Here is a 57,671-nt window from a genome sequence, read left to right on the forward strand (position 1 = left end):
GTTTTCTTTTGTAAACGAATTTAGAAGAAAAGGATATATGTCTGCTATTTATCATGGAATCACTTTAAAAACTATATTAAGTAATAAGTTTTTGTTTTGCTTAATAATTACTTTTAGTTATTTAATATGTGCTTTAGTCATAACTAGTATACCTATAGTATTAACGGTTGATAATCTTGGGACTGTTTATCAAAGATTAATTTTTTCTATACTTTTTATGGTGATTAGTTCTTTAACTATTGTGAATCTACATTTTTTAATAAATATAATATTTTATAAAATCCCGTTACTTTCATTATTAGTAGGGGTTATAGGCGGATTGGGTAGCTTTTTTATCTCTCATACAAACTATTGGATACTATTCCCTTGGTCATATCCAATTATGAGTCTTTATTTTGAAAGCATTGAAATAAAACAATTGTCTATTGTTCTAGTTGTATATTTATTATCATTAATGATTTGCATATTTATGTTGTCAACTTTCTATAATAAAAAAACAATGAGATGGAATTAAATTTACAATGAGGCAAGGGGTTCTTATATGGCGATTAACGGGATGGTCTTTCAAGTTGCAAAAATGAACGGGGCATTAGATGTTATGCTAGGTTCATTTATTGCATCTTGGGGCATGAGTGCTCTGTACTTTATCGTTGGTATGAGCAGTATTTTATTATTTATGAAGGCGATAGGGAAAGAGAAGTATGAGGAGGATGAGAGAAATGTTTCTCAAATTGGATGAAACTATATAAAAGCGAACCAGTTATACTGGGACTCGCTTTTTATATAATTTTTAGAACGGATCAACTTCAGCTAAATCAGGATTAGCATTCGGATTTGTTAATAAGGTTTTCAGCTCACCTACTTCTGAGAGAGCAACGAGGATATAACCACTAATAAGAACGATGAGTCCAATGACCCGTAATGTTTGCAGTGTAATATCACGGCTATTATTTTCGGAGTTGTCTTGGGGCGGAGAAGGTGGATTATTGTTCATAGTTAGGCTCCCATCTTTTGTATTTATATATGTGCGAAATCATTATTTAACTTATGGATAGGAATTATATAGTCATTTTCACTATATGAGAACTGCCTATGAAAAGTGATAAGGAATTTTTGGGCGAGAAAAAGGGGGAATCCAAAAGATTATTAAAACTGAACTTTTGGATTCCCCTCTTTTTATTTATCTTGCTATTTGTGGTGGTCGGATTGCCTGTAAACGACCAGTTGGTGGGGGCTAATTAATCAGTGGGGGATGAATAAAACCTCACTGATTAACTATTTTCATGTAAATAAAAGGAGGTTAGTTATCCTAATATACGCAACGATTCTTCAATAAACGCTGGGATGTCCTCTGGCTGTCTACTTGTTACTAGCTGATTTTGACATACGACAACCTCTTTGTCATGAAAGTTCCCGCCGGCATTTTTCAAATCGACTTCAATAGATTTATATCCAGTTACATCACGTCCTTCAAGTGTTTGTGCAGTGATGAGTAGCTGAGGTCCGTGACAAATAGCGAAAACGGGTTTGTCCGCATCCATAAATGCTTTACTAAAGCGAACAAAACGTTCATCTGCACGAAGTATATCTGGGGAGAACCCGCCTGGTATGAAGAGGGCATCAAAGTTTTCTGGAGAAACATCGTCAATACTTTTATCAATTACGACTTCACTTTTTCCTTGTTTACCGTGTACCGTTTTCCCTTTTTCCATTTCAATAGTTGTTAATTCATATCCCTTTTGTTTAAAAGCTCCTACTGGCTCTGTGTATTCTGTGTCCTCGAAATAATCCGTTATTAAAATAGCAATTTTTTTACTCATTCTAATCCGCTCCTTATATTATATTATCGGTTCCAGAATCTTCCTTGGGCAATACCTTCTATAAATGATTCAATTGAAGTGTTTGTTAAGTTATAAACTCCTGCTCCATCTAATTTAATTTTACTATTGTCCAAAGCATGAGGATTACTAAGGACATGAGCTATCGGTTTAAAATGTTTAAAAGTAGTTTCTGTAAATTCTAAAACAGGGGGGTGAATGACAGACTCACTACTAAACACTAATACTGCATCAAAAAGCGAAGAGTCTGTTGTTGTATAAGTATCAGTTACTTTAATGGAATCATTGAAATGATAAATTTTATTATCTATGATGCTATAGTTCATTCGGTGCTGTGCAAAAGCTTGAATCCATTCGGACAGAAGGGAGACGCTTGGGTCACCATTTAATAGAATTGCGACATTTTTAGAATCAGATTTAAAAATAGTATTGGACATACTTAGTGCAGGTGATTTTGCATCTGAATTTACTTCGTGATTTTCTTTAGGTAAAGGAGCTCCAACAATGTTAGCGACTTCTTGTGCTAATTGACGATCGACGTGGTTTAGGAGAGCAATTACATTTGCCTTCACCATGTCTGATTTACACTTCCCAACTTCAAAGCAAAAAGCTTCTTTTATGTGCTGCTTTTCAATAGGGCTCATACTATTGTAGAAAAGTTTAGCCTGAGAATAAAAGTTAAGAAAGCTTTTACTACGACCTCTAATTTTATGCCCATCAATCTTTTCTTGATAATGTTCATATCCTCCTTGTTCGGCTTGGACGGTTGCAGGTTGATTGTTATTTAATCCGTTAGGATGATAGCTTGTTTGACCGCGATGAATCTGCATTTGATGCATACCATCACGTTGATTATTATGAAAAGGACATACGGGTTGATTGATAGGGATTTGATGGAAATTAGGGCCCCCTAAACGAGATAATTGTGTATCTGTATAGGAGAATAATCTTCCTTGCAGAAGAGGGTCATTTGAAAAATCAATACCTGGTACGACATGACCAGGGTGAAAAGCTACCTGCTCTGTTTCAGCAAAGAAGTTATCAACATTTTTGTTCAATGTCATTTTACCAACTAATTTTACGGGAACTTCTTCTTCTGGCCATAATTTCGTTGGATCTAAAATATCAAAATCAAATTTATGTTCATCTTCTTCTGGAATTAACTGTAATCCAAGCTCCCATTCAGGATAATCCCCTTTTTCAATTGCTTCGTATAAATCTTGACGATGAAAATCAGGATTTTTCCCAGCAATCCTTTGAGCTTCATCCCATACTAATGAATGAACCCCAAGGGTAGGTTTCCAGTGAAACTTTACGAAATGGGCTTTTCCTGCTGTGTTAATGAGTCGAAATGTGTGAACTCCAAAACCTTCCATCATTCGTAAACTACGCGGAATAGCTCGGTCGCTCATTTGCCACATGACCATATGAGTGGACTCAGGATTATGCGCAACAAAGTCCCAAAAGGTATCATGAGCGCTAGCTCCTTGAGGAATATCATTATGTGGTTCTGGTTTAACTGCATGGACAAAATCAGGAAATTTAATAGCATCTTGGATAAAGAATACGGGCATATTATTACCCACTAAATCATAGTTTCCTTCATCTGTATAAAATTTTGTGGCGAATCCGCGTACATCTCTTACTGTGTCGTTGGATCCTTTAGAACCTTGAACGGTTGAGAACCGTACAAATACAGGTGTTTTCTTTGAAGGATTAGTAAGAAAATCTGCTTTCGTATATGCTTCTAACGATTCATAAAGCTGAAAATAACCATGAGCGCCAACTCCGCGTGCATGAACAATCCTTTCAGGAATTCGTTCATGATCAAAGTGGGTCATTTTCTCGCGAAAGTGGAAATCCTCCATTAAGGTTGGGCCTCTTAAGCCCATCTTTAAAGAAAATTCATCCTCGGCTATTTTTACTCCTTGGTTTGTTGTTAAAGCATGTTTGCGTTGATTATCCGTAACATGGTGCTTCAATTGCTCCATTTTTTTATTCACAATATAGGCCCCTCCTTTACTTTGTTAATTTAATAGATACCCTTTTTATTAGGACGTAAACATGTATTATGATTTTTGTATGTAAAAATCATAATACATTGGTTGTGCTGGTGATTCTTGTTTGAGGAAGAAAAATAAAAAGGCCAAGGAGAAAGTTTATTTTCTCCTTGGCTTTTAAGATAATTCTTTTCGTTAAAATGCGGAAATTCTTTGCTTCGTTTTTGGTACAATAATAAATTTGATCCAGAGTAACCCGACAATCATAATGATAAGGATATGTAAAAATTGACCTGTAGCAATGAGTATAACACTCGAAAATACAATGAGTTGAATACTTAGCAATATAAAGATTAAGTGAAGAAATTGCTTCATCCTTTCTTCAGTATGGATTGGATATAATGCTACAATAATATTTCCCGAAAAATATTTCCATAGTGAACGGAGCTGCATAGAGATCATATATAGAACGATGTAAGTGATAGAGCCTTTTACGTATATATTTGGTATGAAATATAAGGCGAAAGCACCGATCAATCCTAAGCGAATATATATACCGAAATAATCATTTCCACGTAAAAATGCTAATGTATGTAAATAGAAGAAAGTTGCTCGTTTTTTATGTAATAAAGGTTCAATCCAATTTGTAAGCCATTTTCTTTTATTTACTTGTTTATTCAGTTGCGGAACATCTGTGAAAATGCTAGCAAATTGATAAAAACGAACGTTCATTTTTTCTTCTTGCTCGATTATGTAATCCCACGGTATTCGTTTTGTAGGCTGTTTTTTCGTATATAGAAGTAGGAAAGCAAGTAGTAAGAGTAGTCCGCCCAATATGAGAACATTTGCGGAATAAAACAGCATGTAAATGATTAGGGCGTTACAAGTAATACGAATGATTAGCCATATATTTTTTTCGTGACTATCACGCCACATCCAATGTATGTACATGTTCCAGGCTTTCGTAATCATTAACACGATAAAGATTGTACATAAAAAAGGTACAGTTAATTGCAATGATTGCATAGCAAGTGGAACGAGAATAAGGAACGTAAATAATAATGGGAAAAGCTGCATGATGTAATTGTATAGAAGAGATTTTTTAAAATAAGATGTTAATTTCTCTTCTAGTGCTAGTAAATAGACAGCATCAGGTTTTTGAATAAATGTACGGATAGGGCATCTCGTTATAATGAATGTAAGTACAATCGTTATAATTATTAAAGATATTCCTTTAGAAGGAGATGCTTTTAGAAACTGAGCATAATAATATGCACCAACGCATGAAATAAAGATAAAGCTATATAGTAAACCGTTAATCATACGTGCAAAGTATGTAATGATATTTTGAATATGTTGTTGGAAGCGACTGCTCCATAGCGATTCGATTGACATGTTTTTCACCTCTTTGTTCTATTATATATGTTTTACAAAAGAAAAAACGAGCAAATTGCGTTATGCAACTTGCCCGTTTTTCTTTTCGTTATTTTTTTTCTGATCACGATTCATTAATGGATAGAAAGCAAATCCGATTACGAATAAACCAATTCCGAGAAGGAACGTTTTTATATCGGATGCGCCCGTTTTAATAACCCATAGTGCGTAGCAAAGTGCGATAACTGCGACTATGCCATCTGTAATTCTTGCCCGCATTTCATTTTTATATGTTTCACCAGTTGCGACTAGTTTTAACTGGAAGATTGGTGAAACGAGATATGGAATGAGGTAGGCCAGTGTCGATACGGTAATAACGAATGTATAAGCTTCCGCAATGGTTCCTGATAATGTTGAGAATAGGAATACTTGCGACATAATGTTTGTTAATCGTAATGAGTAAATTGGACTTCCTTTTTTATTTGTTTTTGTGAAGAAGGAAGGGAAGAAACCTTCTTTTGCTGCTTGATAAGGTACTTCTGAGCTTAATAAAATCCAGCCTAAGATAGAACCGAACAGGGAAGTAAGAGCAAGTAATGCCATCAGTTTCCCGCCGCCGTGACCCATTGCAGCGTTTAGTGCATCTGCTAATGGACGTTCAGAAGCTTGTAATTTATCAACGTGAAGTACACCCATTGTTAAAATTGTGATTCCTAAGTAGATGGCAACTGTAATAAGTAATCCCGCAACTGTTGCGCGTTTTACCGTTTTTGGAGAAACAGCACGGTTTGATAAAAGAACAGCTGATTCAATTCCGATAAACGCCCAAAGTGTTGTAAGAGCAGCTAAATTCACTTGTGAAAGAAGACCGTGTGATGCCCCTGATTTATCAATCATCGGTGTATACCATTGTCCAAATTTAGAAGCTTCGAATGCAAATAACGTAACGACGATGAATAAAAGGAATCCAGTTACTTTCGTTGTTGTTGCTAAGAAGTTTAGTTTTCCAGCTCCGCTTACACCGTTTGTTAATATAATATGAGTTCCCCAAAGTAAGATGGAACAAATCGTAAATGTAATTAGTTTTCCGACTTCTACGTTAAACGAGCCGATTGAAAATAGTAGTCGCGTATCTTTCATAATTGGGAAGAAGAGTGATAAATATCCCGCAAATGATGTAATGATGGCAACGTTACTTGCCCAGTTTGCAACCCAATATCCCCATACCATACTGAAGCCAGCCATTTTTTTCTTTTTTGGTGTTGAGAATAAAGCATATGCATGACTTTGTGGCCCTGTCGTTAAATCAGGACGACGAATTGCTAAATTACCGAAAACAAGAGCTAGCATTAAAACACCAAACCCTGTAGTTAACCAAGCTAAAGTGACACCGAGTGGGCTTGCTGTTTGTGCCAACGTACTTGGCACCATGAAAATACCAGCGCCAACCATGTTACCGACAACGAAAGCTGTTAGTACCCAAAAGCCCCATTTTTTTTGTTGCATAGAAAATACCTCCAAAGTTAGTATAACCAAGTCAAGCGAGGAGATATGTATGTCTTCCTGAGTCAGGAAGAGAAGTCCCAAACAAAACAAAAAAAGCACGTAATTTGCCGCTACATGCTTTCTATCTTATAAGAAACCCACGACATACCTCTCGATAGCTCTCCACAAACGAAACGTTTGTGACAGTTCTGCACTTATTAAATGCAGACCCAGCAAGTGTGCATGGTGGACACGACTTACTTCGGCAACCATTCCTTTCTCATTCCTTCATCAATGCCACTACATCTCCTGAAATGATACTCTTAATGATTGCAACCTCTACCTCACCGAGATACGAATGAGGATTTAAATATTAAATTAACGTCTTTAAGAGTAACAAATGAATTTTTATACGTCAATGGATATAGTAATAATCAGATTATAGAGAAGAGTTTGTGATTAAAAGTAAGAGGGGTTGTTATGTGATATTTGAATTTTCGTAATATAATACATATTATTAGCACTAGATGATTGAAAAGGGGATGAAGTAAATGTCTGTATGTCATAAACATTCAGTAATAGGTGTGCTAGATTCGGGAGTTGGGGGATTAACAGTTGCGAGCGAAATTATAAGACAATTGCCTAAAGAAAGCATTTATTATATTGGTGATAATAAGCGTTGCCCGTATGGACCAAGAAGTGTAGAGGAGGTGCAATCTTTCGTATTTGAAATGGTTGAGTTCCTCAAACAGTTTCCATTAAAAACGCTAGTCGTAGCATGTAATACTGCTGCAGCTGCTGCATTGACTGAGCTGCAAGAAGCACTTTCCATTCCAGTTATTGGCGTTATACATCCAGGAGCAAGAGCGGCAATTAAAGTAACAAAGAAAGGGGAAATCGGGGTAATTGGAACTGTAGGTACGATAAAATCTAATATGTATGAAAAAGCATTACACGAGCTGGATACATATTTGGAAGTGCATAGCTATGCTTGCCCGACTTTAGCCACAGTTGTAGAAAATCAATTAGAAGATACAGCATATGTCACGCAGCAAGTGAAACAAGCTTTACTTCCATTAACGAAAGAAGATATAGATACGTTAATTCTTGGATGTACGCATTATCCACTTTTAGAGTCCTATATAAAAAAGGAACTAGGAGAAGATATAACGATTATTAGTTCTGCAGAAGAAACGGCGATAGAGTTAAGCACCATTTTACAGCACAAAGGAATTTTGTCTGACAATCTGAATCCGAAACATCGTTTTTTTACAACGGGATCTGTTTTATCATTTGAACATATTGCTGAGCGATGGCTAGGGTATCAAATTTCTGTAGAATGTGTACATTTGCCTATGAAAAATGCGTGTATGCATAATTAAGATTTAGTAAATTACGTTTCTAAATAAATGAGGTTCGTTTCATAAGAAGGAAAGAATAAGCTTTTAATTGAAATGATTAAGGTCATTTTAATTAAAGGAGAGGTTTGATTATGGAATTATCAAGATCTCAATTATTTGCTTTAGAGTATATTTCAAAATATGCAGAGAACGAAAAACGTGAGGCTAAAGCAACGATTAATCATATACTTAAAATGTCAAATATTACAGATGAAATATTTGAAGAGGCTGTCGCTAATTTAAAATCTCACGCAAGGATTGCTTTACACTTTCATCCAGACAGACTAGATTCGAGTAAGAAAAGTGTTGCTGAAGCACTATTTGAGCAAGGAGTATATAAAAGTCAGTTTGAAACATTGCTATCTAATGGAAGCGTATCTGCTTATCCTGGTGGTGAACGTGACCTTTGGGAAAAGAGAATATTTGGAGGGGCATATCAATTAGAAGGCGTAACGAATGATCAACGTCCAAAATACGGAGCGCTAAATTTAATGTTACATCCAGATGGGCCAGCTCCGCGTTTTGGTTCCTGTTATTTTCTCTTATCTCCAAAAGTTTCTTCGCGTTCTACATATACATATTTAGATTCGCATCAAGATCCGAAAGAAAAGGGGACTTATGAGGAGTTTGATATGATTTTAGCTGCTCTTTTGGAAGAGACATTCGTAAGAGATTTTGCAATTGGTGAAGGAAATTTGACTCCAACAATATTAATTAATCATTTACTGGCTAATCTGAAAGGGCCGTTTATAGATGTAGTAAGCAAAGAGCCAGCCCGTAATCTTAATCATTATATTGAAGCGCAGATTCATGGAGAGATTTCTCTAAAAGAAGACGTGGAAGCGCTTGTTGCAGATCCTTCATTTAAGGGTACGGATGTAGGAAGAGTTTTAGAAGAAATTTGCCTGAAGTATGCTATTGATTTGTATTGGCACATCGGTTTTGTACTTGCGGTAGACGAAGTTCCGATGGATTTTAGAGGTTCAAAAATGCCATCTTTAGCAAGACGCATTGCACGGAATCATTGTATCGATGCAAATATAATTGGCTCTGCTGTAGTGGATTTGAAGTGCAATCCATTATCTTGGAGTGATCGTGGAACTTATGAAGAAGTGCTTCAGGAATTAAAATTATTATGGCATGTTTTAGTTCGATTTGGAAAACCAAATCGGAAGTAGAATGAAATACTTCGTTTTTGGAAGTATTTATATAGAAAAGAAGCTGATCTATTTATAGATCAGCTTCTTTTTATAAGATTAAACTAAGTTTAATACAGTTACTTTTTCACGTGTCATAGACTCAAGGCTCTTACGAATACCTTGTGCGCCCATACCTGAACCTTTTACACCGATGAATGGGAAGTGGTCAGGGCCGCGCTCTGTGCGTCCGTTAATTTGAACAGAACCAGTTTCGATTTTGTTAGCAATTGCAAATGCTTTGTTAATGTCTTTAGTGAAGACACTTGCTTGCAGACCGAACTCTGATTTGTTAGCAATTTCAATTGCTTGTTCATCTGAAGAAACACGGATGATTGGAAGGATTGGGCCGAATGGCTCTTCCCAAGCAACTTTCATCTCTTCTGTTACGTGATCGATTAATGTTGGGTAAATTAAGTTACGCTCACGTTTGTTACCGATAACGATTGTAGCACCTTTTTCTACAGCGTCGTCAACTAAACTTTGAACGAAGTCAGCAGACTTGTCGTCGATTAATGGAACGATTGTGCTATCTTGTTCTGGAGATCCAACTGATAGTTCAGCTACTTGCGCTTTTAATAAGCTAACAAGCTCGTCCGCTACGTTTTCGTGTACAAGTACACGTTTAATAGCTGTACAACGTTGACCAGAGTAAGAGAATGCACCGCTTACAATATGGTTTGCAGCATCTTGTAAGTCAGCATCTTCACGAACGATACCAGGATCTTTACCACCAAGTTCTAATACAAGTGGAATCATTGAAGCTTTTTTCGCTAAATGTTTACCTGTGTTTGTACCACCTGTGAACGATACCATATTGATGCCTTCGTGTTCTACTAAGTAGTCACCAATTACAGAACCGCGTCCTGTAGCTACGTTTACAAGACCTTTTGGAAGGCCAGCTTTATGAAGTGCTTCAACCATTTTAATACCACTAATTGCACCTTGAGTTGCTGGTTTGAAAATAACAGCGTTACCCATAATTAATGCTGGTGCAAGTTTTGCAGCAGATAAGTTTACTGGGTAGTTAAATGGTGCGATTGCTAATACAACACCAAGTGGTGCGCGTTGGATAATCGCAAGCTTAGATTTTGTACCGCCCGGGAAGCTATCGCCCATCATGCTTTCTCCGTGCATATGTAAAGCTTCTTCGATCGTGTAACGAATGAAGTCAGCTGTACGAACAACTTCTTTCTTCGCATCTTTATATCCTTTACCGACTTCTTTCATAATGATATCGGCAATTTCATCCTGCATATTTACGAGCTCATCAGCCCATTTATATAAGTATTTTGCGCGATCTTGTAGGGAAGCTTCAGCCCATGATTTTTGAGCTTCTTTTGCAGATGCAATTGCTTCATCTACTTCTCCGCGAGTAATTGCTTGTACTTGTCCAATTACTTCGTGTAAGTATGGAGATGGAATTTCGATTGTTTCTCCTGAAGAGCTTTCTCTCCATTCTCCGTTTAAATAAAATTTGTACGTATTGCTAGTTGTCATGATTAGTCCTCCTAAAATAGCAACTTGTAAGAGTGAGTATAAGGTGATTGTAGGGGGTTTGATAACATTTTTCAAATGAAATGTTTGTGAAAACGATTTCTTATTCTTTTTTTATTTTGTATGCCCTTTCTTATGGAATATTCCCTTATTTCAAATTAATTTATCGTATCATGCATCCGTATCATTTTTTATGATCGTCGTGTATTTTATATTATTTGTAAAAAAATAATTGACAGAATACTCAATAAAGTTGTAAGATTATAAATGGAAAATAAATGAAAGGGGTGTGCGTAATGATTGTAATCGTAAATGTAATGGGCTTAGCTCTGTTAAATGGCAGAAAACATTCATATCATTACGCAACCCGTACGGATATATAGGGCATCTTTGTCTTATAAAAAGCGTACGTTGCGTATATCGTAACGTACGCTTTTTATGCATTCCTGTGCATATCGTCAAGCGGCGGTATGCTTTTTTTTGTTTATTTTCCCTTGTTTAGTTCCGATAAAAAGCTTTGGAAGGTGGAAAAATGTGATGAGATTGTATGGGTTACGAAATGTAAATGTGATAGGTCTGGATAGTGGATAAAGAAATGAGAGGTAAACGAGAACGAGAAGGGAGAGGTTACATTGTTATCAGTATTACTAAAGCTAAAATGGTTTTTTAGGGAGCACTGGAAGAGATATAGTATTGCCATTGGAGCTCTTTTAATTGTGAATATAGTTGAAGTGATTCCCCCGAAAGTGTTAGGGGTTACGATAGATAACATAAAAACAGGAACGTTATCGAACGAAGCTATTATACAGTCTATTCTTATTTTAATAGGGGTTACGATCGTTGGATATGGCCTCACTTTCGTATGGCAACATCAATTGTTTGGCGGTGCATTCGTACTTGAGAAAACCATGCGCTCTAAATTTATGGGGCATTTACTTAAGATGACGCCGACTTTTTATCAAAAAAATCGTACTGGTGATTTAATGGCGAGAGCGACAAATGATTTGAAAGCAATCGCTATGACAGCTGGTTTTGGTATATTAACGCTTGTGGATTCTAGTTTATATATGCTTACGATTGTCTTTATGATGGGGTTTACAATTAGTTGGGAGCTTACATTTGCAGCGCTTATTCCGCTTCCAATTATGGCGTATGCGATGAATATATATGGAAAGAAATTGCATGAAAGATTTACAGTTGCGCAAGATGCGTTTGGTGATATGAACGATAAAGTGCTTGAATCAATCGCTGGTGTTCGCGTTATTCGTGCATACGTACAAGAGAATGCAGACGAGGAAAGATTTCATCATCTAGGAGATGACGTCTACGAAAAAAATATGAAGGTAGCAAAGATTGATGCATTATTCCAACCAACTGTGAAAATGCTTGTCGGTCTTAGTTATTTAATCGGCTTAGTGTACGGTGCATACCTTGTGTTCCAGTCAAAGGTGACCCTTGGTGAACTCGTTTCTTTTAACGTGTATTTAGGGATGATGATTTGGCCGATGTTTGCAATTGGGGAATTAATTAATGTTATGCAAAGAGGAAATGCTTCGCTTGACCGTGTGAATGAAACGTTAGCGTATGAGCCAGATGTAAAGAATCCGAAACATCCAAAGCTTGTGCAAGAGCCGGATTATATTCAGTTTGATGATGTGTCTTTCTCATATCCTTCATCAACTGAAGAAAATTTAAAAAAGGTTTCTTTCACATTAAAGCAAGGAGAAACGCTAGGGGTTGTCGGAAAAACAGGAAGCGGGAAAACGACGCTTGTACGTCAGCTTCTTCGCCAATATCCGCTTGGAGATGGAGATATTGCAGTTTCTGATGTGACTTTAGATAAAATGACGAATGAAAATGTACTCGGCTGGATTGGTTATGTACCGCAGGAGCATATTTTGTTCTCAAAAACAGCGCGAGAAAATATTTTATTCGGAAATAGGGAAGCGACTGAAGAAGAACTAGAGAAAGCAATTGAAATTGCTGCGTTTAAAAAGGATTTAGAGTTTTTACCAGAAGGGTTAGAAACGCTCGTTGGAGAGAAAGGTGTTTCTTTATCAGGAGGGCAAAAACAAAGGATCTCGATTGCACGAGCTGTTATTCAAAATCCAGAAATTTTAATTTTGGATGATTCTTTATCAGCTGTAGATGCTCGTACGGAAGCAGCGATCATTGAAAATATAAGAACGGAAAGAAGCGGAAAGACGACGATTATTACGACGCATCGTTTATCTGCAGTGCAACATGCGGATTGGATTCTCGTTATGGATGAAGGCGCAGTTATAGAAGAAGGTACGCATGATCAGCTTATCCAAAAGGGAGGCTGGTATGCTGAGCAGTTTGAAAGACAACAAGGTGAAAGTGAAAGTGCGGATAGTGGGGTGAAAATATGAGCGTTTCAAAACGGTTGTTTCAATACGCGATGAAAGTGAAGGGGACGATTTTTGCTGCGATGTTAATGTTATTTATTTTCGTCATCGCAGAGCTTGCTGGTCCTTTCGTCGCTAAAACGATGATTGACGATCATATCGTCGGGATAGAGAAACCTTGGTATGAAACAGAACAGAGTGAAGATGCTGTTTCGTATAATGGGGCTTTTTATAAGCGAAGTGATCGCTTTGAACAAGGCGAGAAAAAAGGAAAAGAAGTACGCGTAATGCAAGTCGGTTTTCAATATTATTTTGTACCGAATAAAGTAAATGCGGAAGGGTCACGGACTGTAAAAGGGGATATGATTACCGTTCAAAATGGTAAGGCGGTGCAAGTGTATAAAGCGAAAGCATTAACGAAAGAAGAAGTGTTTGCATTTTATAAACCAGAAATAAACCGTCTATTATTACTTGGTGGTGGCTATTTCGCTTTATTAGTAGTCGTGTCATTATTTGCATACGGAAAGCAGTTCTTCTTGCAGAAGGCAGCGAACAAAATTATTCAAATTATGAGGGAAGATGTTTTTTCTCATATTCAAACGTTGCCAATTCGGTACTTTGATCATTTACCGGCAGGGAAAATTGTTTCGCGTGTGACGAATGATACAGAGGCCATTCGTGATTTATATGTAACGGTGCTGGCAACATTCGTTTCTAGTATCATCTATATTATTGGGATATTCGCTGCGTTATTTTTATTAGATGTGAAGCTCGCTTCATTATGTTTATTAATTATCCCAATTTTAATTGTTTGGGCGATTCTTTATAGAAAATACGCGTCTGTATACAATCATAAAATGCGCTCTCGCTTATCTGATATTAACGGAACAGTGAATGAATCCATTCAAGGGATGCCAATTATTCAAGCGTTCCGTCAAGAGCGTGAAACGAAAAAAGAATTTGAAGAATTAAATGGCGATTATTTTAAGTATCAAAATAAAATTTTAAATTTAAATGCAGCAACTTCGCATAACTTAGTAGCCGTATTAAGAAATATCGCTTTCACAGGAGTAATTTGGTATTTCGGCGGTGCGTCATTAAGTGCTACAGGTATTATTTCACTTGGGGTACTGTATGCGTTCGTTGATTATTTAACACGATTATTCTCGCCAATTACGAATATGGTGAACCAGCTTGCAAACTTAGAGCAAGCGCGCGTTGCATCAGAACGTGTCTTTGAATTGTTAGAGGAAAAAGGGGAACCGGTAGAAGAAGAACGTATGCCTCGTTTAAAAGGAAATGTAAAATTTGAAAATGTATCATTTTCTTATAATGGAAAAGATGAAGTGTTAAAAAATATTTCTTTTGAAGCGAAACAAGGCGAGACAGTGGCACTTGTCGGTCATACTGGATCAGGAAAAAGTTCTATCATGAATGTACTCTTTCAATTTTATGAGTTTGAAAAAGGAAAGCTTACGATTGATGGTCACGATGTAAAAGAGATGCCGAAACAAGCAACCCGTGAACATATGGGAATCGTACTGCAAGACCCGTTTCTTTTTAGCGGGACGGTCGCTTCCAATGTAAGCTTAGAAAATGAAAAAATTTCAAAAGAGCGCATTGTAAAGGCGTTACGTGATGTTGGTGCTGAAAGATTTGCGAACAATATAAATGAAGAAATTACAGAAAAGGGAAGTACGCTTTCCACTGGAGAACGTCAGCTTATTTCGTTTGCTAGGGCGCTCGCTTTTGATCCGGCTATTTTAATTTTAGATGAAGCAACGTCTAGTATTGATACAGAAACAGAGGCGATGATTCAACAAGCACTAGAAGTTGTAAAAAAAGGAAGAACGACATTTATTATCGCTCACCGCCTTTCAACGATTAAAAGCGCAGATCAAATTATTGTGCTCGATAGAGGAACCATTTTAGAAAAAGGCTCTCATGATGAACTCATGAAAAAGCGCGGGCGTTATTACGATATGTATAAAACGCAAATGGAAGGCAATCAGAGTGCTTAATATGCATGGAGGAGAACTTGTGATTTTCACAAGTTCTTTTTTATTGATGAACATGTCGACTCTTTAGCGAATTACGACAGTTAAATAAGAAGTATTGTTTTACCTTTTTCTCCATAAATGCTATATTAAAAAATGTTACTTATTTTTTGTATGTAGCGTTATTTTTCCCTTTTGTTTGATTATGAAGAAAAAGGATAAACTAAATAAGAACATTTTCATTGAAAAATTGTTCAAGATTGCATACAATCAATATAGTTTTTAAATTCCTATCAGAATACTTGGAGGATTACTATCATGAAGAAATTATTTTCAGTGCTTGCAGTAACTACATTAGCGATCGGGATTGTAGCCGGCTGCGGTAAAGAAGAGAAAAAAGATACAGCTAGTCAAGACGCGTTACAAAAGATTAAACAAAGCGGTGAACTTGTAATTGGTACAGAAGGTACATATCCACCATTTACGTTCCACGATTCAAGCAATAAATTAACTGGATTCGATGTTGAATTAGCAGAAGAAGTTGCAAAACGTTTAGGTGTAAAACCTGTATTTAAAGAAACACAATGGGATAGCTTACTTGCTGGCCTAGATGCAAAACGTTTCGATATGGTTGCAAACGAAGTTGGTATTCGTGAAGATCGTCAAAAGAAATACGATTTCTCTAAACCATACATTTCATCTTCAGCGGCATTAGTTATCGCAAAAGATAAAGATAAGCCTGCTACATTTGCTGATGTAAAAGGGTTAAAAGGAGCACAATCTTTAACGAGTAACTATGCAGATATTGCTAAGAAAAACGGTGCAGAAATCGAAGGTGTAGAAGGATTTAGCCAAGCGGCAGAATTATTAGCTTCAGGACGCGTTGATTTTACAATTAATGATAAGTTATCAGTATTAAATTATTTAGAAACGAAAAAAGATGCAAAAATTAAAATTGTAGATACAGAAAAAGAAGCTTCACAAAGTGGATTCTTATTCCGTAAAGGTAGCGATAAGCTTGTACAAGAAGTAGATAAAGCGTTAGAAGATATGAAAAAAGACGGTACGTATGACAAAATAACGAAAAAATGGTTCGGTGAAAATGTATCTAAGTAGTGCATTAGTTTCAGATCGATTGTCTACTTGGATAGATATTATGCAGACTTCCTTCATGCCTATGCTGAAGGAAGCTGTTTTTACAACAATTCCATTAACGCTTATTACATTTATTATCGGTCTTATACTTGCGACGTTAACAGCGCTCGCACGTATTTCAGGTAGTCGTATTTTACAATGGATTGCTCGTATCTATGTATCTATCATTCGCGGAACGCCACTTCTTGTACAGTTATTTATTATTTTCTATGGTCTTCCAACTCTTAATATTGAAGTTGAGCCATATACAGCAGCAGTTGTTGGATTTTCATTAAATGTCGGTGCATATGCATCTGAAATTATTCGTGCTTCTATCCTTTCCATTCCGAAAGGGCAGTGGGAAGCAGCTTATACAATTGGGATGACATATCCACAAGCATTAAAACGTGTTATTTTACCACAAGCAACGCGCGTATCAATCCCGCCGCTTTCAAATACATTTATTAGCTTAGTGAAGGATACTTCATTAGCATCGTTAATTTTAGTAACAGAAATGTTCCGAAAAGCGCAGGAAATTGCGGCGATGAACTACGAGTTTTTAATTGTTTATTTTGAAGCAGGTCTTATTTACTGGGTTATTTGTTTCTTATTATCAATCGTACAACAGATGTTAGAAAAGCGTTCAGAACGCTATACATTAAAATAATCCTTTTACAAAAGGAGTTTTTGTTTTTATGATTTCAATTCAGCACTTACAAAAAAGTTTCGGAGATAATACCGTACTAAAGCATATAGATTTAACAGTTGAGAAGGGCGAGGTTGTTGTTATTATTGGGCCGTCTGGATCTGGTAAAACGACATTCTTACGTTGTCTCAATGTATTAGAAACGCCAAACGCTGGTAATATTCGTATCGGTAATAAAGAGCTTAACTTCTCTCAAAAAGTAACGAAGAAAGATATTGTTAATCTTCGTACGCAAACAGGTATGGTATTCCAGCACCATAATTTATTCCCGCATTTAACAGCACTTCAAAATGTAATGGAAGGGCTCGTTACAGTGAAAAAGATGGGGAAAGAAGAAGCGAAGAAAAAAGCAAACTATTTCCTTGAAAAAGTTGGTTTAGCAGATAAAGTGGATTTATATCCGTTCCAATTATCAGGCGGACAACAACAGCGCGTTGGAATTGCGCGCGCACTTGCGATGGAGCCGGAAGTGTTACTATTTGATGAGCCGACGTCAGCGCTTGATCCTGAACTCGTTCAAGAAGTTCTGAAAGTAATGAAAGAACTTGCTAAAGAGGGCATGACGATGGTTATTGTAACGCACGAAATGCGTTTTGCACATCAAATTGCGAACCGTGTTATTTTCATGGATGGTGGTGTCGTTGTCGAACAAGGTACACCAGAAGAAGTATTTACAAATCCAAAAGAAGAACGCACGAAGAAGTTTTTACAAATGTTGCAATAAATTAAGGAAGGTCTCAAGGCATATGCCTTGAGACCTTTTTGCCATATATATTTATTTGTGGAATCCGCCAAGGCTTTGCTCAGCCATTGCAACTAGACGTTTTGTGATTTCTCCACCAACTGAACCGTTAGCGCGAGCCGTAGAATCTGCTCCTAATTGTACACCAAATTCTTGAGCGATTTCGTACTTCATTTGATCGATTGCAGCTGTTGCACCTGGTACTACTAATTGATTTGAAGAATTTTGGTTTGCCATAGGAATATATCCTCCTTAGAGTTATAAAAGTTTTTTTGGTTGGACTAGCTGGAGTTGAACCAGATTATCGCCCCGGTTGGCGCTAATCCATCGGTAATTAAGTTTGTACTCATAGTATGGATGTTACCTAGAAAGATATACAAAATAATAATTTGTAAATTTTGTCAAAAAAAACGTATTGATTTCGTAAATTATGAAATAAGAGTAATCGTTGTATTTTTAAGAAAACAGGCCAAACTAAGGGTGATATTAAATATAATTTTTTCATTGTAGCCTGCTACTTGTAGGCTAATTATTAGCTTCTTATTTATGATTTATTGAAATAAAAATGAAATCGGTAGCAACTTCATAGTTCTATTTTTAAGTAGGGATGGAGTGGGCGCTCCTATGTCTGGATAGGTTGCTCTCTTCACTCTAAAAAAGAGAGGCTTATAAACGATAACGTATGGAGGAATCATGATGGGGATTTGCCCGCTTTGCAACGCATTAGAATCACAAACATATTCTTGTCAAAATTGCCAAAGTATACTCCAAGATTATGGGAAGTCTGTAGATTACATAGACGATTATAGTGCCTATATGGATCAAGAATTATTAAGTGCAGTAGATGGTTTAACGCATAATAATTCAAATGAATATTGCAATCATATTTTTTATTGCAGAGTATGTAACGTGGAAACTGAGGTTGTAGTAAAACTTGTGTAAATAGAAAACTTCCACCTTATTATCTAGGTGGAAGTTTTTGTTTTTGTATTTGTGAGTGAATCATAGGAGAAGGGATATGTTCGGTGTTTGATGAAGCCCCTGATTTTATTTGAGACATTTTTTCTTTTGTATCACGTAAAGAATGTTCAGTTAAGTAGACGGCATATTCGTAAAATAACTGGCGCGTCAGTTCACTTTGCTCTTTTAATTTTTTATCTTGGAATACAGTTCGCCCAGGTTTAGAGTTGGCTTCAAAGAGCCACGGATTTTCCTTTGTGTCTAAACCGATATCAAAACCGATTTCTCCAATATTTCCAGTTACTTGTTCATCGAGAGCGTAACTTATTTGTAAGGCAGTATGTTTTAATTTATTTTCAATTTGAACTTGTTTCGTTGAATCTGGAAAAAGCTCTTGTAATAATTTTGTATCACCGCCACTATTTACGTGCGTTGTTAAACTGCCTTTGCCGGCGATTTTGGCGACGATTGCACTAACTATCCAATTACCGAAATGGTTTTTATTTGTATGAATGCGGAAATCAACAGGTTGCCCATCGAAGCGAAGTAACGAAATACCTTGCTGTACGATAAACTTTTTTAAATCATGTCCTTTTAATACGTGGTTTAGAAGCGTTTCTAATGATTGATACTTTCTCAGTTTATTTTCTTCATTTTCGCGATAACGACAGTAGTAGCAATTCTCTGTTTGAGAATAAAATATTTGATGAATATTTCTACCAAAGCTCCCGTGTATTGGTTTCATGTACACTGATTTATACGTGCCAAGAAACCGTTCTACTTGTTCAAAATGCTGAAATGCTTCTGTATTTGGTAATAAGGGTTTAATTGATTCGTCTTTCGTAAGAAGTTGATGAACTTCCCATTTATTGAAAAAACCTGGGTTAAACCATGGAATGCAGTAGTCTTGTTCTAATTTTCTTTTTGCCCTGACAATTGGTTTATAATTTTCCGCTTGCCGATTCGGTAAGCGATCGTAAATGACATTTGGTAAAGGGACTTTTTTCTTTATCCATTGTTTCTCTTGAAAGAAATATCCTTCAATCGTTTCTTCTTCCCAGTGTATATGTTGAACCCCAAAGACGAATACGAACGGTCGTAATGAGAATGGTGGTGTTAATAACTCACTCAGAGCAATTGAACGATTTCCTAAAGGGGTAGAAGAATCATCATTAAAGCCAGTTGTAAAAATGCCAATCAATGGTCCGAAAATAATTGTTTGGTTTTGTGTGAATGCATGAATAGTAGTTGATTGAGGCAGTAAAAGTTTTTCGGCAATATGCTTTCCGATAATAATTTCGCGAGTAAAGGAATAATGAATTTTCACCTCTTCACTTGCAATGTGACGTATACCGAAGGATAGGGATGTAATAGGTGGTGTAATAGAAAAAACGTAAGGTAAAGTAATGCTATTTGGATGTTCATCTGAAATGTTTAATGTATATATATGTTCTTTCAAAATAGGTTTATCTCCTTTCATTATGGTGTAAAGCGACTGAATTTAAGTGGTCCGTGAAATATCTTTTCGGCTAATGAATCACTATGACGAATGTATTGTTCGTAAGGAGGAATCGTGTTGACATACATAAGCCAAATTGCGCCTTTTTGATCCATAATTGTGGAAAGTTCTAGTTCGAATAATGAAGAATAAGACTGATCTAGTGTTTGGAATACTTCATTTATAATGTCGTGTAAAGCGTCTTGCAATAGTTGCACACCTGTACTAGATAGTACGTATTTAATTTTTGAAAATGAATGCAATGAATCATCGTCTGTTGCTGAAGGTAAAAGCTGATTAGGAAATGAACTTTTTTGTATAAATTGACCGATAATATTCCAAGTTTGTTCTTTGTTTTTTTGCAAAATAGTTCGAATGTGGAGTGGGTATGTTAATTGATTTGGTGGTTGTAGCATGGTATGCACTATGTAGCGTGATGAACGTATGTTAGATTTACACCAAGATATAAATTCATCTGTCCGCTTGATTGAAAGAGAAGTATGGTATTTTTCATTTACTGTATCGATATGAAACGTTTTATTTTTGTAAGCGACTCGATATAAGTTATCTTTAGAATGTATATTAGTGGGGCGTATAATAATATCTTTAGATTTTAACAACAATTTGAAAATGTTTTGTATCGTTGCCACTTCAAATTTGGGTATATAAGGAGACAGTTTTTTATTAGTAAGAAATAAATCATGTAGTTCACTTAAGTTAATAAGTGTGTTATTTAAAAAGGTAGTGGAAGGACGGTTGTGCAAAGAGTGAATAATTGATTTTGCTTTTTCAAAGTCTGTTTCCTCGTGAAAAGAATAACGATCATATATATAAGAAGGAATAGGGAATGTTTGCTCTTTCCATTTTCCTGTATCTGTATCGTAAATAAGACCAGAAACAAGGTCTGTTTTAGAATCAATACAAAATGGCGTAAACTGGGCAACGACATTATGATAAAGCCGAGCGCGTTTAGCGATTTCGGTGTAATACGTTTGCTCATAATGAAGTTTAGAAGTTAAAAGGCCGAGAACCAACGAAATCACTCCTTTACTACTATTTGCATAATAGGCGAAGCTATATATTGCAAATACGTTTTTATACCATTATACTTTTGTCCGTATGATGATATGCTATAGTTTTGGAGAAGTGAAAGGTTGATTGTAATGAATATATGGTTAAATATGTTAACGACGACAGGACTCGGAGCAATTATTGGGGGATACACGAATCATTTAGCGATAAAAATGTTATTTCGTCCTCATCGTCCTATTTATATCGGAAAGTTTCAAGTTCCATTTACACCAGGGTTAATTCCGAAGCGTCGTGATGAACTTGCTGTTCAATTAGGAAAAATGGTTGTAGAACATTTGTTAACACCAGAAGGAATTGGAAAAAAGCTAACAAATGAAGAGTTTCAAAAAGGTTTAATTCACTGGGCGCAAGTGGAAGTGGATAAAGTAATTACGAATGAACAATCACTGCGACATATGTTAGAAAAATGGAATGTAGCGCATGTAGAAGAAGAAGCGACTCGAAAAATCGAACATGTTATTACAGAAAAAATTCATGCATTTTTAGCAGAGTATTATACATATACATGGGAACAGGCTTTACCTCATTCTGTACATGAAAAGATAGAGAATGCGATTCCGAATGCCTCGGCGTTTATTTTAGAGCGAGGAATTAGCTTTTTTGAAAGTGAAGAAGGGAAAGCGCGTCTTTCAAAAATGAGTGATGATTTCTTTGCTTCTCGTGGAACGCTACTTAACTTAGTTGGGATGTTTTTAGGAAATGTAAGTGTTGTGGATCGTGTGCAGCCAGAAGTTATTAAGTTTTTAGGGCAAGATGCTACAAAGCAGCTTTTAACTGACGTACTACAAAAAGAGTGGGAAAAGTTAAAAGGAAGAGATGTAAAAGAATTGGAAGCATTTGTAGAGAAAGAAATGATTGTAAGCTCCGTGCTGTCAGCAGTTAGAGTAGAGGAAACAGTGAGTAAGTTTTTAAATCAATCTGTTCAGCAAGTATGTGAACCAGTTCGAGAAACAATTATTGAAAAAGTGGTTCCAAGTGCAGTAGCGAAAGGCTTAAAGTGGGGAACAGAAAATGTAGAGAGTATACTAAATAATCTACACCTTGCGGAAATTGTCCAGCAAGAAGTGTCTACATTCTCAACAGAAAGATTAGAAGACTTAGTTCTGTCTATTACGAAAAACGAATTGAAAATGATTACGTATTTAGGAGCGTTATTAGGCGGAATGATCGGGCTCGTACAAGGATTGTTACTATTGTTTCTTAGATAATAAGGTGAGTACATAGAAATAAAAGTGAAATTTCTTCACATCTCTTGCATAGTTTGATATGGTAAGAAGAGGTGCGTATGTAAATGCACGTAAAAGGCAGTGCGAGTGAAAAGCGCTAGCCTTCTAAAGGAGGAAAAATAAAATGACAAAGAACATTCATGATGTTGCATATGAATTACAAAAAGCAATCGCTGAAAACGAAGACTTCAAAACTTTAAAAGAGAGCTACGCAGCAGTTCAAGCTGACACAGCTTCAAAGAACTTATTCGATGAGTTCCGTACAATGCAACTTAGCCTACAACAGAAAATGATGCAAGGCCAAGAAATCACTGAAGAAGACAACCAACAAGCACAAGAAGTTGTAGCTCGCATTCAACAAGATGCTAAAATTACAAAATTAATGGAAACTGAGCAACGCCTAAACGTTGTAATCGGTGACGTTAACAAAATTATCATGAAGCCACTTGAAGAATTATATAGCGCGCAACAACAAGCGTAATAGTGAAAGACGCTCCTAGTTTAGGAGTGTCTTTTTTGTTTAGGGAATTTAATAGTTATACCACAAAAACTCCCTTTCAAAATAGCCATTTCTTATTGGTTATTTTGAAAGGGATATGTAACACATCTGTTAATTTTTTTTATTGCTGTTAATTGAAGTTTTAATATTTTTTTCGTTCAAAAACGTTTCAATCTCTTTTTGTTTCCTCCCATTTATTTTCTCAAGGCGTTTTGTAAAAGAAAAATTGGCTTTGAATAAGTTACTATCTTGGGTGAGTTTGTCTAATTCTTGATCTAGCTCTACGAAAATATCCGTAGATGATGACATAAATGCATAGATTTCTTTTGAAGGTTTTTTATAATCAGTAGGTAAATTATTATTACTAATAAACTCATGGAAATTCATATCGTTTTGTTTCGCTAAATCAATTAGTTTTTGTAATTTTTCTCGGTCAGATTCCGTGAAATTCTTATCAGAATTTGTTGAAGCGAGAGGGATAATATTTTCAGATAACTCCCAACTATAATCTATATAATTTTTTATATTTTGTTTCATTTCGTCTTCATTAATAGTTTCGTTTTTCTTTGAGGAACTAAATATATTTTCTGGAACTTTAATAGCAACATCTTTAATAGATTGTACATCGTTTTCTTCCTTAGGTTGTGCACTGTTTGAACAAGCTGATAGAAATAAAAGAGTAAGTAGCATGAGTGAATATAAAGTATATTTCTTCATTTTAATCTCCTTTTACATTCATTAGTGTCTTTGTAAAATAGCAATATTCCATTTCAAATACTTTACTAAAAGTGCATATAGATGTTTTACCATTTGATAAGATATGACGGATATGAGTAAACCGACGCAAAAAGCTATAAATACATTATAAACATCGGAATAACTGATTTGATGAAACCCTTTAAAGAATCCTAATCCTATTAATAAGATAGGTGAAATAATTAATAATGGTGTAGCAATTATAAGTGCCAGAAGAAGTGGTAATAGAAAGAGTAATACGAAAAAAGCGATAATGATACATATAAAGTTTAAAACACTTAAGCTCATAACAGAAAACAGTGCTGTTATAATATTTTTTAGGCTGCGCCTATTGTCAGCGTTACTTATTACATATGAAATATTAAGTTCTTTAGCGATAGTTTTAGGGTTTCCTAGCTTTTTAGAAATTTCCTCTTCAGATATTCCATCTTGTTTACCACTAATAAAATGAGTTTCGTACTCCGAGATAATATCCTCCTTTTCTAAATTAGGCATATTCCGTAGGGAAGAACTAAGTTGCTCTAAAAATTCACTTTTGTTCATAACAATCACTTTCCTTTATAAAATGATGAATTATGGCTGAAAATCCTATCTTTTTTCTAAACAGCACACACAATCTATATCTACTTTTTGAAAGGAGATATACTAATCGTGAATAACATTCCAAATAATGGTTATTCCATTATTTACAAATATATCACTTGCTATTATTCTTTGCAAGGTACTATAAATTTGTTAATAATGTGAATAGGTGGAAGTATTTTTGTACATTTTTAGAAGAGATATAAAAATGTTATTTTAAGATAAACAAAAGGTTGTAAGCGCATTCTTTAAATCTTGTCAAAATAATGTCGAATTCATATTATTGGAAAAATAATGCATTTGTAATATAATGATAAATGATACTTCACCAGCTTAATTAACTAGGTGAAATTAAAATCTTTATTACACACATTATGAAATAAAGGGTGATTAGTTTTGAGTACAGGTGTAAAAGCAAACGACGTGAAGACAAAAACAAAGGGAGCAGATCTTGTTGTTGATTGTTTAATTAAACAAGGTGTTACACATGTTTTCGGTATTCCAGGAGCAAAGATTGACTCTGTATTTGATGTATTGCAAGAAAGAGGACCAGAGTTAATCGTTTGTCGTCATGAACAAAATGCAGCATTTATGGCAGCTGCTATTGGTAGATTAACAGGGAAACCGGGCGTATGTCTTGTAACTTCAGGACCAGGGACATCAAATTTAGCGACAGGTCTTGTTACTGCGAATGCGGAGAGTGATCCCGTTGTTGCTTTAGCTGGTGCAGTACCGCGTACGGATCGATTAAAACGTACGCATCAATCTATGGATAATGCTGCACTATTCGAACCAATCACAAAATATAGCGTAGAAGTAGAGCATCCTGATAATGTGCCAGAAGCATTATCAAATGCATTCCGAAGTGCGACTTCTACAAATCCAGGAGCAACTTTAGTAAGTTTGCCGCAAGACGTTATGACTGCGGAAACGACTGTAGAGTCTATCGGTGCGCTTTCTAAGCCACAGCTTGGAATCGCTCCCACACATGATATTACATACGTAGTAGAAAAAATAAAAGCAGCGAAATTACCAGTTATTTTACTCGGTATGAGAGCAAGTACAAATGAAGTGACGAAAGCTGTTCGTAAATTAATTGCGGATACAGAGCTTCCTGTCGTTGAAACATATCAAGCAGCTGGTGCGATTTCACGTGAGTTAGAAGATCATTTCTTTGGCCGCGTTGGATTATTCCGTAACCAACCAGGTGATATTTTACTAGAAGAAGCAGACCTTGTTATTTCTATCGGTTATGATCCAATCGAGTATGATCCAAAGTTCTGGAATAAACTTGGCGACAGAACGATTATTCATCTTGACGACCATCAAGCAGATATCGACCATGATTACCAGCCAGAGCGTGAATTAATTGGTGATATTGCTTTAACGGTAAATAGCATCGCAGAGAAATTACCGAAACTTGTATTAAGTACGAAATCAGAAGCGGTATTAGAACGATTACGCGCAAAATTATCAGAACAAGCAGAAGTTCCAAATCGTCCTTCAGAAGGTGTTACGCATCCACTTCAAGTGATTCGTACACTTCGTTCTTTAATTAGTGACGATACAACCGTTACATGTGACATCGGTTCCCATTCTATTTGGATGGCGAGATGTTTCCGTTCTTATGAACCACGTAGATTATTATTTAGTAACGGTATGCAAACGCTAGGTGTTGCACTTCCTTGGGCAATCGCAGCTACTTTAGTAGAACCAGGTAAAAAAGTAGTTTCCGTATCAGGTGACGGTGGTTTCTTATTTTCTGCGATGGAGTTAGAAACGGCGGTACGTTTAAATTCTCCAATCGTCCATCTTGTTTGGAGAGACGGCACATATGATATGGTTGCATTCCAACAAATGATGAAATACGGCAGAACATCAGCTACAGAGTTTGGCGATGTTGATCTTGTGAAATATGCGGAAAGTTTCGGGGCGTTAGGTCTTCGTGTTAACACGCCTGATGAATTAGAAGGTGTGTTAAAATCCGCGCTAGCAGCAGATGGTCCTGTCATTATTGATATTCCAATTGACTATCGTGACAACATTAAATTAAGCGAAAAATTATTACCAAACCAATTAAACTAATGGAGGCAGATTTGAGATGACTGTTGCGCAATTAATTGATATTGATGCGAAAAAAACGAAAACGAGTAATGAAGTATATCAAACATCTACAATGCTTGCGCTATTAGATGGTATATATGATGGTGTAATTAGCTTTGAAGATTTGAAAAAACATGGTGATTTCGGCATCGGCACATTTGATCAATTAGATGGTGAAATGATTGCATTTGATAATGAATTTTATCATTTACGTTCAGACGGTTCAGCGGAAAAAGTAGAGCCAGAAGAAACAACGCCATTTGCGACTGTAACGTTTTTTGAAAAAGAAATGAGTTATACGGTAGAGCGTCCGATGAATCGTGAAGAAGTTGAAGCGTTATTACATGAATTAATGCCAAGTAAAAACTTGTTTTACGGTATTCGAATGGACGGTACGTTTCGTGAAGTAAGGACGAGAACTGTTCCAAGACAAGAAAAACCGTATACACCGCTCGTTGAAGTGACGAAATCACAACCAATCTTTTCATTTGAAAATACAGAAGGTACGCTTGCTGGATTTTGGACACCAGATTATGCGCAAGGTATTGGGGTAGCTGGATTCCACTTACATTACATTGATGATGAAAGAAGCGGGGGCGGACATGTTTTCGACTATGTTATAGAAAACTGTACCATCCAAATTTGTCAAAAAGCTCATATGCATTTAGCACTTCCAGAAACAGCTGATTTTATGGCGGCTGCATTATCAAGAGAAAATTTAGAGGATAATATTGCAACTGCGGAAGGTGCAGAGTAAGAGGGAAAGACTGTTCCATTTTGGAACAGTCTTCTTTTATTCGTAATGTTATTATTTGTCGATAAATCTATATTTCTTGTCGAACTGTTGATATATTGTAAGTTACGATAGATATATTTGAAAAATTGTTGATATCGCTTATTTCTTTGAAACAAACGGATGTCCCTCATAATAAAAACGCCACGGATAGTGTACAGCTTCTTCTGCATAGTCGATATTAATACGAGGTCCTGCTGTTATTTTATATTGTGATGATATGTGTTCTTCTTTTGGAACTAATTCAATATGTAACGTATCACTTTGTAACGATACACCGCGTTCTTTTAAAGTGATGCCAAGTGCACGGCATAGTTTGCCAGGACCGTTCGTTAAATTTTTGTACTGCGCTTTTGTAATTTCGGTCTTATTGTAGCGCGCTAGTTTTATTTCTTCTATTCCATCTACCGGCTCAAGAGCTCGAATGAGAACACCTTGTGGGGTGCCCACTGGCGCTGTAATAACGTTAAAGCAATGATACATACCGTAAATTAAATATACGTAAGCATGCCCTGGTGCACCAAACATAACTTCTGTGCGATCTGTCCGTCTGCCTCCATAACTATGTGCGGCCTTATCATCTGGGCCTTTATATGCTTCTACTTCTATAATGATTCCGCTTCGCTTTATTCCGTCTACAATATGAACAAGTTTTTGCCCGAGTAATTTTTTTGCGACTTCTAACGTATCGCCTTCATAAAAAGAAGGAGGTGCCTGCATTGTACTATCTCCTTTGCTAAGTGTATATGTATATAGTAAACCAAATTTTCAGTAGTAATTCTAACTCGTTCTATTTGCTACATTTATTTCATAAATTATGGATAGAGTACAACAGCGAAGAGGGGGAGTGCGACATGATTTATCGCTTACTAGCTCTTAATATAGATGGGACACTACTATACAACAATGGAAAAATTGCAAAAGGATTAAGAGAAACAATTGAATTTGTGAAAAGAAAAGATGTATACGTTACGTTATTTACGAGTCGTAATTTTCAATCCGCTCATAAAGTAGCAAAGGCGTTAAAATTAGATTCTATATTAGTGACACATGGTGGTGCTTTCGTTTCAGCAACGTTAGATAAGCCGTACGTTCAAAGAAGATTGTCTGAAGAGAAGACTTTTAACATTGTGCAAGTGTTAGAGCACTTTGATTGTAACGTACGCATTTCTCATGAACGGTTTTCGATAGGAAATCGTGAGAGAAATACACCAAACTTAATTGCGCGCACTGTATTATCAAGCGCAGATCCCTTATTTTATCCAGTTCAATTTGTAGATTCGTTAGGTGACGCGCTTCGTGACCATCCGGTAGCGGCGCCAAAAATTGATGTTCTTTTCCAAACTAAAGGTGAAAAAGAACGCGGGCTAAATACATTAAGAAAAGCGTTCCAAGATGTAGAGTATGTTGAATGTGATTCAAAACGAATAGAAATTTTACCGCAAAATGTATCAAAGTTACGCGGGTTACAATTGCTTGGAGAGCATTTAAATATTTCGCTAAATGAAATGGTTGCGATTGGAGATAGTATGGAAGATTTAGAGGTTATTGAAAACGTGGGACTTGGGGTAGCGATGGGGAACTCGCCTGTAGAATTAAAGCAAGCAGCCGATTGGATTACACGTTCAAATAGTGAAAACGGTGTAGAGTACATGATTAAAGAGCATTTCCGTAAGCAGTTCCCGCTTCCGTTTTTGAAGAATCATAAAAATACACCGAAACGATGAAAGAAAAACGTAGCTTTTTGGCTACGTTTTTTGTTGAGCTTATTAAAAGGAATGAAAACGTTTTAAAATGTGAATTGTGTATGAAATCTATACAATTCACTTGAATCCTTTAGAAAACTAATGTAAAGTGAATGATGTTGTCAAAATAGTTACACCACATGAAATATTCTTCAGATTAATTTTATTGGGCTCCCATACGTAAAAGTATTTCCGCATGACAGTTTAGTTCACGTATTATTTCGAAAATGAATTGTAGTAATTTTATTAAGTAGTTGTAGCGTTCTTTTGTTGTATTTAAATGGATTATTTTAAGTTAATGTGAGTAAGATCTGGTACATATGAAATGTGCTTCTTTTTGTGATTTTAGGAAGTTTAAAAGGGGGAATGAATTTCTTGAGGAAATCATTTAATCAAAAAATTAAAAAGTTAAGTAGTAGTTTAATAGTTGTATTACTAATATGTATGAATTTTTTAATCCATTTACCATTTAAAGCAGAGGCAGCTACAACAGAGTTAAAAGGTTTAGGTGATGTATCTTATTACAACGCCATCATTTTTGGAGATCATAGTGCAACGAGTGCGGATATTGAAGGTGCGATGGCTGTTCAGAAAAATATGAACGCATCAAGTTATACAGTCGTAGCGGCTGCAACTGGAGCAAATAACTTAGCTGGAGCAACTTGGATAGATGAAGGATATCCATCATTATTACTAGGCGGTCAATTTACGAAAGCGGGAGCAGGACAGGTAATTATTCAAGATGGAACAGTGGCGATGACAAAAGACGGTGACCCAGATGGCGCGATGAAAACATCATATGACCGTATCTCTTATAAAGAGCAAGCGGAGATTGATGCTAAGTTTAAAGAGTTTAGAAAAGACGTTGATGGTGTAATTGGGGATGCAAGTAAACTACACACTGATAAGCCAAAACTTAATATGAGTTTTGGAATCGGTGAAGATGTAAATAACCCTAATATTTATGTCTCTTCAGGCCAGACGGGAAAGAAAGCATTCGATGTAAAAGACGTTTTTCTTCCGAATGTAGAGAATAAAGACTTTATTGTTATTTATTCAGATGCAGAAGAAGTGAGTTTTGGTGGCGGTGCAATTTTGTATGATACAAGAAATACTGGGATGGCGACGGATTTAATTAATACATCTCAAGCATACGACCCTAATTCATCTTTTACTGAGTTAGCTAGTAAGGTAATTTGGGTATTTCCTAATGCTACAAAGATAACAACTAAAGGTTATGGTGTAGTAGGTAGTGTGTTTGCACCTAATGCAGTTGTAGAAACAAAAGGTGGTTCTATTAATGGACAAGCCTATGTTGAAGGATTACACCAAAGAGATGGTTTTGAGGTTCATAACTTTAAATTTAACTGGCCAAAATGGAATAAACCAGCAGCTGAAAAAGGACATTTACAAATTAAAAAAGTTGATGAAAACGATGAAAATATTGTTTTAAAAGACGCAAAATTTGATGTTGTAGACAAAGATAATAACGTTGTGGCTACTGTTACAACAAACGAAAAGGGTATTGCGGAAGTTAAAGATTTACCACTTGGTGACTATTTTGTAAAAGAAATAAATGCACCAGAAGGATATATAAAAGTTGATACACCAGTCAAAGTAACAATTGATAATACAAACGTAATTGAACTTGTTATGAAGAATACGAAAAAAGTAGAGAATGGCCAATTTAAATTATTTAAAAAAGATAGTGAATCCGGTCAACTTCTGCCAGGTGCAAAATTTGATGTTATCGATAAAGATGGGAAAGTTGTGGAAACAATTGTTACAGATGATAAAGGTGAAGCCTTATCGAAACGACTTCCAGTTGGAAGCTATACATTAAAAGAAGTAGAAGCACCGAAAGGGTATGAATTATCATCTAGTTCAGTTTCTGTTGATATAGAGGCTAATAAAGTATTGACTGTAGATGTGGTGAATAAAAAGATTCCCGAAAAAGTAACAGGTCAATTTGAAATTGTGAAAGTAGATGCGGAAGATAAAACGAAGGTATTATCAGATGCAGAATTCGAAGTGTATAAAGAGGGTAAAAAAGTAGATACGTTACGAACAGATAAAACTGGTAAAGTAGTTTCTCAGAAATTAGAACCAGAAAAGTACACATTAAAAGAAACGAAAGCACCACAAGGATATAAATTGCTAAAAGAAGAAATTGAAGTCGTTGTGGAAGCGGATAAAGTAGTAGAAGTACAAGTAGAAAATGCAAAAGAACTAGGAAGCTTACAAGTAACCAAAAAGGATGCAGAGAGTGGAAAAGCTCTAGCAGGTGCAGAATTTAAATTGAAAAATGAAGCTGGTCAAGTAGTTGGAGAAGCGAAAACAACGAATAAAGACGGTGTTGTGAAATTCGAAAACTTAGTGCCAGGAAAGTACACGTTAGAGGAAACGAAAGCGCCGGAAGGTTATAAGGCGTTAGAAGTAACAGTAGAAGTAAATGTTGTAGCGAACGAAGTAGTAAAACAAGAAGTTATGAATGAAAAAGTAAAAGAAGAAATTACAGGTCAATTAGAAATTACAAAGGTAGATGCTAATAATACAAATAAAACATTAGCAGGCGCAGTGTTTGAAATTTGGAAAGACGGAATAAAAATCGACACATTAACAACAAATAAGAGCGGTAAAGCGACTTCTAAGAAGTTAGAACCAGGAGATTACACTTTAAAAGAAATCCAAGCGCCAGAAGGATATACTTTATCCGATAAGGAAATGAAATTTACGATTTCTAATGAAAAAATTGAAGTTGTAAAGCTTCAAATTACAAATAAAAAAGATACAGATAAAGATCCGGAAAAACCAGGTGAAGGAACAGAGAAGCCTGATGAAGGAACAGGAAAACCAGGTGAAGGAACAGGAAAACCAGGTGAAGGAACAGGAAAACCAGGTGAAGGAACAGGAAAACCAGGTGAAGGAACAGGAAAACCAGGTGAAGGAACAGAGAAGCCAGGTGAAGGAACAGAAAAGCCAGGTGAGGGAGTAGAAAAACCAGGTGAAGGAACAGGAAAACCAGGTGAGGGAGTAGAAAAACCTAATTTACCAGAACAAGGACAAGGTTCTTCTAATAATCAACAACTCCCAGCTACAGGACACAATACGAATTACGTTCCATTCATCGGTTTTATGCTTCTGTTACTAGGAATACGTTTAAGATTCATGGCTAAAAATAGTTAACGAATGTATAAAAGGCATCAGAGATATATAATCTCTGATGCCTTTTAAGTGAATACAGATAAAATGAAAATATCTATATGGAATGATAAATATGTTAAGCTTCAATTACGCTAAGCATTCTGTTTATAAATGCAGCTGCGTGAGCACGTTGTGATGGTCCTTTTGGTACGAATTGATTCAATTCATTACCTTTTACAATTCCATATCCATACACTCTTTGTACTTCTTCTTTAGCGTAAATTAAGTTTTGGTCTACGAATGGTAGTTCAACTTGTTTTGCAAAAATACCAGCGTGTTTTAGAGAACGATCGATCATAATAACAGCTTCTTCGCGTGTAATTGTAGTATTTGGATCAAATGTATTATCACCACGTCCGCGGATTATGCCTGCGCTTGCTGCGCGATTAATACCGTCTCTTAAAGATGGGTGTACTTGTTCTAAGTCTGTGAAATTAGCATTTCCACTTGGTAATTGTAAAGCACGAGTAATTAATGTAGCAAATTCAGCACGCGTTACAAGACGTTCTGGGAAGTACTTGCCGTTTCCTTCTCCTTGCATAATGCCTCTAGCTGCTAATTGACGAATGTCTTGTTCATACCAGCCACCTGTAATGTCATCAGTTACTGGATTTTTTTGATTTTCTTTATAGTATGTTTCAGTTCCTTTTAAGAAAGCATCCCATTGTCCGCGTTGAATCATAAACGCAGGGCAGTTTTTTCCTGACCAAAATTGGTGTTTTTGGACCTTATCTAGAGAAATATTTAAGTCGTTCATTAAATAAGCTGCCAATTTACGGGCATTTTCTACCGCTTTTTCATAGTTTCCATCTTGATTAACGGCAATTTCAATTCCGATAGATTCATAGTTTCCAGTTTTATTTCCAGCATGCCATCCAACTTCATTTACCGGAAGATGTTGATAAATTTCTTTATCATCTACTGTGAAATGCCAAGATGCGGCGCGATCAGCTGTTCCGCGTGCTTGATTATCTAAGAATTTTGCATGATTTAGAGCATTAGCACCTTTCGCTGTATTAGCCGTTTCGTGAATCGTAATATATTTAGGCACCATCGGGTAGCCAGGTCGAATATCGTCATTTCCTTTTGGGACAATCATTTCTTTAAATGTAACGCCATAAATATTGTTTGTTTGTAGAGCTTCTGGCGATCTCAATAAACTGTTTTTAGCAGTACGACTATTTTTTAATAATGAAGCTTTTGTACCTTCAAATGTAGCAGAAGGTGCATAAATCCATTTTGCTGTTTCGTTTATTTGGACTTTAAACCAATTTCCAGCTTGTTCAGTAGGAGTAATGACTTGTGGCTCTAGTTTCCCTTCTTCTTTAAACGATTGGAACGGAAGTGCATGTATGGAAGCTTCTTCTTTTACGATTAATTTTTGGTTAGATAGTTTATGAATCTCTTGAACTTCTAAGCTATTATCATTGTTATCTATCCATCCAGCGCCAGTTGGCGTCGTTATGTAGTAAGCATTTCCTTTTTTCTTTGTCGCCGTTACGACTTGTTCTGTAATCTCGATATTCGATTTGTTTTTTAAATCATTCGCGGTATATAATGAATGTTTTTTTGAAGTGTATAGTAGGAATTGGCCAGTAACCTCGATATCTTCTTCATGAGTACTATGCTCATTAACATGCTCCTTAATACTTTTAAAAACTTGATCCTCCGTATATACTTCGGCGGATTTTTCAGCACTCTCTGCAAATGAATAAGTAGGTGCAAGAACAGTTTGTAATGCAAGAGAGAGAGTTAATACACTATAAAATTTCTTTTTCATATTTGTTTTTAACACATTAGATTGTGGAATCTAGTGTTAACAGTCCTCCTTTTTATATTGTATTTTCACTATGTATCGATTTTAACACTAATAAATTTTAACAAGAGAAAATCATGATGTCTATATACATGAGCAATATTCATAAAAAGAATTATTTGAAAAACTGTAAGAGAAACAGGTAAAACCTTCTGTATTGACCTGCAAACGCCCTTCAAGTAAACTAAAGAGAGTTTGCAAATGAAAAGGTGATAATGTTGTTAATTTCAATTAAAACGTTACAAGATGATCGTTTTTTACGTCCGCTACAAAATATTGGCGGCTTATTTTTTGAAGAGAGTACGATTGGATTTGAACAAGAGGAAGCAAATCTTATCGTTGATATACACATTGAAGAGAATGTGAAAGCATCTGCTCGTTTAACAGATGTTGCGACTGGAAATGTGTATGAAGAAACATTCGCAAAAGATTTATCTGCTTTTACAGATGAAAAAGAGCGTATGAAGCAAGTGAAACACGTTGTTTCTTATGTATATCTTTCTGTTCTTCAGCAGTTAACTGGTATTGAACAAAGCTGGGGTATTTTAACGGGAGTACGTCCGACGAAACTTCTTCACAAAATGCTTCAAAATGGTATGTCAAAAGAAGAAGCGCATCAAGAACTTCGTGAAAGTTATTTAATTCATGAAGAGAAAATTGAACTTCTTCAGCGCATTGTTGATTGCCAATTAGCAGTTGTTCCGGATTTATACCGTTTGAAAGAAGAAGTAAGTATTTATATCGGTATTCCGTTCTGCCCAACGAAATGTGCATATTGTACATTCCCGGCTTATGCAATTAATGGACGCCAAGGATCTGTTGATTCGTTCTTAGGTGGTTTACATTATGAAGTTCGTGAAATTGGTAAGTTTTTAAAAGAAAAAGGTGTAAAAGTTACGACGATTTATTACGGCGGCGGTACACCTACAAGTATTACAGCAGAAGAGATGGATATGCTGTATGAAGAAATGTATGAAGCGTTCCCAGATGTGAAAAATGTGCGTGAAGTAACAGTTGAGGCAGGTCGCCCAGATACAATTACGCCAGCAAAGCTAGAAGTGTTAAATAAATGGAATATTGACCGTATTAGTATTAATCCGCAGTCATACCATCAAGAGACACTAAAAGCAATTGGACGTCATCATACTGTAGAAGAAACAATTGAGAAATACCATTTAGCTCGTGAAATGGGAATGAACAATATTAATATGGACTTAATTATTGGTCTTCCTGGTGAAGGGTTAGATATCTTCAAGCATACGTTAGATGAAACAGAAAAGTTAATGCCAGAATCATTAACAGTTCATACGTTATCATTTAAACGTGCTTCTGAAATGACGCAAAACAAACGTAAATATAAAGTAGCAGGTCGCGAAGAAATTACAGCGATGATGCATGAAGCAGAAGAGTGGACGCAAAAGCATAATTACGTACCATATTACCTATATCGTCAAAAGAATATTTTAGGTAACTTAGAGAACGTTGGTTATGCAATGCCGACGCAAGAAAGTATTTACAACATTGTCATTATGGAAGAAGTACAATCAATTATCGGACTTGGTTGTGGTGCATCAAGTAAATTTGTTCACCCGAAGACGGGAGCAATTACGCACTTTGCGAATCCGAAAGATCCAAAATCATATAATGATGGCTTTGTGAAATATACAGAAGATAAACTGAAAATTTTAGAAGAGCTATTTGCATAAGAAGAAAGAGGTTGTTCCGAGTCGGAACAATCTCTTTTTTATCCTGCAGTAACGGGCGGTCCGATTATATCTTATCAGTTTTTGTCGGTAAGTCGATATATTCGAAAAATCGCTGATATAAATTGAGTTGTGGTTGATATATTTCAAGTTACGGTCGATATATCTGGAAAATCTCCGATATAATTTCATTTACTGTCTAGCGGTATCGTATGTAAAACTATGTCGATAATAATCAGAAAAATTAGTCAAATCATTAGAGGACAATGTCTACTTATGGACGAAATGATAGATTTATGAAAGAGAAAAGGGGGAAATTGTTGGCATGTATATGACGATAGGGAGAATTTTTGATTTATCAGTTGGTAAGTATCCAAATAAAGAGGCGTTAGTGGAACCTGAAAAAAATATTCGCTGGACGTATAAACAGTGGGATGAACAAATAAATAAAACAGCGCACGCTCTATTAGAAGAAGGGGTAAGAAAGGGAGATACTGTATCTGTTTACTTATATAATTGTCGTGAATTTGTAAACGTTTACTTAGCCTGTGCGAAAATTGGAGCGATCTTTAACCCGATTAATTTCCGTTTAAAAGCAAAAGAAGTATCTTATATTCTCCAGGACGCATCCTCGAAAGTCGTTGTCTTTGAAAAAGCAGTTGAGTCAACTGTTGCTATAATTGAAAGAGATTTTCCAAATACATCTTTTTGGTCTATAGAAAACGATAAACCTTCCTATGCAAGTTCCTACCACGAAAAAGTGAATGCAACATCTTCTGAGAAAGTAAATATCGAAATTGATGAAATGGATTATTGTTCAATGCTTTATACGAGCGGTACGACAGGTCATCCGAAAGGCGTGTTACATCGTCATCGTGAAATGGCTGAGCATAGTATGATTTGTACGTATTTCCTTAAATATAATAGAGATAGTGTTGGGCTTGTCGTTGCACCTTTATATCACTGTGGTGAATTAAATGCCGGAATCATACCACGCATTCAAGTTGGCGGAAAGAATGTTATTTTGCATCATTTTGATACAGAAACAGTATTACATACGATTCAAGAAGAAAAGATTACGACGTTCTTTGCAGCGCCGACAATGTGGAATATGTTGTTGCAAAAAGATTTAGCTCAGTATGATTTAACGTCAATGAAAATCGGTATATATGGCGGAGCAGCAATGGCACCGGCGTTAGTGAAGGAATGTAAAGAACGTCTTTATATTGACCTTGTTCAAATATACGGAATGACAGAAATGGGACCAGTTGTTGCGTTTCTCGTAGAGGAGGATCAAATTACGAAAGCTGGTTCAGCAGGTACGCCATGCTTTAGCCATGAAGTTCGTATTGTGAAACCGAACGAGGATGCACCTGCAGAACCAGATGATGTATTACCTCCTTATGAAGTGGGAGAAATTATTTTGCGCGGTCCAACTATGATGGCTGGCTATCATAATCGTGAAGAAGCAAATAAAAAATCGATGTATAAAGGATGGTATCATTCTGGTGATCTAGGCTATTTTGATAAAGACGGTTATTTATTCGTTGCTGATCGCGTTGATGATATGGTAATTAGTGGTGGCGTAAATATTTATCCTCGTGAAATTGAAGATTTCCTTCATAGTCATCCAGGTATATTAGATGTAGCGGTACTTGGTGAGCCAGATGAATTATGGGGAGAGCGTGTTGTGGCAGTTATTGTGAAGAAAGATGAAACAATAACTGAAGCTGATTTAGAAACGTATTGCAAAGAAAGTGATGAATTAGCAGATTATAAACGTCCGCGTCATTATTTATTTGTAGATGAACTCCCTCGTAATGCGAGCGGGAAGTTGCAGAAGTTTGTACTGAGGGAGTCGTTGAAAGGTGCGAAAAAATAGAAAATGAAGGATGCCCCATATCTATGGGGTATCCTTCATTTTTCTGTATTAAACAGAAGAAACAATATCTTTGTTAATTCTCATTTCTTTTTGGTGAAGGTTAATTAGCGCATTTGAAATAAGGTGGAAAAACAAAGTGGATAATAATGTCCAAAAAGAAAAGACACCTTAAGGTGCCTCTCTCCGACTTGAACCATTTCATTTCATACGAATCGGAATCTATCCGTATTACCATTACCCCTTTGTTATAAGTGTAAACACACACTATAAAGCAGAATCGTCTATATACACTAGATTGTTAGTTCACAAAAGACAAGAGATTTGAGACCAATATCGAAGTGACGCCACATCCCCTATAATAATTGATATGTTACGCCTTTTAAAAGAATCTGCTTTATAGAACGTGCCCACAAGTTATATTTTACTACATGTAATATTCATTTAGTGTATTTTTTAATGAATATGTATAATTACATAAACTGTATGAAAAAATGAGAGTATACTCTAATATTGTGTAATAAAGATAAAGCCCGCCTACGGAATAGGGGGCTTTTCTTACTTTTTATAAATATTTATTCCAATTATATTATCAGATGAGTCTAAACGAATATAAACGTCAGCTGATAAAAGGTGTGCATTATATATTCGTTGTTTATATGTTGATATCTCGAAGCGTTTTCCATTTAATTCACATTCTAGAATAATCATATCGCCATGTTCTTTCCAATTTATTAATTTAGCAGTTGTATTCATATAAACCTCCTCTAAATCATTTTATGAAAATTAGTAGAGATAGTGTGAGAAAGGAGTTTATATAACAAAAAAAGACACCTTAAGTGTCTTCTTTGATTGCCATAAAAGTCGTTGAATGAAATAGTTTTCGCAACATTGCTTAATAGTTATGTTGCGAAAACCACTTTCTATTTTTATTTGCGTGAAAAGCCTTCTTCATCAAGGTATTCCGCAGCTTCTGGATAAGAGTTGAATGTACCGTCTAAGTTTACACCAGCGTACACGTTCCACATGTCATCCTCTGAAATAAGAGTAAGAATATGACCATCTTCGTTCTGCCATTCTTCTTCTTTCGCAGGTTCTACAGGTGCTACTACTTCTTCTTGTGATAGAAGGTCAATTGATTTCTCAATTACTGAACGTAACTCCTCTGCTGAAAACTCACGGATGTTAACCATGCCTTTATCATCTGTTTTATAACCTTTAATACCGCTTGCATATACAAATCCATTTCCATTTGGGTGTAAATGAAATACAACGTTCTTTTTATCTAAACGACTTTCTTCAAAGTGGAAGTTTACACGTTTTAATGATACGTTCTTTCTTTCTAGTTCTGGGAAAGATTCAATAATCGATAATTTTTCTTCAAAAGTTAGCATAGTGCCTCCAAGTATATAGTAAAAGATTTAATTTGTTCATTATAGCATAGTTGCAATTGTTTCCAAAGGTAAGGGGGAAACTTTTCGTTGAATACGTTTACGTCACGAGAATGTAAAAAGTGAGCTAACGAATGTATCTTTTTAGGTGTACAATGGAACATGGACTTTATACAAAGGTGGTTTTTTTATGTTTCAAAAAATAGCAAAGGAATGTTTAGCAGGATTTACTGTTGCGATTGTTGCGTTACCCCTTGCGCTTGCATTTGGTATTGCCGCGACAGGAACGTCTGAGGGAGCGCTTGTTGGATTGTATGGTGCGATTTTTGCAGGTTTATTCGCAGCGTTATTTGGCGGGACACCTGGGCAAGTAACAGGGCCAACGGGACCAATTACCGTTATTGCAACAGGAGTTATTGCGACGCACGGGTTAGAGGCAAGTTTTATTGCCTTTATGATGGCAGGGTTATTTCAAATTTTATTCGGTGTATGTAGGCTCGGTTCTTACGTTCGATATATTCCGTATCCTGTCGTTTTGGGATTTATGAATGGTATTGCATTAATCATTATTTTAGGCGAAATAAAGCACGTACAAAATAGTTTTTTACTTGTTGTGTTAACGATTATTGTAATGATTGTTTCTGGTAAATGGATTAAGGCGATTCCGTCTAGTTTAGTAGCACTAGTCGGTGTGACAGCTTTGCTTCCTTTATTTTCTTCCCTACTCGAAGGACTTACAGTAAAGTTACCGATTATCGGAAATCTTTCACTAAATAAAGTAATTGAAAAGATTGGAACCATTCCAGAAGCGATGCCTACGCTTCATATTCCATCTTTAAGTGGAACAGGAATAGCAGCACTTATTTTGCCAGCGCTTAGTATTGCTTTATTAGGATCGATTGACTCGTTGTTAACATCGGTCGTAATGGATAATGTGACAGGTACACGTCATAAAAGTAATAAAGAACTGGTCGGACAAGGTATCGGTAATATGATGAGCGGATTGTTTGGCGGATTAGCAGGTGCAGGTGCGACTGTAAGGTCTATCGTGAATATAAGAAGTGGCGGTAAAACGGCACTTTCGGCATGTATGCATAGTGTTATCTTATTTATTTTTATTATGGGTCTTGGTTCGGTCGTACAATATATTCCACTTGCTGTATTATCAGGTATTTTAATTTTAACTGGTATTGGAATGTTCGATTGGGGAAGCATGAAAAAGATGCATGTCGCTCCTAAAGGTGATGTCGTTGTTATGCTCGTAACGATGATTGCAACGGTGAAGTTCGATTTAATGATTGCTGTTGCATTCGGTATTATTCTTTCGTTCATCATATATATGGTGAAATGTAAAGAACGTAAAACTTCTATCGTAAAGGAAAAAGAAGAAACGTACACAATTCAAGGACCGCTCTCTTTCCTATCAGTAGATCGTATTTTCTCTACTTTACAAGATGTGAAGTCACCGGTTATTTTACGTATGAAAGATGTGCGTTATATGGATGTATCAGGAGCTATGGCCTTATTAAATTTTGTTGAGCAATCAAATAAAGTAGGAGCAAGTGTAAAGCTTGAGCAAGTACATCCGAGTATTGAAAAAACAATCGCAGTAATGGCAAGCGATGAACAGAAAGAGCAATTGAAAATCTTAAGTGTTTAGATGGTAATTAGAATATCTCACAATCTTACATAAATTATAATGTAGAGTTGTGGGATATTTTTATAATGTTTTTAGTAATATGTATCGCAGTGATAGGGAGGAAGGGCTCTTTTTGCGTAAAAGAAACGGTTATAGTGTGTACATACATAATGGAAGGAATTAGAAAAATATTGTGAAGAGACAGGCTTAAATGGGTTCTCTTTTCTATTTTGAAAAAAAACCAAGTATTCAACCTATAATAAATTTGTTATGATAACCAATGGGATAAAGTGAATTCCTATCGTTTAAAACAATATGTTTGAGAGTATATGTATAAAAGAAAAGAGAAAAAATATGAATAAAACATTTGTAAAAGGAGCAGCAATTTTAACCATTACAACTTTTTTGTCGAAATTGCTGGGTAGTTTTTTTCAAATTCCATTACAAAATATTGCAGGAGATGAAGTGCTCGGTATTTTCCGCCTTGTTTTTCCTGTATATATGATTGCTCTTACATTATCGGTAGCCGGAGTTCCACTTGCAATTTCGAAACTAATTGCAGAGTTGAACGAAAAAAATAAGCAAAAGGAAATTGCAAAATTATTTAAATCAGCGTCAATTATTGGGATAGCATTTGGCGTTTTCGGCTGTTTAGTCATTGTATTATTTTCTATTGAAATTGCAAATATGCTTGGTGGACAAGAAACTAGAATGCCGTTGCTTATTACTTCATTAGCGTTACTCATTGCGCCATACATGGCGGTGTATAGAGGGTATTTTCAAGGTTTCGGTGATATGAAACCAACAGGGGTATCACAGGTCATTGAGCAATTTGTACGTGTGTTTTTTATGTTAATAATTGCTTACATACTAGTATCATGGGATAAGAGTAATACTGTTATTACTAGTGGTGCGATGGTTGGCTCTTTTCTTGGAGTCATTAGTTCGCTTATATATTTGCGTATAAAATATAATAGAAGTCCATACTACAATAAAAGCAATTCCTATTCGCTCCGAGATTTAAGAGAAAACGGCAAAAAGATATTGCGGGTATCGATCCCAATCGCTATTGGAGCTTTATCAATGCCACTTTTAAATTTAGTAGACTCGCTTACAATACCGCATGTATTACAAGGATCATCAACAGAAATTCAAGAACAATTTGGAATATACAGTCGCGGTTTTGCATTCACGCAAATAATTGTTATTTTTGCAAGCGCAATTGTATTTCCGTTAATACCACTCTTAACTTCCGCATTGGCCAAAAGAGATATAAATTTGGCGAAAATAACAATTCAAAATACAAATCGACTAGCGCATGTTTTGACAGCACCGTTAACAATATGGTTGATGGCATTAACAGTACCTTTAAATGTCGGATTGTTCACAGATGTAAAAGGCAGTAGCATGTTAACAGTTATGATTGGCAGTTCGTATTTTACTGCGGTTATGGTATTATCAATAGGTGTTTTACAGGGCATTAACCGTTCTGCACAAGCTGCATGGATTGTTATTGGTGCGAGTTGTGTGAAAGTCGTGTTAAACATAATGTTCGTGCAGAAGTTTGGCATAGATGGAGCGGCGTATAGTACATTCATTACTTACGTATTGGTTTGTATTGTAAATCATTTCTATATTCGAAGCTATATTGCCTATTCTATTCATTTAAAAAGCTTTTTTGGTGTGCTAGCAATAGCATGTATTTTGGGACTAGGATTGTATGAACTATGTAATGTGATAAATATTACATCTTCAAGAATTATGACGTTATTATTCAGTGGTATAGCATTAAGTATTACAACCATTTTGTATGGTGTATGTGCTTTGAAATTAAAATGGATATCAATAAACAAAATACCATTTTTAAAAAGATAAATATAGAAATTTAATTTTTTATTATAATTCATATGAACTGATAAAGAGGAAACTATGTAGGGTATCAAGTGTTTAGGTAAGGAATGGGTACTAGTTTATGTTAGATGAAATAAACGGTTACCTAGTTTTGGAGGAGATTTAGGGTGCGTTTAGTCTTATCAGGATATTATGGTTTTTATAATGTTGGAGACGAGGCGATTCTACAATCAATTATTGAATCGTTAAGTAAAGAGAACCCGGATATAGAACTAGTAGTACTATCAAATGATTCTAAATATACAAAGGAAATGTATGGTGTAGAATCGGTAGATCGCTGGGATATAAAAGCTGTTTATCATGCAATCAAAAACAGTGATGGAGTTATTAGCGGTGGCGGGAGCCTTCTTCAAGATCAGACAAGTACGAAGAGTATTCTATATTATACGGGTATTATGGGACTCGCTCGATTATTAAAAAAGCCGTATTATATTTATTCACAAGGAATAGGTCCAATTACAAAAGGATATAATCGTCTATTAGTAAAATGGAACTTGTCAAAAGCTTCCTATGTATCAGTTCGAGATGAGGATTCGTTTTTATATTTAAAAGAACTTGGCATAAAAAACGATATTGAAATTGTTCCAGACCCTGTTTTAACATGGAAACGGACAAAACAATCGGATTGGTTGCAAAAGCATTCGATACATGGAAAAGTAATTGCGGTTAGTGTACGTTATTGGAATGCAAAAGAAGATTATATAAAAAAATTAGCTGCGGCATTAAAAAAATTAAAGCAAGAAGGATACCAAATTCTATTTGTTCCAATGCATGAGCCATTTGATCAAAAAGCTTCGCGTGAAGTAGTAGACTTAATGGGAGAAGAGACGTATATGCTTCCATATAAAATGGATATCGACGAGAAAATATTCATTTTATCACAATGTTCATTACTAATTGGTATGCGTCTTCATGCACTAGTTTTTTCTGCTGTAGCCAAAACTCCAATGGTCGGGATTTCATACGATCCGAAAATTGATTCGTTTTTAAGTCAAGTGAATCAGCCAGTTATAGGAAGTGTGGATGGCGAATGGAGTGCTGAATATTTATATGAAATTGCGAAAAAGCAATTAATGCAACAAGGAACTGTGCAGCAAGAGTTACAATTGACAATAGATGAGCTTCGGTTGCAAGGCAAACAGGCAACAAAGAAACTCATTGATCATATGGAAAAAGGCACTTTATTAAAAAAGTAAAGTGTCTTTTATTTTGTTTTGAATGTAATGAAAATTCTAATTAAAAAACGTTTTATTTTAATTCCTATTTATTATGCTAAAATGATTGTGATTATTATATAATCAAATTTGTGATAATAAATTCGTAGATTACGAGGAGGATAACCTTGAAGACTTTTTCAAAAGGTATAACAGCAGTGGCATTAACAGGATCATTACTTTTAACTCCTATTTCAAGTTATGCGGCAAATGATGATATTACAGGACATATGTTTGAGACGCATATGCGCTCACTTATTACTAAAGGAGTTTTAATGGGGTATGGAGACAATGTATATGCGCCTGATAAATTAGTAACAAGAGCAGAGTTTGCTACATTCATAGCAAGGGCTTTAAATTTACCGAAAGCTGATTCGAATTTCGAGGATGTGCCGAAGACTTACGGTTTATATGATGGTGTAAGTAGAGCATATGGAGCGAAAATTATTAATGGTCGTACGAACGAGACGTTCTCACCAAATGATGTGATTACACGTGAAGAAATGTCGATCATGGTAAAGCGAGCGTTAGACTATAAAAATATTAAAGTAGCTGTAAGTCCGCTTACCTTTACTGATAAAGATAGTATTAACTATAAAGAGCATGTGCAAGTTATGGTGGCTACTCAAATTATTAAAGGGTATCCAGAAGATAATACATTTAGACCACATTTATCAGCTACAAGAGGAATGGCTTCAGCTATGTTGGATCGCATGCTTCAGACGATTGAAAAAAACGGAAATACCAATCCTGTAGAAACTAAGAAATATGTTGTGACAAATGTAAGAGAAAACGGAACAGAGCAAGAAGTAGAGCGCTATAATACGTATAAAGAAGCGGTTACGGCTGCTCAAAATAAAGGTATGAATGCGGTAAAATATGAGAACGAATTTTTATGGATTAAAGATGGTTTTGCAAGTGCGAAAAGAATAACTGGGCAAAACATCATTAATATTTATGATGAGAATTTAGCAACAGTATATACGTATATTCAGTATGGAACAGAATTGAAAGTGTTAGAAGTTGGCGAAGATCGTGTGAAAGTTCAACTTTCTGGTTTGACAGGTTATGTGAAGAAGAATGAAATCACTTTAATTCCTACCAATGAAATGAAACAGTCGTCTTATTATGTGAAATCAGATGGATATTTATACCATAAATATTATACATATAATACAAGTTCACCTGGATATACAGAATTTAGATATGGTGTGGCACCTTCTTTCATGAAGCAAGGACAGCAAATGTATAGTGTAGATGGAAAGACATTCGGAGACGAAACTTTCTATCAATATTTCAATTATTTATCATTACGTTCGAAAACAGATTATACAGCTGAACAACTAGATAGTTATGTGAAATCGATTAAGCCAGACTCTCCATTAATTGGTTTAGGAAAGAAATTTAAAGAAGTAGAAAGCAAGTATAATGTAAATGCATTATTCTTATATTCATTAGCAATTCATGAAAGTTATTATGGAACAAGCGCTCTTGCAAAAGACAAAAATAATTTATTTGGTTTAAAAGCAACAGACGATAGTCCATATGGTAACGGAGAAGCATTCAATTCAAAAGAAGATTGTATTGAACATGCAGCAAAATTATACATGAATGAAGGATATTTAAATCCAGGACATTGGCGTTATACAGCAACATATACAGGTGATAAAGCTGCTGGTTTAAATGCGAAATATGCATCTGATGCGAACTGGGGTAAAAAAGTAGCGGGGCATATGAACCGTTTTGATTCTTATTTAGGTAAAAAAGAATACAACAAGTACAAACTTGCACGTGTGATGAATAACGTGGAAGTGAAAAAGAATCCTAGTATATCAAATGAGCGACTGTATCGTTTAAATACAAATGTAGTTGTCACAGTTACTGGTGAAGAAATAATAAATGGAAAAGCGTGGGTTAAAGTTATTTCAGATAATCCTACTGTAACAGAAGCGTATATTGCAAAAGAAAGCTTAGAGTACGTAAAACATTAATTAAATAAAAAAGAAGGTGCTACTAATATTTCGTAGCACCTTCTTTTTATCCCGCTATTTGCCGGGCAGTAATCCCCCACTGATTAAAGTTTCACTTTATTCAATTTCAAAATCAACAATGATATAGGCGAGAATAACAACGAAGAAAATACTAACGGCTGGCGCTGTTAATACGTGGCCAGACATAAAGCCAATGCCAAGTGATAGAATGAGTGTGCTCGCTAATAGCATATACTTTACGCTCATGATTTTCTTAAAGTTTGTGATCATGCGGATGAATAATTTAATACCAAAGTATAGAAGTGGTATTAAGTAAATAAGGAAACCGACAATTCCAAATGCGAAAAATAGGTCATGGAAGTCCATTTCAATTAATTTAATTTTATCTGTGTAGTTACCAGCGTAACCCATTCCGAATAGTTTTTGTGAAAGCGGTGCGTCTTTATAGTACTGTTTGTATGTTTTTAAGAATTTGTCGCGATCGCTGTAAATTAAACTTTTTACTTCAGAATCTGTAAGTTCACCTTTTGCATGTTTTTTTGCATCTTCTGGATCTTCTTTAATTACTTTTCCTTCTTTTCGATCTTTCTCTTCTTGTACTGATTTTTTGTATTCGTATATTTGCATGTGAATGCCCATATTTTTTGCGATAGGAGTATGCGGTGTAAGAACAATTAAAGCTCCTAGTATAACAGCGGCAACAACGGTATTTACAATATGTGTGAATCCTTTTCCTTCTTTTTTACGATTTATCATGTACTCAATGAATGAGAAGAAAAGTGCTACGCCTAATGTAATAACAATTGCGCCATATCCGACTTTCGTTCCGACCATAATACTTGCATACATCGCAAGTATTGTTGGAATCCAGTAATATATTTTCGAGAAAGAAGTTGTTTTATGAATCGAATATAAGACAATGATTGGGAACATAATGGCGAAAAGAGAACTTAAATCATTTCCAGCGAAGAACCAACCTCTTGAACCGACTTTTGAGTGAGGATAGCTTGGGAAATCCGTTCCAGTTTGCATTGCGACAATCATTGTGATGCTTAAAATTAAAGTTGCATATAAGAAATATGTAATAATTTTATGAAATACATACTCTTTATTTTTTAGCTCTTTAAAGGCGATAATATATCCAAACAGTAGCACAATTGGATATACGCTCTTTAAGATAAATTTAACTTCTTCTCCAAATGAAACTGGAGATTTAACCATCATATTATTTACAAGACCGATTGCGAGTGCGATTCCGAGTAAACATAAATAGAGGATGTACTTTTTCGCATCTTGTTGTTTGTGATGAAGAAGTAGGTATCCTAATGCAAGAAGCATAAAGGCGAAACGGACTACAACTCCAACTGTTGCGCTCATGTGTAATATATAGATTGAAAAAGATGTTAATAAATCTAAAATTGGTTGAAACACAATGAATAGCAATAGGAAATGTGGGAAGTAGTTATCCGTTTGTTTCAACTTATTAACCATATGTTCCTCCAGTTCTTCATTCCTTTATTACAACACCCAAAAGATGGGTATAAAGCCTTTTTTATATAGTAAGGCGAATGAATTTCAATATTTGTTTTTTTATCAAACTTAAGAATACACCATTTCATTGTAATGGTAAATAGATGAAAAGCATGGATAAACCGACTTTAATTTCTATATTTTTCAACGGAATTGTATGTTTTATACGGTATATGTACAAATTGCGAGATTATTAGACAGAAAATTGAGAAAAAAGAAGGATTTTTCAATGGTTCTCTATAATTATATAAGTATAATCTTTATGGAGAAAAGAGGGGTATATATAATGGAAATAACAAGTAAAACAGAATCTGTCGTTGTGAAATATGAAGGCCACGTTGCAACGGTTATGGTCAATCGCCCAGAGGTGTTAAATGCGTTAGATGAGCCGACCTTAAAAGAGTTATTACAAAAGTTGAAAGAAGTAGCGGAAAGTTCTGCGCATATCGTTGTGTTATGCGGGAACGGACGTGGTTTTTCTGCGGGTGGGGATATTAAATCGATGCTTTCAAGTAATGATGAAAGTAAGTTTGATGGTATTATGAATACTATTTCTGAAGTTGTCGTGACGTTATATACGATGCCAAAGCTTGTTATTAGTGCAATTCATGGACCAACTGCAGGTCTTGGATTAAGTATTGCGTTAACAGCTGATTATGTAATGGCGGATATATCATCTGTTATTGCGATGAACTTTATTGGAATCGCTTTAATTCCAGATGGAGGCGGTCATTTCTTCCTTCAAAAGCGCGTCGGTGAAAATATGACGAAGCAAATTATTTGGGAAGGTAAGAAATTATCAGCGACAGAAGCGCTTGATATCGGCTTAATTGATGAAGTAATCGGCGAAGATTTCCAAACGGCTGTGAAGCAGAAGATTAATGAATGGTCACAAAAACCGATTAAAGCAATGATTCAAACGAAGCAAATTTTATGTGAAGTAAATCGTTCTAATTTAGAGCAAACATTGCAATTAGAAAAGCGTGGTCAATATGCAATGAGACAAACAGCGGATCATAAAGAAGGTATTGCTGCGTTTTTAGAGAAACGTTTACCAGCATTTAAAGGGGAATAAAGTTTGTCCATTCCTCACTGATTATTAGCTCGTTAATTCGGGATAAAGGGGAGAAAGTGCTAACACATTTTAGTATAATTGTGTTAGCACTTTTTTTTAGGAGTAATACATGAAGAAAATGATCGGTGTTATCACTATTATTTTGCTTACATATTCTGCTTTGCATAGTACACCATCTTTGGCAGTTCGGACTGCGTTATTTTTTGAGGGACATCCAAGTGTTGCATTTTCTGACGGCGTGACGAAAGAAAAAGATGTGAAAAAAGAAGCGATTCCAGATGAGTATCAAACTCTATATGGTAAGGACGAAGACTTAGAGCACTATTTCTTTCCACATGTAAGAGCACATGGATCAGGAATTGATATGTTAAGTGCATGCGTGAAGAAAAAATGGTTTTTCTATAAAGCAGAGCTCGGATGTTATTAAATATAGGAGGATGAATGATGTCAGCATATAACAAGTTAGTAAGAGATCGTGTTCCAGAGAAGATTTTAATGTCTGGAAAAACATATACAGCACAAAAATTAACAGGTCAAGCCTACATACAAGCTTTAGCGAAAATTGGAACGGAAGAAATTCGTGAATTTGCTTCTATGAAAGAACGCGAACATGCACTAGATTCTCTTGCAGATGCGCTAGAGGTTATCATTTCATTAGCACGTGCAGAAGGTGCATCGATTGAAGATGTGGAACGCCTTCGTAAGCAAAAAGAGATAGAACGCGGTGGATTTGAAAGAGGGATTTATTTATTAGATGTTTCAGAAGAATAGTTTTATAGGAAAAGCATAGCGTTAATGAGTAACACTATGCTTTTTTGTTGCAATGAAGCTAATAATGAAGAAGATAGCTGTTAATATCCAGCCGATTGTAATAGAAGTAGTAGTATGAATGGCATAAGAGATTTGTAAACAAAATAATGATGCTAAAAACCAAATGAGTGCAATGTGTATATATTTTTTTGATATATTCATATTTCAGGACTCCTTTTGTATACTAAAAAGAATTTTACTACAATTTAGAAAATTGAGCTATATAAGTAGAGGTTTTCTGGCGAATTTTGTATACTGAATAGTAGAGAAAATGAGGAGGAAACGACAATGGCACATCATACGAAAGAAACGATGGAACTGATTAAGGAGCTTGTCTCTATTCCGAGTCCATCTGGAAATACAGCAAAAATTATTAATTTCATTGAAAACTATGTCAGTGAGTGGAACGTAGAAACGAAACGTAATAATAAGGGAGCTCTTATTTTAACGGTAAAAGGGAAGAATGATGCGCAGCACCGCTTATTAACGGCACACGTTGATACGTTAGGTGCGATGGTGAAAGAAATTAAGCCTGATGGTCGCCTGAGTCTTTCTATGATTGGTGGATTTCGCTGGAACTCTGTAGAAGGGGAATATTGCGAAATTGAAACATCAAGTGGCAAGACGTATACAGGAACGATTTTAATGCATCAAACATCTGTACATGTATATAAAGATGCAGGTGAAGCAAAACGCGATGAGAAAAATATTGAAGTTCGTATTGATGAGCGCGTATTTTCAGCTGATGAAGTACGCGAATTAGGAATTGAAGTAGGAGACTTCGTTTCATTTGATCCGCGCGTTCAAATTACAGAGAGTGGATACATAAAATCACGTCATTTAGATGACAAAGTAAGTGTTGCGATTTTATTAAAATTAATTAAAAGATTACAAGATGAAAACGTAACATTACCATATACGACGCATTTCTTAATTTCTAATAATGAAGAGATTGGATACGGTGGTAACTCTAACATTCCAGAAGAAACTGTTGAATACTTAGCAGTTGATATGGGAGCGTTAGGTGATGGACAAACATCTGATGAATATACAGTATCTATTTGTGCAAAAGACTCTAGCGGCCCGTATCATTACGCACTGCGTAAACATTTAGTAGAGCTTGCGAAAACGAATCATATTGAATATAAAGTAGATATTTATCCATACTACGGATCTGATGCATCAGCTGCGATTCGCGCGGGATTTGATGTGAAACACGCTTTAATTGGAGCGGGTATTGATTCTTCTCACGCATTTGAACGTACACATGAAAGTTCTATTGCGCATACAGAAGCATTAGTGTATGCATATGTAATGTCTAATTTAATTGAAGAATAATTTCATAGATAATAGAGAGCTGATTAAAGATATTATTTTTAATCAGCTTTTTATTTGGCAAAGCGATTAGGAGACATGTTCTAATCGCTTTTTTATCCCGCTATTTGCCGAGTAGTAAGACCCCTACCTCAAAATTCAGCGAAAGCAAAAAAGTTAGATGGGGACCGGGCTGCCCGTAAAAGCCCGATTGGTGAGGGCTGATTAAAGTTTTTTTATATACATTCATTATAAGTTATATATATGCGATTTTTGTTATAAGGCCGGAAACGTATTTACTATAGATATATAATGTTATACACTATGAAAGGAATTAATTAATAGTTAATATTTTTTAGTTAGCTTGATTAAAAAAATGTATGAATATGAAGTTTTGAGAGGAGATTTATTTTTCATGAAGTACAAAGCAATAGCCGCAGGTTTATTAGCAGCAAATTTACTAGCACATCCAATTAGTAGTTTAGCAGAAACGAAGAAATTTCCTGATGTTTCAGATAGTGCGTGGTCGAAAGACGCAATTTATTATTTAGTAGAGAGAAATGTAATTAACGGTATGCCAGATGGTAACTTTATGCCATACGGAAATTTAACACGTGCCCAGGCAGCAAAGATTATCGCAACAGCAATTGGTGCTAAAGTAGATCCAAATGCAAAGCCGTCTTATAATGATGCAAAAAATAGTTGGGCAGCTTCATTTATTGCAGCCATGGAAAAAGAGAATATTATTAAGGGACGAGAACCAGGAGTATTTGATCCTGAAGGAAAAGTAACTCGTGCTGAAATGGCAGCTATGCTTGTAAGAGCATATAATCTGAAAAGCAAAGTAACAGGACCAGTTCCTACAAAATTCGCTGATTTAGAGAATCATTGGGGTAAAGAAGAAGTTAATATTTTAGTAGAATTAAAACTTTCTTTAGGTACAGAGAATGGCTGGAAACCGAATGATTCTATTACGCGTGAACAAGCAGCTCAGCTTACTGCGCAAACAGATAAATTTAGCAAGAATAGTGATCGTCCAGTAGAAACAAAGAAAATGTACATAGATAGAAAATTCATTACATATCACGCACCATCATTAAGTTCTGGGATTAGTGCGAATCAGCATAATCCACAAACGGTAGAAATTAAAGAAGAACGAGATGGATGGATCAAAATTGCAACAAGTAACGGTGATAAATGGACACCTTTAGTAGAGAAAACAGAAGTTATTAATGAAGGATTCACTACTTATGCAGAAGCTTCTTCTTCGTCAAAAGTAATGGGAACACATAACGCACAGCAAGTAACTGTTATTGAAGAGAACGGCAGCTGGATTCGTATCCGCATGGGCGCTGGTTTCCAATGGGTTAATAAAAATCAATTAAATCCAGTGAAGCAAGGGAATTTCTTAGAAGGAAAAGCGATTATCATTGATCCAGGTCATGGTGGAGTTGATCCAGGGCATTCTGGTGTGAAAATGGATGAAAGTGCTATTGTATTAGATACATCTTTACGTGTACAAAAACTATTTGAACAAAAGACACCATTTACTGTTTTATTAACACGTAATGATGATACGCGTCCGGGAAATACTCCTGGTGAATCTTTGAAAAAACGTGTAGAATTTGCACAAGAAAATAAAGGTGATATTTTCGTAAGTATTCATGCAAACGGGTTTAATGAACAAGTAGAAGGAACAGAAACGTTCTACTACAGATCGGCAACAAATCCAAACTCAGAAGAAAGCCGTGTACTAGCAGAAAAAGTACAAAAACGTTTAGTACAAGCACTTCAATCAAATGATAGAGGTGTAAAGACAGAAAACTTCTATGTAGTGAAATACAATACAATGCCTGCTATTTTAGCTGAACTAGGTTTCATCGATGCTAAAGGTGAAGGTGAAAAACTAGCGACTGAAGAATGGAGACAACGTGCAGCGGAAGCGATTTATCAAGGCATTTTAGATTACTATGAAGAAATGGGTAACAACGTGTCTTCTTTCCGTTAATAAATAATAAGAGATTGCCATTGGCAGTCTCTTTTATTTATTAACGTTTCTCTTTATTTCCGGCATATGATATCATTTAATTTTATATACAAAAGAAAAGTATTTGAGTAATTGTAATCATAACAATTTTAAACGATAGAGGATGATAATAGATTGAATAATCATAGTAAAACACCTGCCTGTATATATACGTATGCATTTCGTGAGGAGGAGCGTGCTTTATGTTACTTGGAAATGCGCTCGTTCTTTGGAATGGAGTCCCACGTTAATATTTTAAAAAGTGATGTCAAGATTGACCCGAGTAGAAGTGCGTTTATGAAAGAGCGCGTTGAGGTTATGTATGAAGGGGACGACTTAGAAAGCATTTTAAAACAAGTGGAACAAATTGATTTGGCGGGAGCGACATTTAAAGTTATCTTCGTTAAAATCAATGACCTCGTTGGGGAGAATAAAATTGAATATGGAGAAAGACGTCTTATTGAACGAGACCTTGGCATGCATATTGAAGGAGAAGCGGATGTTCGTAATCCAGAGCGTGTATTCGGGATTGTTCCTCTTGGAGGACGCTGGTACTTCGGGCACTATGTAGAAAGCGAACCAGTTTGGTATCATCACATAAAAAAACCGCATAGTTATTCGACATCTCTTAGCACACGTGTTGCGAGATCAGTTGCAAATATCGCTGTACCAAATCCAGAGGGAGTACGAGCAATTGACCCGTGCTGCGGTATTGGAACAGTAGTAGTAGAAGCACTTTCTATGGGGATTAACATCGTTGGTAGAGATATAAATCCACTTGTAGTTCTTGGAACAAGAAAAAATATCGCACATTTCGGATTTGAAGGAACAGTAACAAAAGGACCAATCGAGGAAATTACTGAGAACTACGACGTTGCCATTATCGATATGCCGTACGACCTATTTACGCATGCCACACCAGAAGACCAGCTCTCCATTCTTTCAAGTGCGCGCCGCATCGCTAAAAAGGTAGTCGTTGTAACGATGGAGACAATGGACGACATGATCCATGAAGCAGGGTTTGAAATTACAGATCGCTGTATTACCAGAAAAGGATCATTTACTAGACAAATTCTTGTTTGTGAATAAGAAAGGAAGGTCACCCGTTTGGGTGACCTTTTTAGTGTAGTTTGATGTGTGATTGATTGGCAGTTTGTAGGCGGCGATAAGTTGATATTGTGATAGGAGAATCTATTACTGTTCTTTTAATTTCTCTTGTTGTGCGATTAATAAATTGCGTAATACGTGTCCGCGGTAACTTTCTAATTTTCGTCCTTCATGATAGCGTACGCCTAATTTTTTTAGTTCAGCTACGTACCAGCCCTTTGTTCCGTAGTACATTGGATCACTTCCTTTTTGCTTTTGAACAGTATATGTTGGGGAGCGAAGTAACTTTACATTGAAAATAATAAGACTGGTTGTATCAAGGGGGCCCCCATAACATAGACTCTGGACAGTGTATAAAAAAATAGACAGTAGTGTATGTTTTTCTAAAAATGCATACAAATTTATACCCTATGCGTTGGCATGATATTTGCAATGAAAAGAGTATCAACGTATAGGGGAGAGATCGAAATGAAGGTTAGTAAAATATATACAACGATTGATGCACACGTAGCTGGGGAGCCGCTTCGAATTATTACGGGCGGAGTGCCAGAAATAAAAGGAGAAACGCAGCTGGAAAGACGCGCCTACTGCATGGAACATTTGGATTACCTTCGTGAAATTCTGATGTATGAACCGAGAGGGCATCACGGAATGTACGGTTGTATCATTACACCGCCAGCAAGTGCCCACGCTGATTTTGGTGTTTTATTTATGCACAATGAAGGATGGAGTACGATGTGTGGTCATGGCATTATCGCTGTTATTACAGTTGGAATTGAAACAGGCATGTTGGAAGTAAAGGGTGAAAAACAAAAGTTCATTATTGATAGCCCAGCCGGAGAAGTTATTGCGTATGCAAAATATAACGGGAGTGAAGTAGAATCTGTATCATTTGAAAATGTTCCTTCATTTGTATACAAAAAAGACGTTCCTATTAAAATAGATAACTATGAATTTCAAGTAGATATCGCGTTTGGAGGAGCATTTTACGCTGTTGTAGACTGTAAAGAATTTGGTTTGAAAGTTGATTTCAAAGATTTATCTGCTATTCAAATGTGGGGCGGTAAAATTAAACATTATATAGAGAGCAAAATGGAAGTGAAACATCCACTTGAAGAAGGATTGAAAGGAATATACGGCGTTATCTTTTCAGATGAACCGAAAGACAAAGGTGCTACGCTACGAAATGTAACGATTTTTGCTGATGGGCAAGTAGACCGTTCTCCTTGCGGTACAGGAACTTCAGCGAGAATCGCAACTCTTTTTGAAAAAGCTACCTTGCAAAAAGGAGAAGTATTCATCCATGAATGCATTACTGATGGGAAATTCCAGGGAGAAGTATTATCCGTAACCGCAGTAGATACATATGAAGCTGTCGTTCCAAAAGTAACGGGGAATGCCTTTATTACAGGATTTCATCAGTTCGTTGTAGATCCGAGAGATGATTTGAATCGAGGATTTTTGTTAGGATAAGAGGAGGGGGGGGAAAGATATGCTTGTCATAAGCGCGAACGAACAAAGAAACTTAGTAAATATGAATGAAGTTATTGAATACGCGGCGCTTGCTTTAAAAGAATTTTCCGCAGAAAGAACGATTACACCAATAAGAGGCTCATTACCATTTGCGAACGAGCAAAATACGGCATTAATTATGCCTTCAGTAGCGGAAGGACTTGAGGCACTTGGAGTAAAAATAGTAACGGTAGTCCCGCAAAATAAACAGATAGGAAAGAAAACGATCAATGGGATTGTGATGCTATCAGACTTTCAAACGGGAGAACCGCTCGCACTTCTAGAAGGATCGTACTTAACGATGATCCGAACAGGCGCCTTATCAGGAGTAGCGACAAAATATTTAGCTCGTCATAACGCAAAAACTTTATGCATTATCGGCACGGGTGAACAAGCGAAAGGAATTGCCGAAGCAATATTTGCGGTTAGAGATATCGAAAAAGTCATCTTATACAATCGCACAGAAGAAAAAGCGTATGCATTTGCGCAATATATACAAGAGAAATTTGGTAAACCTGCTTACGTTTACAAGGATCCAAATGAAGCAGTACGTGAAGCAGACATCATCGTCACAACTACGAACGCAACCACACCAGTCTTCTCAGAAATCTTGCAAAAAGGCGTCCACGTAAACGCCGTCGGCTCATTCAGACCGAGCATGCAAGAACTACCCTCACATGCCATAGCTAAAGCAAACAAAGTAGTAGTCGAATCAAAAGAAGCAGCACTAGACGAAACAGGAGACCTTCAAGTTCCGATAAAAGAAGGTCTATTCAAAGCAAACGCCATTCACGCTGAACTTGGTCAAATTATAAGCGGAGAAAAAGCTGGGCGCGAAAATGATGAAGAGATTACTATTTTCAAATCAGTTGGTTTGGCGGTAGTAGATATTATCGTTGCGAAGTATTTGTATGAGAGAGCGTTGGAGCAAGGGGTAGGGAATAAGATTGAGTTTTGAGACTGCCTTTTGGTGGTCTTTTTTTCAATTCATCAAATGTCATGATAACCTCCTAAATGTGTTTTTTGTCTTTAATTTCATTCTACATTTTCGATCATATAAAACAATCATTTTAGAGGGGTTTTCTGTAAGTTGATAGTTTTTTAACTCATTTTATGAGGCTACTTATTCGTGGTCTTTTTATTTTCTCCTCCGCATAAATATAGTTTATTGCAAGAATGCATTAATAGATTACAAACTTTCTACCTTTGCGAAAAAGTTTGACAATACATACGGGTAGTGGTAATTTAAAACCTATAAGAAAACTCGGTATTAATTCCGAGTTTTCTTATAGGTGTAAATAGTCGAGAGGGGTCGAAATATGAAGAAGAAGTTGTTTGTATTACCATTTGTCCTACTATTATTTATTGCATTAGCTGCTTGTTCAGGGGAAAAAGATTCGAAGCAAGCGGGCACTAGTAAATCAGGGACTCCGAAAGATGGAGGAACGTTAACGATTGGTGTTAGCGATAATCCAGATACGATGAATCCGCTTTATGCGAATGATCGTGTGTCATTAACTGTGCAGCAAGCTTTATATGCGCCGCTGTATCATATGGAAGACGGTAAGAAAAAGTTTGTTCTTGCTGAGAGCTTTACGCCTTCAGAAGATCAATTAACTTGGACACTGAAGTTAAAAGATAATTTGAAATGGCATGATGGTAAGAAAATTACATCAGACGATATAGCATTTACATTCCAATCTATTTTAGATGAGAAGCAAAATAGCTCAAGTCGTGAAAACTTTATTTTTAAAGGAAAGCCGCTTGAGGTGAAAAAGGTAGATGAGTTAACCACTCAATTCGTTTTACCACAAGTAAGCGCATCTTTCGAAGGTGTGATGAATGATTTCTTCCCAATTCCGAAACATGTATTTGAAGGGGAAGCAGATTTAGCGAAGAGTAAGAAAAACTTACAGCCTGTAGGTTCAGGACCGTTTAAGTTTAAAGAGTATAAATCAGATGAGTACGTTGCATTAGATCGATTTGATGATTATGTAGGTGGGAAAGCTAAATTAGACTCTATCGTATACCGTGTTGTAAAAGACCGTAATACAGCAAATGTTTCACTGCAAAATGGTCAAATCAACATGAAGATGATTGAGCCGCAAGACTTTAAGAAACTAGATAGTACTGGGAACTTCTCAATGGTGACATTCCCTGAAGGTAGATTATTCTACTTATCTTATAACATGAATACAGATTTGATGAAGAAAAAAGAAGTGCGCCAAGCAATTGCGCATGCGTTAGATAAGAAAGAAATGATTAACTCAGCATTCGTTTCAGGTGAATTTGCAGAACCAGCAAATTCAATCTTAACGCCAGACGCTATGTATTATGCGAAAGATATTAAAGAGTATAAGTATGATAAAAAAGAAGCGAAAGATTTATTAGCAAAAGCTGGCGTGAAAGATAAAGAAAAAGTACGCGTGATGTATGTAACGAATAACAAAATCATGGAAAGCTTAGCGCTTTATACACAACAAAAATTAAAAGAAGTTGGCTTAGAAGTTGAACTAAATGCATTAGATGCTAGTGCGGCAAGTGAAAAAGGCTTAGA

The 57,671-nt window shown here is 35.9% G+C and carries 49 protein-coding genes, 1 pseudogene and 1 riboswitch (2 of these 51 running past the window's edge); of the genes and pseudogenes, 32 read left to right on the plus strand and 18 right to left on the minus strand.

The genetic code is table 11. The features are described 5' to 3' along the window. Together GD442_RS04360 and GD442_RS04365 are read left to right on the plus strand one after the other, a co-directional pair. Positions 1–514, plus strand: the 3' portion of a protein-coding gene (locus GD442_RS04360; RefSeq protein ID WP_000511803.1) for an ABC-2 family transporter permease. 200 nt of this gene lie to the left of the window's left edge; 514 of the gene's 714 nt are visible here — the last part of the coding sequence; its start codon lies off the left edge, out of view; it ends in the stop codon at positions 512–514. Positions 515–520: 6 nt separating this feature from the next. Beyond that, positions 521–739: pseudogene (locus GD442_RS04365) on the plus strand (MDR family MFS transporter); the annotation flags it as partial. A gap of 51 nt (positions 740–790) precedes the next feature. On the opposite strand, the gene GD442_RS04370 reads toward GD442_RS04365, so the two are convergent. Continuing rightward, the gene (locus GD442_RS04370) at positions 791–994 is read right to left on the minus strand and encodes a hypothetical protein (RefSeq protein ID WP_001063856.1); all 204 of its coding nucleotides are present in this window, start codon (positions 992–994) and stop codon (positions 791–793) included. Between the two features lie 98 nt (positions 995–1,092). On the opposite strand from GD442_RS04370, the gene GD442_RS27595 reads away from it, so the two are divergent. Next, positions 1,093–1,242 (plus strand): hypothetical protein, encoded by a 150-nt coding sequence (locus GD442_RS27595; RefSeq protein ID WP_162900581.1) that lies wholly within the window; start codon positions 1,093–1,095, stop codon positions 1,240–1,242. Positions 1,243–1,304: 62 nt separating this feature from the next. Here GD442_RS27595 and GD442_RS04375 read toward each other — a convergent pair whose 3' ends face one another. The 4 genes from GD442_RS04375 to GD442_RS04390 form a co-directional block, all read right to left on the minus strand. Further along, positions 1,305–1,820, minus strand: coding sequence for a type 1 glutamine amidotransferase domain-containing protein (locus tag GD442_RS04375; protein ID WP_000037548.1), 516 nt, complete (start codon positions 1,818–1,820; stop codon positions 1,305–1,307). A gap of 23 nt (positions 1,821–1,843) precedes the next feature. Continuing rightward, complete coding sequence (locus GD442_RS04380; protein ID WP_001035774.1) at positions 1,844–3,841, minus strand: catalase; 1,998 nt, start codon at positions 3,839–3,841, stop codon at positions 1,844–1,846. A 192-nt stretch (positions 3,842–4,033) separates the two neighbouring features. Beyond that, complete coding sequence (locus GD442_RS04385) at positions 4,034–5,233, minus strand: ABC transporter permease (protein WP_000021371.1); 1,200 nt, start codon at positions 5,231–5,233, stop codon at positions 4,034–4,036. Positions 5,234–5,293: 60 nt separating this feature from the next. Beyond that, positions 5,294–6,718: an amino acid permease gene (locus tag GD442_RS04390; protein ID WP_001186301.1), complete on the minus strand. Its 1,425-nt coding sequence runs from the start codon at positions 6,716–6,718 to the stop codon at positions 5,294–5,296. A 147-nt stretch (positions 6,719–6,865) separates the two neighbouring features. Beyond that, a riboswitch (Lysine riboswitch) is annotated at positions 6,866–7,047 on the minus strand. A 201-nt stretch (positions 7,048–7,248) separates the two neighbouring features. Between GD442_RS04390 and racE the strand changes: the two genes are divergently transcribed. Both racE and GD442_RS04400 read left to right on the plus strand, forming a co-directional pair. After that, positions 7,249–8,079 carry a glutamate racemase gene (gene racE / locus GD442_RS04395; RefSeq protein WP_000109676.1) on the plus strand — a complete coding sequence of 277 codons (831 nt, stop codon included), beginning with the start codon at positions 7,249–7,251 and terminating at the stop codon, positions 8,077–8,079. A 110-nt stretch (positions 8,080–8,189) separates the two neighbouring features. Further along, on the plus strand, positions 8,190–9,275 hold the full coding sequence (locus tag GD442_RS04400) for a DUF3626 domain-containing protein (protein WP_000423678.1): 1,086 nt from the start codon (positions 8,190–8,192) through the stop codon (positions 9,273–9,275). Between the two features lie 78 nt (positions 9,276–9,353). On the opposite strand, the gene gapN is transcribed toward GD442_RS04400, so the two are convergent. Next, entirely contained in the window at positions 9,354–10,793 is a 1,440-nt protein-coding gene (gene gapN / locus GD442_RS04405) for an NADP-dependent glyceraldehyde-3-phosphate dehydrogenase (RefSeq protein WP_000213636.1), read from the minus strand. Positions 10,794–11,422: 629 nt separating this feature from the next. Between gapN and GD442_RS04410 the strand changes: the two genes are divergently transcribed. The 5 genes from GD442_RS04410 to GD442_RS04430 all read left to right on the plus strand — a co-directional run bounded on the left by GD442_RS04410 (position 11,423) and on the right by GD442_RS04430 (position 17,720). After that, entirely contained in the window at positions 11,423–13,183 is a 1,761-nt protein-coding gene (locus GD442_RS04410) for an ABC transporter ATP-binding protein (RefSeq protein WP_000953783.1), read from the plus strand. After that, the gene (locus tag GD442_RS04415) at positions 13,180–15,180 is read left to right on the plus strand and encodes an ABC transporter ATP-binding protein (protein WP_000116642.1); all 2,001 of its coding nucleotides are present in this window, start codon (positions 13,180–13,182) and stop codon (positions 15,178–15,180) included. Before GD442_RS04410 ends, GD442_RS04415 begins: the two co-directional genes overlap by 4 nt. A 294-nt stretch (positions 15,181–15,474) precedes the next feature. Beyond that, positions 15,475–16,272, plus strand: coding sequence for an amino acid ABC transporter substrate-binding protein (locus tag GD442_RS04420; RefSeq protein WP_000732840.1), 798 nt, complete (start codon positions 15,475–15,477; stop codon positions 16,270–16,272). Beyond that, positions 16,259–16,957 carry an amino acid ABC transporter permease gene (locus GD442_RS04425; RefSeq protein ID WP_000281501.1) on the plus strand — a complete coding sequence of 233 codons (699 nt, stop codon included), beginning with the start codon at positions 16,259–16,261 and terminating at the stop codon, positions 16,955–16,957. Before GD442_RS04420 ends, GD442_RS04425 begins: the two co-directional genes overlap by 14 nt. Before the next feature lie 28 nt (positions 16,958–16,985). Then, complete coding sequence (locus GD442_RS04430) at positions 16,986–17,720, plus strand: amino acid ABC transporter ATP-binding protein (protein WP_000623610.1); 735 nt, start codon at positions 16,986–16,988, stop codon at positions 17,718–17,720. Positions 17,721–17,771: 51 nt separating this feature from the next. Here GD442_RS04430 and sasP read toward each other — a convergent pair whose 3' ends face one another. Beyond that, complete coding sequence (gene sasP / locus GD442_RS04435) at positions 17,772–17,975, minus strand: small acid-soluble spore protein, SasP family (protein WP_000013338.1); 204 nt, start codon at positions 17,973–17,975, stop codon at positions 17,772–17,774. A 459-nt stretch (positions 17,976–18,434) separates the two neighbouring features. On the opposite strand from sasP, the gene GD442_RS04440 reads away from it, so the two are divergent. Continuing rightward, on the plus strand, positions 18,435–18,680 hold the full coding sequence (locus GD442_RS04440; RefSeq protein ID WP_000510476.1) for a hypothetical protein: 246 nt from the start codon (positions 18,435–18,437) through the stop codon (positions 18,678–18,680). Positions 18,681–18,699: 19 nt separating this feature from the next. Here GD442_RS04440 and GD442_RS04445 read toward each other — a convergent pair whose 3' ends face one another. Both GD442_RS04445 and GD442_RS04450 read right to left on the minus strand, forming a co-directional pair. Beyond that, on the minus strand, positions 18,700–20,157 hold the full coding sequence (locus tag GD442_RS04445; RefSeq protein WP_000658103.1) for a YheC/YheD family endospore coat-associated protein: 1,458 nt from the start codon (positions 20,155–20,157) through the stop codon (positions 18,700–18,702). 20 nt (positions 20,158–20,177) lie between these two features. Beyond that, a complete protein-coding gene (locus GD442_RS04450) occupies positions 20,178–21,230 on the minus strand; it encodes a YheC/YheD family endospore coat-associated protein (protein ID WP_000242824.1) in 1,053 nt (350 codons plus the stop codon). Between the two features lie 129 nt (positions 21,231–21,359). Between GD442_RS04450 and GD442_RS04455 the strand changes: the two genes are divergently transcribed. Further along, on the plus strand, positions 21,360–22,496 hold the full coding sequence (locus GD442_RS04455) for a DUF445 domain-containing protein (protein ID WP_002040700.1): 1,137 nt from the start codon (positions 21,360–21,362) through the stop codon (positions 22,494–22,496). Positions 22,497–22,638: 142 nt separating this feature from the next. Beyond that, positions 22,639–22,995, plus strand: coding sequence for a YlbF/YmcA family competence regulator (locus GD442_RS04460; RefSeq protein WP_000164614.1), 357 nt, complete (start codon positions 22,639–22,641; stop codon positions 22,993–22,995). Positions 22,996–23,124: 129 nt separating this feature from the next. Here the strand turns inward: GD442_RS04460 and GD442_RS04465 are convergent, their stop codons facing one another. Then, on the minus strand, positions 23,125–23,730 hold the full coding sequence (locus tag GD442_RS04465; protein WP_000760964.1) for an NDxxF motif lipoprotein: 606 nt from the start codon (positions 23,728–23,730) through the stop codon (positions 23,125–23,127). A gap of 21 nt (positions 23,731–23,751) precedes the next feature. After that, a complete protein-coding gene (locus tag GD442_RS04470; RefSeq protein ID WP_001042966.1) occupies positions 23,752–24,312 on the minus strand; it encodes an HAAS signaling domain-containing protein in 561 nt (186 codons plus the stop codon). Between the two features lie 435 nt (positions 24,313–24,747). On the opposite strand from GD442_RS04470, the gene alsS reads away from it, so the two are divergent. Both alsS and alsD read left to right on the plus strand, forming a co-directional pair. Beyond that, positions 24,748–26,436, plus strand: a complete 1,689-nt coding sequence (gene alsS / locus GD442_RS04475; RefSeq protein ID WP_000103520.1) for an acetolactate synthase AlsS — start codon at positions 24,748–24,750, stop codon at positions 26,434–26,436. A 16-nt stretch (positions 26,437–26,452) separates the two neighbouring features. Next, positions 26,453–27,211 carry an alpha-acetolactate decarboxylase gene (alsD, locus tag GD442_RS04480; RefSeq protein ID WP_000215022.1) on the plus strand — a complete coding sequence of 253 codons (759 nt, stop codon included), beginning with the start codon at positions 26,453–26,455 and terminating at the stop codon, positions 27,209–27,211. A 138-nt stretch (positions 27,212–27,349) separates the two neighbouring features. On the opposite strand, the gene GD442_RS04485 is transcribed toward alsD, so the two are convergent. Then, positions 27,350–27,967, minus strand: a complete 618-nt coding sequence (locus GD442_RS04485) for a DNA-3-methyladenine glycosylase (protein WP_001148772.1) — start codon at positions 27,965–27,967, stop codon at positions 27,350–27,352. 134 nt (positions 27,968–28,101) lie between these two features. Here GD442_RS04485 and GD442_RS04490 point away from each other — a divergent pair, with 134 nt between their 5' ends. Then, positions 28,102–28,974, plus strand: a complete 873-nt coding sequence (locus GD442_RS04490; RefSeq protein ID WP_000640431.1) for a Cof-type HAD-IIB family hydrolase — start codon at positions 28,102–28,104, stop codon at positions 28,972–28,974. 393 nt (positions 28,975–29,367) lie between these two features. After that, the gene (locus GD442_RS04495; protein ID WP_140348624.1) at positions 29,368–32,178 is read left to right on the plus strand and encodes a SpaA isopeptide-forming pilin-related protein; all 2,811 of its coding nucleotides are present in this window, start codon (positions 29,368–29,370) and stop codon (positions 32,176–32,178) included. Between the two features lie 94 nt (positions 32,179–32,272). On the opposite strand, the gene GD442_RS04500 is transcribed toward GD442_RS04495, so the two are convergent. Then, positions 32,273–33,976 carry an S-layer homology domain-containing protein gene (locus tag GD442_RS04500; protein WP_033666542.1) on the minus strand — a complete coding sequence of 568 codons (1,704 nt, stop codon included), beginning with the start codon at positions 33,974–33,976 and terminating at the stop codon, positions 32,273–32,275. Positions 33,977–34,227: 251 nt separating this feature from the next. On the opposite strand from GD442_RS04500, the gene GD442_RS04505 reads away from it, so the two are divergent. Both GD442_RS04505 and GD442_RS04510 read left to right on the plus strand, forming a co-directional pair. Beyond that, on the plus strand, positions 34,228–35,718 hold the full coding sequence (locus GD442_RS04505) for a coproporphyrinogen III oxidase (protein ID WP_002025370.1): 1,491 nt from the start codon (positions 34,228–34,230) through the stop codon (positions 35,716–35,718). Positions 35,719–36,040: 322 nt separating this feature from the next. Beyond that, positions 36,041–37,597, plus strand: coding sequence for a fatty acid--CoA ligase (locus GD442_RS04510; RefSeq protein ID WP_000282001.1), 1,557 nt, complete (start codon positions 36,041–36,043; stop codon positions 37,595–37,597). 555 nt (positions 37,598–38,152) lie between these two features. Here the strand turns inward: GD442_RS04510 and GD442_RS04515 are convergent. Together GD442_RS04515 and GD442_RS04520 are read right to left on the minus strand one after the other, a co-directional pair. Continuing rightward, entirely contained in the window at positions 38,153–38,350 is a 198-nt protein-coding gene (locus GD442_RS04515) for a hypothetical protein (protein ID WP_001098258.1), read from the minus strand. Positions 38,351–38,523: 173 nt separating this feature from the next. After that, a complete protein-coding gene (locus GD442_RS04520) occupies positions 38,524–38,988 on the minus strand; it encodes a hypothetical protein (protein WP_000954998.1) in 465 nt (154 codons plus the stop codon). Positions 38,989–39,175: 187 nt separating this feature from the next. On the opposite strand from GD442_RS04520, the gene GD442_RS04525 reads away from it, so the two are divergent. The 4 genes from GD442_RS04525 to GD442_RS04540 all read left to right on the plus strand — a co-directional run bounded on the left by GD442_RS04525 (position 39,176) and on the right by GD442_RS04540 (position 45,740). Further along, on the plus strand, positions 39,176–40,645 hold the full coding sequence (locus tag GD442_RS04525; protein WP_159365051.1) for a SulP family inorganic anion transporter: 1,470 nt from the start codon (positions 39,176–39,178) through the stop codon (positions 40,643–40,645). Between the two features lie 333 nt (positions 40,646–40,978). Continuing rightward, the gene (locus GD442_RS04530) at positions 40,979–42,499 is read left to right on the plus strand and encodes a putative polysaccharide biosynthesis protein (protein WP_001044000.1); all 1,521 of its coding nucleotides are present in this window, start codon (positions 40,979–40,981) and stop codon (positions 42,497–42,499) included. 143 nt (positions 42,500–42,642) lie between these two features. Beyond that, positions 42,643–43,731 (plus strand): polysaccharide pyruvyl transferase CsaB, encoded by a 1,089-nt coding sequence (gene csaB / locus GD442_RS04535; protein WP_001241591.1) that lies wholly within the window; start codon positions 42,643–42,645, stop codon positions 43,729–43,731. A 146-nt stretch (positions 43,732–43,877) separates the two neighbouring features. After that, a complete protein-coding gene (locus tag GD442_RS04540) occupies positions 43,878–45,740 on the plus strand; it encodes an S-layer homology domain-containing protein (protein WP_000847498.1) in 1,863 nt (620 codons plus the stop codon). Positions 45,741–45,836: 96 nt separating this feature from the next. Here GD442_RS04540 and GD442_RS04545 read toward each other — a convergent pair whose 3' ends face one another. Next, positions 45,837–47,231 (minus strand): O-antigen ligase family protein, encoded by a 1,395-nt coding sequence (locus GD442_RS04545; protein WP_000247537.1) that lies wholly within the window; start codon positions 47,229–47,231, stop codon positions 45,837–45,839. 301 nt (positions 47,232–47,532) lie between these two features. On the opposite strand from GD442_RS04545, the gene GD442_RS04550 reads away from it, so the two are divergent. The 3 genes from GD442_RS04550 (at position 47,533) to GD442_RS04560 (ending at position 49,116) form a co-directional block, all read left to right on the plus strand. Beyond that, positions 47,533–48,345, plus strand: coding sequence for an enoyl-CoA hydratase (locus GD442_RS04550; RefSeq protein ID WP_001999174.1), 813 nt, complete (start codon positions 47,533–47,535; stop codon positions 48,343–48,345). A gap of 109 nt (positions 48,346–48,454) precedes the next feature. Then, on the plus strand, positions 48,455–48,772 hold the full coding sequence (locus GD442_RS04555; RefSeq protein WP_000738198.1) for a hypothetical protein: 318 nt from the start codon (positions 48,455–48,457) through the stop codon (positions 48,770–48,772). Positions 48,773–48,789: 17 nt separating this feature from the next. Beyond that, on the plus strand, positions 48,790–49,116 hold the full coding sequence (locus GD442_RS04560; protein WP_001277350.1) for a nucleoside triphosphate pyrophosphohydrolase: 327 nt from the start codon (positions 48,790–48,792) through the stop codon (positions 49,114–49,116). Between the two features lie 21 nt (positions 49,117–49,137). Here GD442_RS04560 and GD442_RS04565 read toward each other — a convergent pair whose 3' ends face one another. Then, positions 49,138–49,317: a hypothetical protein gene (locus GD442_RS04565; protein WP_001027083.1), complete on the minus strand. Its 180-nt coding sequence runs from the start codon at positions 49,315–49,317 to the stop codon at positions 49,138–49,140. A gap of 126 nt (positions 49,318–49,443) precedes the next feature. Between GD442_RS04565 and GD442_RS04570 the strand changes: the two genes are divergently transcribed. From GD442_RS04570 to GD442_RS04580, 3 genes are all read left to right on the plus strand, one after another. Then, positions 49,444–50,493 carry a M42 family metallopeptidase gene (locus tag GD442_RS04570; protein WP_000930086.1) on the plus strand — a complete coding sequence of 350 codons (1,050 nt, stop codon included), beginning with the start codon at positions 49,444–49,446 and terminating at the stop codon, positions 50,491–50,493. 391 nt (positions 50,494–50,884) lie between these two features. Next, on the plus strand, positions 50,885–52,477 hold the full coding sequence (locus tag GD442_RS04575) for an N-acetylmuramoyl-L-alanine amidase (RefSeq protein WP_000875341.1): 1,593 nt from the start codon (positions 50,885–50,887) through the stop codon (positions 52,475–52,477). Between the two features lie 153 nt (positions 52,478–52,630). Continuing rightward, entirely contained in the window at positions 52,631–53,584 is a 954-nt protein-coding gene (locus GD442_RS04580; RefSeq protein ID WP_001059321.1) for a TRM11 family SAM-dependent methyltransferase, read from the plus strand. Positions 53,585–53,689: 105 nt separating this feature from the next. Here the strand turns inward: GD442_RS04580 and GD442_RS04585 are convergent, their stop codons facing one another. Further along, positions 53,690–53,965, minus strand: coding sequence for a YflJ family protein (locus tag GD442_RS04585; RefSeq protein ID WP_113732248.1), 276 nt, complete (start codon positions 53,963–53,965; stop codon positions 53,690–53,692). 105 nt (positions 53,966–54,070) lie between these two features. Here GD442_RS04585 and GD442_RS04590 point away from each other — a divergent pair, with 105 nt between their 5' ends. The 3 genes from GD442_RS04590 to GD442_RS04600 all read left to right on the plus strand — a co-directional run. After that, positions 54,071–55,075, plus strand: coding sequence for a proline racemase family protein (locus GD442_RS04590; RefSeq protein ID WP_000868679.1), 1,005 nt, complete (start codon positions 54,071–54,073; stop codon positions 55,073–55,075). Between the two features lie 19 nt (positions 55,076–55,094). Further along, the gene (locus GD442_RS04595; protein ID WP_000960320.1) at positions 55,095–56,072 is read left to right on the plus strand and encodes an ornithine cyclodeaminase family protein; all 978 of its coding nucleotides are present in this window, start codon (positions 55,095–55,097) and stop codon (positions 56,070–56,072) included. 361 nt (positions 56,073–56,433) lie between these two features. Then, on the plus strand, positions 56,434–57,671 hold the 5' portion of the coding sequence (locus GD442_RS04600) for an ABC transporter substrate-binding protein (RefSeq protein WP_000727702.1). The gene runs 349 nt beyond the window's last position; only the first 1,238 of its 1,587 coding nucleotides appear in the window; its start codon is at positions 56,434–56,436; the stop codon falls past the right edge of the window.

The organism is Bacillus sp. A260 (genome assembly GCF_009861435.1).
GTDB classification, from domain to species: Bacteria; Bacillota; Bacilli; order Bacillales; family Bacillaceae_G; genus Bacillus_A; species Bacillus_A cereus.

Bases quoted from the DNA above. Each gene is read 5' to 3' on its own strand.
- GD442_RS04545 (WP_000247537.1), bottom strand. From the start codon at position 47,231: ATGGTTAATAAGTTGAAACAAACGGATAACTACTTCCCACATTTCCTA.
- GD442_RS04430 (WP_000623610.1), top strand. From the start codon at position 16,986: ATGATTTCAATTCAGCACTTACAAAAAAGTTTCGGAGATAATACCGTA.
- GD442_RS04455 (WP_002040700.1), top strand. From the start codon at position 21,360: ATGAATATATGGTTAAATATGTTAACGACGACAGGACTCGGAGCAATT.
- GD442_RS04370 (WP_001063856.1), bottom strand. From the start codon at position 994: ATGAACAATAATCCACCTTCTCCGCCCCAAGACAACTCCGAAAATAAT.
- GD442_RS04520 (WP_000954998.1), bottom strand. From the start codon at position 38,988: ATGCTAACTTTTGAAGAAAAATTATCGATTATTGAATCTTTCCCAGAA.
- sasP (WP_000013338.1), bottom strand. From the start codon at position 17,975: ATGGCAAACCAAAATTCTTCAAATCAATTAGTAGTACCAGGTGCAACA.
- GD442_RS04565 (WP_001027083.1), bottom strand. From the start codon at position 49,317: ATGAATATATCAAAAAAATATATACACATTGCACTCATTTGGTTTTTA.
- GD442_RS04555 (WP_000738198.1), top strand. From the start codon at position 48,455: ATGAAGAAAATGATCGGTGTTATCACTATTATTTTGCTTACATATTCT.
- racE (WP_000109676.1), top strand. From the start codon at position 7,249: ATGTCTGTATGTCATAAACATTCAGTAATAGGTGTGCTAGATTCGGGA.
- GD442_RS04515 (WP_001098258.1), bottom strand. From the start codon at position 38,350: ATGAATACAACTGCTAAATTAATAAATTGGAAAGAACATGGCGATATG.
- GD442_RS04385 (WP_000021371.1), bottom strand. From the start codon at position 5,233: ATGTCAATCGAATCGCTATGGAGCAGTCGCTTCCAACAACATATTCAA.
- GD442_RS04590 (WP_000868679.1), top strand. From the start codon at position 54,071: ATGAAGGTTAGTAAAATATATACAACGATTGATGCACACGTAGCTGGG.
- GD442_RS04440 (WP_000510476.1), top strand. From the start codon at position 18,435: ATGGGGATTTGCCCGCTTTGCAACGCATTAGAATCACAAACATATTCT.
- GD442_RS04570 (WP_000930086.1), top strand. From the start codon at position 49,444: ATGGCACATCATACGAAAGAAACGATGGAACTGATTAAGGAGCTTGTC.
- GD442_RS04490 (WP_000640431.1), top strand. From the start codon at position 28,102: ATGATTTATCGCTTACTAGCTCTTAATATAGATGGGACACTACTATAC.
- GD442_RS04525 (WP_159365051.1), top strand. From the start codon at position 39,176: ATGTTTCAAAAAATAGCAAAGGAATGTTTAGCAGGATTTACTGTTGCG.
- GD442_RS04425 (WP_000281501.1), top strand. From the start codon at position 16,259: ATGTATCTAAGTAGTGCATTAGTTTCAGATCGATTGTCTACTTGGATA.
- GD442_RS04415 (WP_000116642.1), top strand. From the start codon at position 13,180: ATGAGCGTTTCAAAACGGTTGTTTCAATACGCGATGAAAGTGAAGGGG.
- GD442_RS04420 (WP_000732840.1), top strand. From the start codon at position 15,475: ATGAAGAAATTATTTTCAGTGCTTGCAGTAACTACATTAGCGATCGGG.
- GD442_RS04550 (WP_001999174.1), top strand. From the start codon at position 47,533: ATGGAGAAAAGAGGGGTATATATAATGGAAATAACAAGTAAAACAGAA.
- GD442_RS04560 (WP_001277350.1), top strand. From the start codon at position 48,790: ATGTCAGCATATAACAAGTTAGTAAGAGATCGTGTTCCAGAGAAGATT.
- GD442_RS04400 (WP_000423678.1), top strand. From the start codon at position 8,190: ATGGAATTATCAAGATCTCAATTATTTGCTTTAGAGTATATTTCAAAA.
- gapN (WP_000213636.1), bottom strand. From the start codon at position 10,793: ATGACAACTAGCAATACGTACAAATTTTATTTAAACGGAGAATGGAGA.
- GD442_RS04505 (WP_002025370.1), top strand. From the start codon at position 34,228: ATGTTGTTAATTTCAATTAAAACGTTACAAGATGATCGTTTTTTACGT.
- GD442_RS04485 (WP_001148772.1), bottom strand. From the start codon at position 27,967: ATGCAGGCACCTCCTTCTTTTTATGAAGGCGATACGTTAGAAGTCGCA.
- GD442_RS04575 (WP_000875341.1), top strand. From the start codon at position 50,885: ATGAAGTACAAAGCAATAGCCGCAGGTTTATTAGCAGCAAATTTACTA.
- GD442_RS04510 (WP_000282001.1), top strand. From the start codon at position 36,041: ATGTATATGACGATAGGGAGAATTTTTGATTTATCAGTTGGTAAGTAT.
- GD442_RS04460 (WP_000164614.1), top strand. From the start codon at position 22,639: ATGACAAAGAACATTCATGATGTTGCATATGAATTACAAAAAGCAATC.
- GD442_RS04390 (WP_001186301.1), bottom strand. From the start codon at position 6,718: ATGCAACAAAAAAAATGGGGCTTTTGGGTACTAACAGCTTTCGTTGTC.
- GD442_RS04375 (WP_000037548.1), bottom strand. From the start codon at position 1,820: ATGAGTAAAAAAATTGCTATTTTAATAACGGATTATTTCGAGGACACA.
- GD442_RS04500 (WP_033666542.1), bottom strand. From the start codon at position 33,976: ATGAAAAAGAAATTTTATAGTGTATTAACTCTCTCTCTTGCATTACAA.
- alsD (WP_000215022.1), top strand. From the start codon at position 26,453: ATGACTGTTGCGCAATTAATTGATATTGATGCGAAAAAAACGAAAACG.
- GD442_RS04595 (WP_000960320.1), top strand. From the start codon at position 55,095: ATGCTTGTCATAAGCGCGAACGAACAAAGAAACTTAGTAAATATGAAT.
- GD442_RS04470 (WP_001042966.1), bottom strand. From the start codon at position 24,312: ATGAACAAAAGTGAATTTTTAGAGCAACTTAGTTCTTCCCTACGGAAT.
- GD442_RS04465 (WP_000760964.1), bottom strand. From the start codon at position 23,730: ATGAAGAAATATACTTTATATTCACTCATGCTACTTACTCTTTTATTT.
- GD442_RS27595 (WP_162900581.1), top strand. From the start codon at position 1,093: ATGAAAAGTGATAAGGAATTTTTGGGCGAGAAAAAGGGGGAATCCAAA.
- GD442_RS04530 (WP_001044000.1), top strand. From the start codon at position 40,979: ATGAATAAAACATTTGTAAAAGGAGCAGCAATTTTAACCATTACAACT.